This is a genomic window from Curtobacterium sp. MCLR17_043, from assembly GCF_003224215.1.
In the GTDB taxonomy this organism is placed as follows: domain Bacteria; phylum Actinomycetota; class Actinomycetes; order Actinomycetales; family Microbacteriaceae; genus Curtobacterium; species Curtobacterium flaccumfaciens.
On record NZ_QKLH01000002.1, the window covers coordinates 115,344 to 173,014 of the forward strand.

At 71.5% G+C, this 57,671-nt stretch carries 43 protein-coding genes, 2 tRNA genes and 1 other RNA gene (2 of these 46 cut by a window edge); 12 read left to right on the plus strand and 34 right to left on the minus strand.

Annotation, left to right across the window (positions count from 1 at the left end; translation table 11 throughout):
- The 8 genes from DEJ03_RS02385 to ffs all read right to left on the minus strand — a co-directional run.
- Positions 1 to 771 carry the 5' portion of an Rv2578c family radical SAM protein gene (locus tag DEJ03_RS02385; RefSeq protein ID WP_110863373.1) on the minus strand. The gene continues 384 nt to the left of window position 1, outside the view, so 771 of the gene's 1,155 nt are visible here — the first part of the coding sequence; it begins with the start codon at positions 769 to 771; its stop codon lies off the left edge, out of view.
- Positions 772 to 829: 58 nt separating this feature from the next.
- Positions 830 to 2,317 carry a malate:quinone oxidoreductase gene (locus DEJ03_RS02390; RefSeq protein ID WP_110863374.1) on the minus strand — a complete coding sequence of 496 codons (1,488 nt, stop codon included), beginning with the start codon at positions 2,315 to 2,317 and terminating at the stop codon, positions 830 to 832.
- Positions 2,318 to 2,415: 98 nt separating this feature from the next.
- On the minus strand, positions 2,416 to 3,468 hold the full coding sequence (locus DEJ03_RS02395; protein WP_110863375.1) for an aspartate-semialdehyde dehydrogenase: 1,053 nt from the start codon (positions 3,466 to 3,468) through the stop codon (positions 2,416 to 2,418).
- A gap of 36 nt (positions 3,469 to 3,504) precedes the next feature.
- On the minus strand, positions 3,505 to 4,770 hold the full coding sequence (locus tag DEJ03_RS02400) for an aspartate kinase (RefSeq protein ID WP_017888681.1): 1,266 nt from the start codon (positions 4,768 to 4,770) through the stop codon (positions 3,505 to 3,507).
- 116 nt (positions 4,771 to 4,886) lie between these two features.
- Positions 4,887 to 5,486, minus strand: coding sequence for a recombination mediator RecR (recR, locus tag DEJ03_RS02405; protein ID WP_017888680.1), 600 nt, complete (start codon positions 5,484 to 5,486; stop codon positions 4,887 to 4,889).
- The gene (locus DEJ03_RS02410; protein ID WP_110863376.1) at positions 5,486 to 8,299 is read right to left on the minus strand and encodes a DNA polymerase III subunit gamma and tau; all 2,814 of its coding nucleotides are present in this window, start codon (positions 8,297 to 8,299) and stop codon (positions 5,486 to 5,488) included. The genes recR and DEJ03_RS02410 overlap by 1 nt, the downstream gene beginning before the upstream one ends.
- 164 nt (positions 8,300 to 8,463) lie before the next feature.
- A complete protein-coding gene (locus tag DEJ03_RS02415) occupies positions 8,464 to 16,095 on the minus strand; it encodes a choice-of-anchor G family protein (RefSeq protein WP_110863377.1) in 7,632 nt (2,543 codons plus the stop codon).
- A 233-nt stretch (positions 16,096 to 16,328) separates the two neighbouring features.
- Positions 16,329 to 16,425, minus strand: an RNA gene (ffs, locus tag DEJ03_RS02420) — signal recognition particle sRNA small type.
- Positions 16,426 to 16,462: 37 nt separating this feature from the next.
- Here ffs and DEJ03_RS02425 point away from each other — a divergent pair.
- Positions 16,463 to 17,137 (plus strand): SDR family oxidoreductase, encoded by a 675-nt coding sequence (locus tag DEJ03_RS02425; RefSeq protein ID WP_110863378.1) that lies wholly within the window; start codon positions 16,463 to 16,465, stop codon positions 17,135 to 17,137.
- Between the two features lie 808 nt (positions 17,138 to 17,945).
- Here the strand turns inward: DEJ03_RS02425 and DEJ03_RS02430 are convergent.
- Both DEJ03_RS02430 and pta read right to left on the minus strand, forming a co-directional pair.
- Positions 17,946 to 19,142 carry an acetate/propionate family kinase gene (locus DEJ03_RS02430; RefSeq protein WP_027466390.1) on the minus strand — a complete coding sequence of 399 codons (1,197 nt, stop codon included), beginning with the start codon at positions 19,140 to 19,142 and terminating at the stop codon, positions 17,946 to 17,948.
- 49 nt (positions 19,143 to 19,191) lie between these two features.
- Positions 19,192 to 21,300: a phosphate acetyltransferase gene (gene pta / locus DEJ03_RS02435; RefSeq protein WP_071405020.1), complete on the minus strand. Its 2,109-nt coding sequence runs from the start codon at positions 21,298 to 21,300 to the stop codon at positions 19,192 to 19,194.
- 121 nt (positions 21,301 to 21,421) lie between these two features.
- Here pta and DEJ03_RS02440 point away from each other — a divergent pair.
- Positions 21,422 to 21,506, plus strand: a tRNA-Ser gene (locus tag DEJ03_RS02440).
- A 300-nt stretch (positions 21,507 to 21,806) separates the two neighbouring features.
- Positions 21,807 to 22,448 carry a hypothetical protein gene (locus DEJ03_RS02445; protein ID WP_110863379.1) on the plus strand — a complete coding sequence of 214 codons (642 nt, stop codon included), beginning with the start codon at positions 21,807 to 21,809 and terminating at the stop codon, positions 22,446 to 22,448.
- A 16-nt stretch (positions 22,449 to 22,464) separates the two neighbouring features.
- Here the strand turns inward: DEJ03_RS02445 and DEJ03_RS02450 are convergent, their stop codons facing one another.
- On the minus strand, positions 22,465 to 24,459 hold the full coding sequence (locus tag DEJ03_RS02450; RefSeq protein WP_110863380.1) for a helicase HerA-like domain-containing protein: 1,995 nt from the start codon (positions 24,457 to 24,459) through the stop codon (positions 22,465 to 22,467).
- A 41-nt stretch (positions 24,460 to 24,500) separates the two neighbouring features.
- Positions 24,501 to 25,757, minus strand: a complete 1,257-nt coding sequence (locus DEJ03_RS02455; protein ID WP_051596893.1) for a multidrug effflux MFS transporter — start codon at positions 25,755 to 25,757, stop codon at positions 24,501 to 24,503.
- A 227-nt stretch (positions 25,758 to 25,984) separates the two neighbouring features.
- Here DEJ03_RS02455 and DEJ03_RS02460 point away from each other — a divergent pair, with 227 nt between their 5' ends.
- A complete protein-coding gene (locus tag DEJ03_RS02460) occupies positions 25,985 to 26,566 on the plus strand; it encodes a TetR/AcrR family transcriptional regulator (protein WP_139179218.1) in 582 nt (193 codons plus the stop codon).
- Positions 26,567 to 26,577: 11 nt separating this feature from the next.
- Here DEJ03_RS02460 and DEJ03_RS02465 read toward each other — a convergent pair whose 3' ends face one another.
- The 5 genes from DEJ03_RS02465 to DEJ03_RS02485 form a co-directional block, all read right to left on the minus strand.
- On the minus strand, positions 26,578 to 27,180 hold the full coding sequence (locus tag DEJ03_RS02465) for a substrate-binding domain-containing protein (protein ID WP_110863381.1): 603 nt from the start codon (positions 27,178 to 27,180) through the stop codon (positions 26,578 to 26,580).
- 1 nt (position 27,181) lies between these two features.
- On the minus strand, positions 27,182 to 28,624 hold the full coding sequence (locus DEJ03_RS02470; protein WP_110863382.1) for an MFS transporter: 1,443 nt from the start codon (positions 28,622 to 28,624) through the stop codon (positions 27,182 to 27,184).
- A 121-nt stretch (positions 28,625 to 28,745) separates the two neighbouring features.
- The gene (locus DEJ03_RS02475; protein ID WP_056070707.1) at positions 28,746 to 29,891 is read right to left on the minus strand and encodes a cystathionine gamma-synthase; all 1,146 of its coding nucleotides are present in this window, start codon (positions 29,889 to 29,891) and stop codon (positions 28,746 to 28,748) included.
- Between the two features lie 13 nt (positions 29,892 to 29,904).
- The gene (locus DEJ03_RS02480) at positions 29,905 to 31,269 is read right to left on the minus strand and encodes a cystathionine beta-synthase (protein WP_110863383.1); all 1,365 of its coding nucleotides are present in this window, start codon (positions 31,267 to 31,269) and stop codon (positions 29,905 to 29,907) included.
- Positions 31,270 to 31,443: 174 nt separating this feature from the next.
- Positions 31,444 to 33,318: an ABC transporter ATP-binding protein gene (locus tag DEJ03_RS02485; RefSeq protein ID WP_110863384.1), complete on the minus strand. Its 1,875-nt coding sequence runs from the start codon at positions 33,316 to 33,318 to the stop codon at positions 31,444 to 31,446.
- 126 nt (positions 33,319 to 33,444) lie between these two features.
- Here DEJ03_RS02485 and DEJ03_RS02490 point away from each other — a divergent pair, with 126 nt between their 5' ends.
- A complete protein-coding gene (locus tag DEJ03_RS02490; RefSeq protein WP_110863385.1) occupies positions 33,445 to 34,869 on the plus strand; it encodes an amino acid permease in 1,425 nt (474 codons plus the stop codon).
- Positions 34,870 to 35,038: 169 nt separating this feature from the next.
- Here DEJ03_RS02490 and DEJ03_RS02495 read toward each other — a convergent pair whose 3' ends face one another.
- From DEJ03_RS02495 to DEJ03_RS02515, 5 genes are all read right to left on the minus strand, one after another.
- Entirely contained in the window at positions 35,039 to 35,956 is a 918-nt protein-coding gene (locus DEJ03_RS02495) for a hypothetical protein (protein WP_110863386.1), read from the minus strand.
- 273 nt (positions 35,957 to 36,229) lie between these two features.
- Complete coding sequence (rplL, locus tag DEJ03_RS02500; RefSeq protein ID WP_027466380.1) at positions 36,230 to 36,613, minus strand: 50S ribosomal protein L7/L12; 384 nt, start codon at positions 36,611 to 36,613, stop codon at positions 36,230 to 36,232.
- A 51-nt stretch (positions 36,614 to 36,664) separates the two neighbouring features.
- Complete coding sequence (gene rplJ / locus DEJ03_RS02505; protein WP_017888663.1) at positions 36,665 to 37,180, minus strand: 50S ribosomal protein L10; 516 nt, start codon at positions 37,178 to 37,180, stop codon at positions 36,665 to 36,667.
- A 279-nt stretch (positions 37,181 to 37,459) separates the two neighbouring features.
- Positions 37,460 to 38,992 (minus strand): cell wall metabolism sensor histidine kinase WalK, encoded by a 1,533-nt coding sequence (locus DEJ03_RS02510; RefSeq protein ID WP_110863387.1) that lies wholly within the window; start codon positions 38,990 to 38,992, stop codon positions 37,460 to 37,462.
- Positions 38,989 to 39,729: a response regulator transcription factor gene (locus DEJ03_RS02515; RefSeq protein ID WP_110863388.1), complete on the minus strand. Its 741-nt coding sequence runs from the start codon at positions 39,727 to 39,729 to the stop codon at positions 38,989 to 38,991. Before DEJ03_RS02515 ends, DEJ03_RS02510 begins: the two co-directional genes overlap by 4 nt.
- Before the next feature lie 103 nt (positions 39,730 to 39,832).
- Between DEJ03_RS02515 and DEJ03_RS02520 the strand changes: the two genes are divergently transcribed.
- The 5 genes from DEJ03_RS02520 to DEJ03_RS02540 all read left to right on the plus strand — a co-directional run bounded on the left by DEJ03_RS02520 (position 39,833) and on the right by DEJ03_RS02540 (position 45,385).
- Positions 39,833 to 40,867: an acyl-CoA/acyl-ACP dehydrogenase gene (locus tag DEJ03_RS02520; protein WP_110863389.1), complete on the plus strand. Its 1,035-nt coding sequence runs from the start codon at positions 39,833 to 39,835 to the stop codon at positions 40,865 to 40,867.
- Entirely contained in the window at positions 40,864 to 42,219 is a 1,356-nt protein-coding gene (locus DEJ03_RS02525; RefSeq protein WP_258370455.1) for a bifunctional PIG-L family deacetylase/class I SAM-dependent methyltransferase, read from the plus strand. Before DEJ03_RS02520 ends, DEJ03_RS02525 begins: the two co-directional genes overlap by 4 nt.
- A complete protein-coding gene (locus DEJ03_RS02530; protein WP_110863391.1) occupies positions 42,216 to 42,926 on the plus strand; it encodes a glycosyltransferase family 2 protein in 711 nt (236 codons plus the stop codon). Before DEJ03_RS02525 ends, DEJ03_RS02530 begins: the two co-directional genes overlap by 4 nt.
- A gap of 129 nt (positions 42,927 to 43,055) precedes the next feature.
- A complete protein-coding gene (locus DEJ03_RS02535) occupies positions 43,056 to 44,606 on the plus strand; it encodes an ABC transporter permease (protein ID WP_110863392.1) in 1,551 nt (516 codons plus the stop codon).
- 101 nt (positions 44,607 to 44,707) lie between these two features.
- Positions 44,708 to 45,385, plus strand: coding sequence for an ABC transporter ATP-binding protein (locus tag DEJ03_RS02540; protein ID WP_110863487.1), 678 nt, complete (start codon positions 44,708 to 44,710; stop codon positions 45,383 to 45,385).
- Positions 45,386 to 45,530: 145 nt separating this feature from the next.
- Here DEJ03_RS02540 and DEJ03_RS02545 read toward each other — a convergent pair whose 3' ends face one another.
- The 6 genes from DEJ03_RS02545 to DEJ03_RS02570 form a co-directional block, all read right to left on the minus strand.
- Positions 45,531 to 46,484, minus strand: coding sequence for a biopolymer transporter Tol (locus DEJ03_RS02545; RefSeq protein ID WP_110863393.1), 954 nt, complete (start codon positions 46,482 to 46,484; stop codon positions 45,531 to 45,533).
- A gap of 141 nt (positions 46,485 to 46,625) precedes the next feature.
- Complete coding sequence (locus DEJ03_RS02550; protein ID WP_071406325.1) at positions 46,626 to 47,465, minus strand: carbohydrate ABC transporter permease; 840 nt, start codon at positions 47,463 to 47,465, stop codon at positions 46,626 to 46,628.
- A complete protein-coding gene (locus DEJ03_RS02555; RefSeq protein ID WP_017888646.1) occupies positions 47,458 to 48,453 on the minus strand; it encodes a carbohydrate ABC transporter permease in 996 nt (331 codons plus the stop codon). The genes DEJ03_RS02550 and DEJ03_RS02555 overlap by 8 nt, the downstream gene beginning before the upstream one ends.
- Before the next feature lie 215 nt (positions 48,454 to 48,668).
- On the minus strand, positions 48,669 to 49,970 hold the full coding sequence (locus tag DEJ03_RS02560) for a sugar ABC transporter substrate-binding protein (RefSeq protein WP_071406324.1): 1,302 nt from the start codon (positions 49,968 to 49,970) through the stop codon (positions 48,669 to 48,671).
- A gap of 114 nt (positions 49,971 to 50,084) precedes the next feature.
- Positions 50,085 to 51,236 carry a Gfo/Idh/MocA family protein gene (locus tag DEJ03_RS02565; protein WP_071406323.1) on the minus strand — a complete coding sequence of 384 codons (1,152 nt, stop codon included), beginning with the start codon at positions 51,234 to 51,236 and terminating at the stop codon, positions 50,085 to 50,087.
- Positions 51,233 to 51,979 carry a sugar phosphate isomerase/epimerase gene (locus DEJ03_RS02570; RefSeq protein WP_110863394.1) on the minus strand — a complete coding sequence of 249 codons (747 nt, stop codon included), beginning with the start codon at positions 51,977 to 51,979 and terminating at the stop codon, positions 51,233 to 51,235. The genes DEJ03_RS02565 and DEJ03_RS02570 overlap by 4 nt, the downstream gene beginning before the upstream one ends.
- 144 nt (positions 51,980 to 52,123) lie before the next feature.
- On the opposite strand from DEJ03_RS02570, the gene DEJ03_RS02575 reads away from it, so the two are divergent.
- Together DEJ03_RS02575 and DEJ03_RS02580 are read left to right on the plus strand one after the other, a co-directional pair.
- Positions 52,124 to 53,335, plus strand: a complete 1,212-nt coding sequence (locus DEJ03_RS02575; RefSeq protein WP_110863395.1) for an ROK family transcriptional regulator — start codon at positions 52,124 to 52,126, stop codon at positions 53,333 to 53,335.
- 67 nt (positions 53,336 to 53,402) lie between these two features.
- Positions 53,403 to 54,086 carry a YqaJ viral recombinase family protein gene (locus DEJ03_RS02580; RefSeq protein WP_110863396.1) on the plus strand — a complete coding sequence of 228 codons (684 nt, stop codon included), beginning with the start codon at positions 53,403 to 53,405 and terminating at the stop codon, positions 54,084 to 54,086.
- On the opposite strand, the gene DEJ03_RS02585 is transcribed toward DEJ03_RS02580, so the two are convergent.
- From DEJ03_RS02585 to DEJ03_RS02610, 6 genes are all read right to left on the minus strand, one after another.
- Positions 54,083 to 54,691, minus strand: a complete 609-nt coding sequence (locus tag DEJ03_RS02585) for a Pr6Pr family membrane protein (protein ID WP_110863397.1) — start codon at positions 54,689 to 54,691, stop codon at positions 54,083 to 54,085. The two genes, DEJ03_RS02580 and DEJ03_RS02585, sit on opposite strands and share 4 nt — an antisense overlap.
- An 85-nt stretch (positions 54,692 to 54,776) precedes the next feature.
- Positions 54,777 to 55,466, minus strand: coding sequence for a 50S ribosomal protein L1 (gene rplA / locus DEJ03_RS02590; protein WP_017888639.1), 690 nt, complete (start codon positions 55,464 to 55,466; stop codon positions 54,777 to 54,779).
- 90 nt (positions 55,467 to 55,556) lie between these two features.
- Complete coding sequence (gene rplK, locus DEJ03_RS02595) at positions 55,557 to 55,988, minus strand: 50S ribosomal protein L11 (protein WP_017888638.1); 432 nt, start codon at positions 55,986 to 55,988, stop codon at positions 55,557 to 55,559.
- A gap of 158 nt (positions 55,989 to 56,146) precedes the next feature.
- Positions 56,147 to 57,196: a transcription termination/antitermination protein NusG gene (gene nusG, locus DEJ03_RS02600; RefSeq protein ID WP_071406319.1), complete on the minus strand. Its 1,050-nt coding sequence runs from the start codon at positions 57,194 to 57,196 to the stop codon at positions 56,147 to 56,149.
- Positions 57,197 to 57,331: 135 nt separating this feature from the next.
- Positions 57,332 to 57,595: a preprotein translocase subunit SecE gene (gene secE, locus DEJ03_RS02605; RefSeq protein WP_371830607.1), complete on the minus strand. Its 264-nt coding sequence runs from the start codon at positions 57,593 to 57,595 to the stop codon at positions 57,332 to 57,334.
- Positions 57,596 to 57,630: 35 nt separating this feature from the next.
- Positions 57,631 to 57,671: transfer RNA gene (locus DEJ03_RS02610), tRNA-Trp, on the minus strand; it runs 32 nt beyond the window's last position.

Below are 57,671 nucleotides of genomic sequence, written 5' to 3' on the forward strand. Positions count from 1 at the left end.
CGAGTACATGATGCTCGTCGCACCGGCCGCGGTCGCCCGACCGATGGCGTCGTCGAGGTGCGCCCGGGTGTCGGTGATGTACGGCAGCACCGGCATCAGGAACACGGCGCAGTCGAGCCCCGCGTCGCGGATGGCCCGCACGGTCGCCAGCCGGGCCGACGTCGTCGGGGTGCCGGACTCGACCGACTGCTGCAGCGAGTCGTCGTACACGGCGATCGACATGGCGAGGTCGACCGGCACCACCTTCGCCGCCTCGGCCAGCAGCGGCAGGTCGCGACGCAGCAGGGTGCCCTTCGTCAGGATGCTGAACGGGGTGCGTGACTCCGCCAGCGCCTCGATCACGCCGGGCATCAGCCGGTACCGCCCCTCGGCCCGCTGGTACGGGTCGGTGTTCGTGCCGAGCGCCACCGGGTGACGGTCCCACGAGGGCTTGCCGAGCTCACGACGCAGCACGTCGGCGACGTTCGTCTTCACCACGATCTGCTGGTCGAAGTCGGCGCCGCCGTCGAACTCCAGGTACGTGTGGGTCGGGCGGGCGAAGCAGTACACGCAGGCGTGGCTGCACCCGCGGTACGGGTTGATCGTCCAGCCGTACGTGCCCGACCCGTCCGCGCTCGGCACCCGGTTCAGGGCGCTCTTCGCGAGGACCTCGTGGAAGGTCACCCCGGCGAACTCGGGCGTCGTCACGCTCCGGACGAATCCGCTGTTCGATTCCATCCCGGGCAGCGCGTCGCTCTGCTCGGCGTCGATCGCCTGTCCACTCCACCGCATGCCGTCATTCGAACACACGTTCGAACAGACCGCAAACCGGCCCGGACCACGACAGGCCTCAGTGGTGCAGGCCGAGCACCTTCGCGGTGCGCTCGAGCGTGGCGTCGGCCAGAGCCGGGTCGTCCCCGAGGTCCTGCCCGTAGGTCGGCACCATCGCGCGGACGTCGTCCTGCCAGCCGTCCCACCGGTCCGGGAAGCACCGGCGCAGCATCGCGAGCATGATCGGCACGGCAGTCGAGGCGCCCGGCGACGCCCCGAGGAGGCCGGCGATCGAGCCGTCGGCGGCGGTGATGACCTCGGTGCCGAACTGCAGCACACCGCCCTTGTCCTTGTCGGGCTTGATCACCTGGACGCGCTGCCCCGCGGTGATGCGGTGCCAGTTCTCGGGCTCGGCGCTCGGCATGAAGTCGCGGAGCGCCTCGAACTTGGTGTGCTTCGACGCCAGGAGCTGACCGACCAGGTAGCGGACCAGGTCGAAGTTCGAGAACGCGACGCTCAGCATCGGGCGGAGGTTGTGCGGCCGGATCGAGCGGAACAGGTCCAGGACCGAACCCTGCTTCAGGAACTTCGGGCTGAACCCCGCGTACGGCCCGAACATCAGCGACGACCCACCGTCGACGATGCGGGTGTCGAGGTGCGGCACCGACATCGGCGGAGCACCGACACTGGCCTTGCCGTAGACCTTGGCGGAGTGCTTCTGCACCACCTCGGGGTCGTCGGTGCGCAGGAACTCGCCCGACACCGGGAAGCCACCGTAGCCGCGGATCTCCGGGATGCCGGACTTCTGCAGCAGGTGCAGGGCTCCGCCGCCGGCGCCGACGAAGACGAACTTCGCGGCGATGCGCTGCGTCGACCGGCCGATCTCGTTGCGCACGTTGAGCACCCAGCCCTCGGACACCTTCGAGCGGGTCAGGTTGGTGACCTGGTGCGAGGGCTCGAACTCGACACCGTCGATCTCGAGCTGGTCGAAGAGCTGGCGGGTGAGCGACCCGAAGTCGACGTCCGAGCCGGCTGCCGAGTAGGTCGCCGCGATCGGCTGGTCCTTCTTGCGGCCGGGGATGAGTGCCGGCGCCCACTTCCGGATCTGCGCCGGGTCGTCCGAGAACTCGATGCCCGCGAAGAGCGGGTGGTTCCGCATGGCCTCGTACCGGGCACGCATGTACGCGACGTTGGCCTCGCCCCAGACGAACGAGATGTGCGGCGTGGGGTTGATGAAGTTCGACGGCTCCGGCAGCACACCGGTCTCGACCAGGTGCGCCCAGAACTGCCGCGAGACCTGGAACTGCTCGTTGACCGTGACGGCCTTCGCGATGTCGACGCGGCCGTCCGGCAGTTCCGGCGTGTAGTTCAGCTCGCACAGTGCCGAGTGCCCGGTGCCCGCGTTGTTCCAGGGGTTCGAGGACTCCTGCGCCACCGTGCCGAGCCGCTCGTACACGCGGATCTTCCAGCTGGGCTCGAGCTTGTGGATGATGGCCCCGAGCGTGGCACTCATGATGCCTCCGCCGATCAGGACGACGTCGATGGGGTCCACCTGCTGCTCTGCCACCCGTCGATCCTACCGGCGGCATCCGACAGACGGACAGGAGGCCCGTGGCGGTGTCGCCACGGGCCTCCTGTCCGTCTGCTGGTCGCGCTCGGGGCGCGCTACGCGTCGACGGAGCGGCGCGCGACGATCGTCTCGGCGATCTGCACCGCGTTGAGCGCGGCGCCCTTCCGCAGGTTGTCGTTGCTGACGAACAGGACGAGGCCGCGGCCCTCGGGCGCGGACTGGTCGGCGCGGATGCGGCCGACGAACGCCGGGTCCTGGCCGGCGGCCTGCAGCGGGGTCGGGACGTCGGAGAGCTCGACTCCGGGTGCGCTCGACAGGATCTCGGTCGCACGCTCGGGCGACAGCGGACGCTCGAACTCGGCGTGCACCGAGATGGAGTGCCCGGTGAACACGGGGACGCGCACGCAGGTGCCGGCGACGAGCAGGTCGGGCAGCTCGAGGATCTTCCGGCTCTCGTTCCGGAGCTTCTTCTCCTCGTCGGTCTCGCCCAGGCCGTCCTCGACGATGCTGCCGGCGAGCGGCACGACGTCGAAGGCGATCGGGCGGACGTACTTGACGGGCTCGGGGAACGTCACGGCTGCTCCGTCGTGCGTCAGCGCAGCGGTGTCCTGCTCGAGCGCGGCCTTCGCCTGGCCCAGGAGTTCCTCGACCCCGGCGAGCCCGGAACCCGAGACCGCCTGGTAGGTCGTGGCGACGAGTCGGCGGAGCCCGGACTCGGTGTCGAGCACCTTGAGCACCGGCATGATCGCCATGGTCGTGCAGTTCGGGTTCGCGATGATCCCCTTCGGCGCCTGGTCGATGGCGTGCGGGTTCACCTCGCTCACGACGAGCGGGACGTCGGGGTCCATGCGCCAGGCGCTCGAGTTGTCGACGACGAGTGCCCCGGCGGCGGCGAACTTCGGCGCGAGGGCCCGCGAGGCGGTGGCCCCGGCGGAGAACAGCGCGATGTCGATGCCGGACGGGTCGGCGAGCTCGGAGTCCTCGACCACGATCTGCTCGCCCCGGAACGGCAGCGTCGTGCCGGCGGAACGGGCGCTCGCGAAGAAGCGGACCCGGTCGGCCGGGAACGCGCGCTCTTCGAGCAGGCGACGCATCACGGCGCCGACCTGGCCGGTGGCGCCGACGACGGCGACGGTGAGGGTGCTCATGCGGTGCTCCTGGTGGTTCAGCGGATCAGGCGGGCGTCAGCGGCCGGTGCCGGCGTAGACGACGGCCTCGGCGTCGGCGTCGAGGCCGAACGCGCTGTGCACGACGCGCATCGCCTCGTTCAGGGTGTCGGCGCGGGTGACGACCGAGATGCGGATCTCGGACGTGGAGATCATCTCGATGTTGATCGACGCGTCGTGCAGGGCGCGGAAGAGCTGGGCCGAGACACCGGCGTTCGTGCGCATCCCGGCGCCGACCAGGGCGAGCTTGCCGATCTGGTCGTCGTACTGGATGCTCTCGTAGCCGATGTCTGCCTTCGCGACCTCGAGCGCCGTCAGCACGGTCTGGCCCTGGTCCTTCGGCAGCGTGAACGAGATGTCCGTCCGCCCGGTCGACGCCGCCGACACGTTCTGGACGATCATGTCGATGTTCGCCCCGGCGCGCGCGACGTTCGTGAAGATCTCGGCGGCCTTGCCCGGCTGGTCCGGGACCCCCACGACGGTGATCTTGCCCTCGGAGAGGTCTCCGGCGATCCCGGTGATGATCGGTTCTTCCACGGTTTCCCCCTCGGCAGGGTTGTAGACGATGGTGCCCTCGTTGTTGTTGAACGAGGACCGGACGTGCAGGGTGACGCCGTGCCGCCGGGCGTACTCGACGGCGCGGATGTACAGGACCTTGGCACCCGAGGCTGCGAGCTCGAGCATCTCCTCGCTGGTGACGCGGTCGACCTTGCGGGCCTTCGGCACGACGCGGGGGTCGGCGGTGAAGATGCCGTCGACGTCGGTGTAGATCTCGCAGACGTCGGCGTCGAGTGCTGCGGCGAGGGCGACGGCCGTGGTGTCCGAGCCGCCGCGGCCGAGCGTGGTGATCTCGCCCGTGGTGCGGTTGAAGCCCTGGAACCCGGCGACGATCGCGACGTGGCCGGAGTCGAGCGCCTCGCGCACGCGCTTCGGGGTGACGTCGACGATGCGGGCTTTGCCGTGCTGGGCGTCGGTGAGCATGCCGGCCTGGCTGCCGGTGTAGGAGGACGCTTCGACCCCGAGGCTCTTGATCGCCATCGCGAGCAGCGCCATCGAGATGCGCTCCCCCGCGGTCAGGAGCATGTCGAGCTCACGGCCGGCGGGGATCGGCGTGACGGAGTGCGCCAGGTCGACGAGTTCGTCGGTGGTGTCGCCCATCGCCGACACCGCCACGACCACGTCGTTGCCGGCCTTCTTCGTCTCGACGATCCGCTTCGCCACGCGCTTGATGCTCTCGGCGTCCGCGACGGATGAACCACCGAACTTCTGCACGATCAAGGCCACTGGCTGGTACTCCCGGAGACGGCGACACCGCGAGGTCACGCGGTCTCACAATGGTAGTCGGTGTTTCGGGGATGTTGCGTGCGAGCGGGCCCCGACGCAAGGATCCTGCGTGGGGGTCAGCCGCCGACGACGCGGCGCCCTTCGAAGGCACGACCGAGCGTGACCTCGTCCGCGTACTCCAGGTCGCCGCCGACCGGCAGCCCCGACGCGAGCCGCGTGGTGCGGATGCCCATCGGGACGAGCAGCCGGCTGAGGTAGGTCGCCGTCGCCTCGCCCTCGAGGTTGGGGTCGGTCGCGATGATGACCTCGGCCACGGTGCCGTCGGCCAGGCGCGTCATGAGCTGCTGGATGCGGAGGTCGTCCGGTCCGATGCCGTCGATCGGGCTGATCGCCCCGCCGAGCACGTGGTACAGCCCACGGAACTCCCGGGTGCGCTCGATCGCGGCGACGTCCTTCGCTTCTTCCACGACGCAGATCGTGGCCGGCGAGCGGCGCGGGTCACGGCAGATGCTGCACTGGACGTTCTCGGTGACGTTGCCGCAGATCTCGCAGAAGCGGACCCGCTCCTTGACGTCGGCCAGCAGCTCGGACAGACGACTCGGGTCGAACGACTCGGTCTGCAGGATGTGGAAGGCGATGCGCTGCGCCGACTTCGGGCCGATGCCGGGCAGGCGACCGAACTCGTCGATGAGGTCCTGGACGATCCCGTCGTACATCAGGCACCGTCCTGGTGGAGAGCGGTCTCCTCGATGAACTGGGCGTTGAGGATCTCACGCACGACGGCCTCGCCGTACCGGCCGGCGACCGGGGCGCGGCGTGCGGGCGGTGCGGTGCGCGCGGGAGCGGCGGCGGGCTGGGCCGCACGCTGCGGGGCGGCCTGCTGCGTCGGGGCTGCCGGCGCGGCGGCTGCGGACGCTGCGGCTGCGGGCGTTGCGCCGCGTCCGATCCCAGGGTCAGGGAACGGGGCGCCGTCGTCGTACGGTTCGTCGTCGAGCGGGTAGTCGTCGACCGGGACGCCCGGCACGACGGGACCGCCGGGAGGCACGGCTCCCGCTCCGGACGCCGCCTGCGGACCCGGGGTGGTCGGGCCGTCGGGCTGCCCGGCCGTGGCAGCGCCCGGTCGCGCGGGTGCGGCCGACGGTGCCGACTCGGCCGGCTGGGGCGTGCTCGTCTCGGCGGGGGCGACCGGCGCGGACGCCGGCACGGTGCCGAAGGGTGCTGCCCAGCTGGGCTCGACGGACTCCGGGACGGCGTCGGCGGTGGGGTCGCTGGCGGGGATCGTCGCGACCGCCCAGTCCGTCACCGGCGCTCCCGAGGGAGCGGGGGTCGGTTCGGCCGGTGCCTGGTCGCGCTGCGGGGCGGACGCGGTCGGCACTGCCTTCGGCTCGGGCGCGGACTTCGGCGCCGGCGCGGACTTCGGCGCGGGCGCTGCCGTCGGCGCAGGAGGTGCCGTCGACCCGGGTGCTGCCGACGCGGCCTTCGGCTCGGCGGCAGGGGCAGCCGTCGGCGTGGGGTCCGCAGCGGACGCCGGTGCCGGGGACTCCGGTGCTGCGGACTCGGGCGCCGGGGCCGGGGTCGCGGCGGCGGCGGCGGGCGCCTGGGCAGCGGGCGCCGGACGCTGGGCCGGTGCGGCAGCCTGCGGTGCCGGAGCCGACTGCTGCTGCTGCTGGGGACGCTGCTGCTGTCCGGGCCCGCGGGCGACGAACTTCACCCGGAGCCCGAGGACGTCCACGATGGCGGCGCGGAGCAGTTCGCTGACGCTCGCCGAGGGGTCGGACATCTCCTTGAACGAGGCGACGTCCTGCTGGCTCGGGAACGTCAGCGTCAGCACGTCGTCGCGGAGCGCGGTGACCTGCGCCGTGACGACCACCGACCACGCCGAACGCTTGGCGTGCTGCACGTGCTCGACGATCTGCGGCCAGGAGTCGCGCATCTGCTGGAAGCCGACGGCACCGACGGTCCGGACGGCGGGCTCGTCACCGATCGTCGTGCCCTGACCGGTGGACGACGGGCTGACCGGCTCGGCCGCGGGCTTCGAGGGCTCGGACTTCGAGGGCTCGGACTTCGCGGGCTCGGTCGAGGTCTGTCCGGGCGCTCCAGGAGTGCTCGGAGCGACCGCTGCCCACGACGCTGCGGCGTCACGGGCCACGGCTCCGGAGTCGGCCTGCGGCGCGGCGGGCTGCTCGACGGGACGCTCGGGCGTCGCACGAGCCGCTGCCGGAGCGGGCGTCGGGGCGAGGGAGGGAGCAGCCGCTGCGGGAGCCGCGGCTGCCGGCTGCTCACGACGCGGTGCAGCGGCGACGGCGGGAGCGGACTGCTCGCCGGCGCCGGCCTGGTGTCCACCGGCGTCGTGTCCATCGACATCGCCCACCCCGACACGACGTTCCAGGCGCTCGACCCGGGCGAGGGCTCCGCGCTGGGTGTCGTCGGCCTCGGGCACGAGCATGCGGGCCGTCATGAGTTCGAGGTGCAACCGGGGCGAGGTCGCGCCGGTCATCTCGGTGAGGGCCCGGTTCGCGATGTCGGCGGAACGGGAGAGCCCGGTCGCGCCGAAGACCCCGGCCTGGCGGCTCATGGTGTCGAGCTCTTCCGGCGAGACCCCGCGCAGGACCGCGGCGGCGCTCTCGTTGGTCGCCGCGACGACGATCAGGTCGCGCAGGCGCTCGAGCAGGTCCTCGACGAAGCGGCGGGGGTCCTGTCCGGTCTGCACGACACGGTCGATCGCGGCGAACGCGGACGCCGGGTCGGCGACGGCCAGGGCGTCGACGACGTCGTCGAGCAGGGCGGCGTCGGTGTAGCCGAGCAGGGCCACGGCACGCTCGTAGGCGATCGCACCGTCTTCGCTGCCGGCCATCAGCTGGTCGAGCAGCGACAGGGTGTCACGGACGGATCCGCCGCCGGCACGCACCACCAGGGGCAGGACACCGGGGGCCACCGAGACGGACTCCTGCGTGCAGAGCTGCTCGATGTACTCGAGCATGACCGCGGGCGGGACGAGCCGGAACGGGTAGTGGTGGGTGCGCGACCGGATGGTGCCGATGACCTTCTCGGGCTCGGTCGTCGCGAAGATGAACTTGACGTGCTCCGGGGGTTCCTCGACCAGCTTCAGCAGCGCGTTGAAGCCCTGCGGCGTCACCATGTGCGCTTCGTCGAGGATGAAGATCTTGTAGCGGTCGCGCGCCGGGGCGAACACGGCCCGGTCGCGCAGGTCACGGGCGTCGTCGACACCGTTGTGGCTCGCAGCGTCGATCTCGATGACGTCGAGCGAGCCGCTGCCGTCGCGGGCGAGTTCCACGCAGCTCGGGCAGACACCGCAGGGGGTGTCGGTCGGGCCCTCGGCGCAGTTCAGGCAGCGCGCGAGGATGCGGGCCGACGTCGTCTTGCCGCAGCCACGCGGGCCGCTGAACAGGTAGGCGTGGTTGACGCGGTTCGTGCGGAGCGCCGTGCGGAGCGGGTCGGTGACCTGCGACTGCCCGATCAGCTCGGCGAAGTTCTCGGGCCGGTAACGGCGATACAGGGCGGTGACCACGCGACAAGGGTAGCCGTCACGACCGACAACCCGCGTGCCCGTCCACAGGTCGTCCTGCCGGGCCGGACCACCCGTCGGCGGTGGGCCGAGCGCCCGGACGGCACCGCGCCTCCCGTCCGTCTGGTCGACGGGCGGGAGGCGCGGTGTGTGACGCTGGTGCGGACTCAGCCGCGGGTGCGGCGACGGAGCCTGCCGGCGAGGCGGGAGAGCCCCAGCAGCAGGAACCCGAGGGCCACCAGGCCCGCCGCGGTGCCGGCGATCGGGACGACGTCCGCGCCGGTCCAGGCGAGGGCACCGGTGCCGTTGCCGGAGCCACCGATCCCGGCGCCGGAGCCGTTCCCGGAGCCACCGCCGATGCCGGTGCCGGTCCCGGTGCCGGAGCCGCCGCCGGTTCCCGGCGTCCCGGGTGCACCCGGCGTTCCGGGGGTCCCGGGCGTCCCAGGCGTTCCGGGGGCCCCGGGCGTCCCAGGCGTTCCGGGCGTCCCCGGGGTGCCGGGCGTGCCCGGCTCCTCCGGGTCGACGGCGTCGTCCATCACCATGACGCGGAGCATCTGCGCCTGCGAGGTGAACCCGCCGACCGACTGGGTGACGCGCAGCATGTGACCGCCGACCGGCAGCGCCACCATGACCCACCACTCGCCGTCCTCGTCGGCCGTCGTGGCGACGGCGTCGCGGCCCATCGGCTGCACGGTGACGGTCGCGCCGGGCTCGGCGGTGCCCGTGACCATCAGGTCGTGGTCACCGTCCTCGTCGGCCATGTACTGCGAACCCGGTGTCGGCGAGGTGACCGCGAGCGGCTCCAGGGTGTCGACCACGATCGGCACCTGCGGCGCTGCCGAGGTCGTGCCGTTCACCGACTGCGTGGCGCTGATCGTCCACTCCCCCTCGGGGACGCGCTCGAACACGACGCTCCATGCACCCTCGTCGTCGGCGGTGGTGGTGCGGACCTGCCCGGTGGACAGGGTCACCGTCACCGCGGCGCCGGGGGTGGCCTGACCGGTCACCGTGAACGAGCCGGTGTCTCCGAAGCCGTCCGCCTGGATCAGCTGCCCGGGGTCGGGGCTCGTGATGACGATGCCCGTCTCCTGCGCAGCGACGACCGTGACGTCGGCGGTCACCGGGTCGGAGGTCCGACCGCCGACCGTCTGCGTCACCGAAACGGTGTGGTCCCCGAGCGGCACGCCACCGATCGTGACCGTCCACGAACCGTCGTCGCCGGCGGTCGTCGTGGCGGTCCGGCCGTCGAGGTCGACCGTGACGGTCGCACCGGGCTCGGCGGTGCCGCTCACCGGGACCGACGTCGTCGACCCCGTGGTCGGGAACGCCTGGCCGTCGGTCGGGCTCGAGATGACGACCGGCGTCGCGGCCGTCACGGTGAAGCCGACCTGCGGAGCGTCGGTGGTGACACCGTCGACCGTCTGGCTGGCGGCGATCGTGTGGGATCCCTCGTCGACGTCCCGCACCGTCACGGACCACGTACCGTCGTCGTCCGCGGTCGTGGTGACCGCGGTGCCGTCGTCGATGCGGACCGAGACGGCGGCGTTCGGTGCCGAGGTGCCGGTCACCCGCACGTCGGTCGAACCGCCGAGCACCCGGTGGTCGGTGCCGTCGGCCGGGCTGGTCACGACGATCGCGTCCGCGGCGGCGGCCACGACGGTCACGTCGCGCTCGATCGCATCGGACGTCGTGCCGTTCACGACCTGGGTGACGACGAGCGTGTGGTCCCCCGCCGGCACGTCGGTCAGCGTGGTTTCCCACCGCCCGTCGGTGCCGACACGGACCACGACCGGGTCGGCGTCGTCGAGGACGACGCGGACCGTCGCGCCGGGCTGACCCTCGCCACCGACCGGGACGGTCGCGGTGGGGTCGGTGCTCGGCACGGTGAACGTGGTGTCGTCGGCCGGGGCGGTGACCGTCAGCGCGGCACCGGGTGCCACGGTGAAGGTGCTGCGCACCACCGCGGACGTCGAGCCGTCGACCGTCTGGGTCGCACGGATCGTGTGCTCGCCGACGGTGGTGTCCGGCAGTTCGACGCTCCAGGTGCCGGCGTCGGTCGCGGTCACGGTCCGGGCGTCGCCGCCGTCGATCGTGACACGGACCTCGGCACCGGGCTCGGCGGCCCCCGCGGCGGTGAGGGTCGCGACGGAGTCGCGCTGGGCGACCCGGATCGTGGTGCCGTCCGCCGGGGTGGCGATCGTGATCGGGTCGGCGACGAGGACGCGGACGTCCACCGTCACCGGCGCGGACTCGGTGCCGTCGATGCGCTGCGTGACGCTCACGGTCGTCGTGCCGGCCGGCACACCGGGGACCGAGACGCTCCACGCGCCGTCGTCGTCCGCGGTGGTCGACTCGGTGCGACCGTCGCCCAGGTCGACCACGATGGTCGCGCCCGGCTCGGCGGTGCCGGCGACGTCGACCGTCGTCGTGCCGTCCCCGTCGGCGACCGTGTACTCCTGGTCGGCCGTCGGCTCGGTGATGACGACGGGCGCACCCGCCTCGATCTCGAACGTCGTCTCGACCGGGGTGGTCGAAGTCGAGCCGTCGACGGTCTGCGTCACCTCGACGGTGTGCTCGCCGACACCGAGGTCCGGCACGTCGACGCTCCACGAGCCGTCGTCACCGGCGGTGACCTCGACGGGGTCGCGGTCGTCGACGGTGACCGTCACCGTGGCGCCGGGCTGGGCGTCCCCGGCGACCGTCACGGTCGTCGTCGCGTCGCCGTCGGCCACCGTGATGGGGTCGTCACCGGGCTCACGGATGGTGAGGTCCGCGGCGGCGACCACGGACACCGGTCGTTCGACCGCGGCACTCGTGGTGCCGTTCAGGGCCTGCGTGACCGAGGCCGTGAACGAGCCGGTCGGCACGTCCTCGACCGTTGTCGCCCAGCGGCCGTCCTCGTCCACGGTCGCCGTGGCACTCCCGCCGTCGCCGAGGTCGACCGTGACGGTGGCGCCCGGCTCACCGGTGCCAGCGAAGTCGACCCCGGTGGTGGCGTCGTCGTCCGCCGCCGTGACGGTGGTGGCACCCCGCGGAGTGGACACGACGAGCGGGGCTCCGGCACGGACCGACACCCCCGCTGTCACCGGCGTCGAGGTCTGCCCGCCGACGACCTGCGTCGCGGTGACGCGGTGGTCACCGACCGGGACGTCCTGGAAGGTGGTCTCCCACCGGCCGTCCTCGTCCGCGGTCACCGTCTCGGTCTCGCCGGTCGAGATCCGGACCGTCACCTCGGCGTCGGGCTGCGCCCGACCGGTCACCTCGACGTCGGCGGTGCCGGACGTGTCGGCGACCGTCAGGACGTCGCCGTCCTCCGGGGTCACGATGGCGAGCGCGGTCCCGGCCCGCACCGTGACGGTCTGGTCCGGACTGGAGGCGGTGGTCCCGCCGACCGTCTGGCTGGCGGTGAGCGTCGGGGTGCCGACACCGACCCCGCCGAACGTGACCGTCCAGTCGCCGTCCGCGTCCGCGGTGGTGGTCGCCTCGTCGTCGCCGAGTCGCACCGTCACCGGCGCGCCCGGCTCCGCCGAACCCGTGACGACGACGTCGCGCGTCGCGTCCGCGTCCGGCACGAGGAGGACCACTTCGGTCCCCGGTGCGGTGATCGTGACGGCGTCGGCAGCCTCGATCGTGACCGTGCGTTCGACGGGGTCGGAGGTGCGCGGGTCGGAGACGGTGCCGGCCAGGGTCTGGGTGACCGTGACCTGGTGCTCGTCGACACCGAGGTCGGGGAACGTGACCGACCACGTGCCGTCGGCACCGACCGTCGTCTCCTGGTCCTCGGAGCCGGCGAGGGTCGCCGTGACCGCGGCGCCGGGCTGGCCGGTGCCGGTGACCGTGACGTCGCGCACGACGTCCGGTCCGGCGACCGTGATCGGGTCCGTGGCCGGACCGGTGATCGTCAGCGCGTTGGCCGTGACGACCTCGAAGGTGATCGGGACGGCGCTCGTCACAACGTCCTCGACCTCCTGGCTTGCGGACGCCGTGTACACGCCGGTCGGGGCGAGACCGGTGGCGTCGACCGCCCACCGCCCGTCGTCGTCAGCCGTGGTGGTGAACCGGGTGCCGGGGCCGACCGAGACGGTCACCGCGGCGCCGGGCTCGGCCGTGCCGGTGATCCGGACGGTCGCGGTGGCGTCGGCGTCGACCACGACGAAGCGTGCGCCGCTCGCCGGGGTGTCGATGACGATGGCGTTGCCGGGGACCACGGTGAAGTCACGCGTGACCACCGGGCCCTCGGTGCCGTTCACGGTCTGCACGGCCTCGACGGTGTGCTCACCGATGCCGAGCTGCGTGGTCGGGAGCTCCCAGTTGCCGGCCGTGTCCGTGACGACCTCGACGGGGTCGCCCTCGTCGATCGTGACGGCGACGGTCGCGCCGGGCTCCGCGGTGCCGCGGACGACCACGTTGGCCTGCCCACCGGTGCCGGCGGGCACCTGCTGGGCGTCACCCGGTGCCACGATGACGAGCTCGTCGCCGGCCTCGACCGCGAAGTCACGGTCGACCGGTGCCGAGGTCGCGCCGTCGACGGTCTGGGTGACCGTCGCGGTGTGGTCGCCGGTGCCGACGTCGGTGAGGACCACCGACCAGGTGCCCTGCGGGTTCGCGGTGGTGGACACCGCGTCGCCGTCGTCCAGGACGACCTCGATGCGGGCACCGGGCTGCGCGGTGCCCCGCACGGTGACGTCGACGACGGAGTCGTCGGTCGCGACCGTGACGGTGGCGTCCTGCGCCGGAGCGGTGACGGCGAGCGGAGCGCCCGCCTGCACCGTGACGACCTGGCGGACGGCCGGCGAGGTGGTCCCGCCGACGGTTTGCGTCGCCGAGATCGTGTACCGACCGACCGGGACGTCGGTGACGGTCAGCGTCCAGGTGCCGTCGTCGTCGGCCGTCGTGGTGGCGGTCAGTCCGTCGCCGAGCGAGACCCGCACCTCGGCGCCGGCCTCGGCCGTGCCGGCCAGGTCGAGGTCGGTGGTGGTGTCGGCGTCGAGGACCGTGACCACGTCGCCGTCCTCCGGCGAGGTGATCGCGAGCGGCTCGCCCGCCTCGACGGTGAAGGTGGTCTCGACCGGGCCGGACGTGGTGCCGTCGACGCTCTGCCGCGCCGTCGCGGTGCGCTCACCGACCGGGACCCCCACGAACGTGGTCGTCCACGCGCCGTCCTCGTCGGCGGTGACCGCGGCGGTGAAGGAACCACCGATGCCGACGGTGACCCGGGCGTTCGGGGCGGCCGAGCCGGACACCGTCACCGGGGTGGTCGAGCTCTCGTCGGCGACGGTGATGGTGCTGCCGTCGGCCGGCTCGTCGATGGTGAGCCCGGGCGCAGCCGTCACGGTGAAGTCCCGGGTGACCGGGGCGCTCGTGGTGCCGCCGACGGTCTGGGTGACCTCGGCGGAGTACTCCCCGGCCGGGACGTCCGTGACGCTCGTCGACCAGGTGCCGTCGGCGTTCGCGCGGGTGGTGGTGGTCAGGCCGTCACCGAGGTCGACGTCCACGCGGGCCCCGGCCTGTGCGCTGCCGGAGAACGGGACGGACCGGGTGTCGCCGGCGAGCGGGAAGTCCTGGTCCGCCGTGGGGGTGTCGACGGTCAGGCCGGCCGCGGCCACGACCCGGAAGGACCGGGTCACGGGTGCCGAGGTCGTGTCGCCGACGGTCTGCGTGACGCTCGCCGTCTGCTCGCCCACCGGGACCTCGGGGACGGTGACGCTCCAGGCGCCGGCGTCGTCCGCCGTGCCCGTCGCGGTCACGCCGTCGCCCAGGTCGACGCTGATGCGCGCGTTCGCCGTCGCGGTGCCCGTCAGGGTGACCGGGGCGGTCTCCCCCGTGGTGGTGAAGGTCTGACCGGCCGTGGGCGTGGTGATCGTCAGGGCGCGCTGGGCGACGACGGAGAAGTCCTGCGTCGCGGTGCCCGCCGCGGTGCCGCCGACCGTCTGGGTCGCGGTCGCGGTGTACGCACCGGTGGGGACGTCGGCGATGGTCGTCGTCCAGGTCCCGTCGGCAGCGACGGTCGCGGTGCCGGTCCGGTCCCCGCCGAGGCTGACGGCCACGCTGGCGCCGGGCTCTCCGGCCCCGCTCACGACGACGCTGCGGGTCGAGGTCGCCGACGGCACCGTGAACTGCTGTCCGGCCGTGGGCGCCGTGATGGTCGGAGCCGCGAACGCCGTGGCGCGCACGGTCGAGGTGGCGAGGTCCACGGTGGCGACGTTCGCCCCGGGGAGCACGGAGAGCCGCAGGGCGTGCACGCTCCGCGATCCGGTGTCGTACCCGCGGGGGTCCCGGAAGCCCGTGGTGTCCTGCGCGTTCACGGTGAGGTCGACGACCTGACGGAGCAGCAGCACGACGGGGCTCAGCAGGGTGGAGACGGCCGAGGTCGTCGCCGTGAGCGTCGTGCCGAGGTTCGTCAGGGCCGTCCCCGTCACCAGGGGACGCACGATGGTCTGCAGTGCCGGGACGACGACGGTGTTGACCGCCGGGGCGAGCAGGGTGCCGAGCGCGTTCAGGCCGAGGGGGCCACCGGTCGCGGTCACCGTCGCAGTGGCAGGGGACGTGCCGGCGAGGGCGCCGAGCGTGGTGTCCGCGCGCAGCGCGAGTCCGGCGAGCGGGAGGCCGGCCGCGTTGACGTTCGCGGTGACGTTCACCCGCACGGCGGTCGAGTTGATCGTGTTGACGACCGCGGTCTGCAGGGCCGTCGGCAGCTGGGTGCCGAGGATCGTCGTGATGCTCCGGTTGATCGAGCTCACGGCCGCCTTGGTCAGTACCGACGTGTTCGCCGGCTGGCCGTTCAGCGTGGTGAGCTGGTCGAGGTCGACCGTGATCGCGCCCGTCGCCGGTGTGATCGTCACGGCGCCGTCGGTCAGGGGTTCCTGCAGGACCCGGGTCAGGGTGTCGTCGAGGTTCAGGTCCACGGTCGCGGTGACGTTCGTGCCGTTGACGTTCACCAGGCCGAGGGTCGTGCCACGGAGCAGCCGCTGGATGTCGGCGGTCAGGGCGGTCGTGGTGCCGGAGAGGGCACCGTTCGCGCCGACCGCGGAGTTCACCGTGCCCGAGAAGGTGCGCAGGTCGTTCCGGAGCGCGGTGCTGAGTCCGGCGATGGCCGGGCTCGTCAGGTTCAGGTCCGCGCCGGCGATCCGGTAGTCCGTCGTCGTCCCGACCGTGGTGCCGCGCGTCGCCTGGATCCGGGACGCCAGGGCCCCGACCCGCAGCTGCGCGTTCGACAGCACCGTGGTGTCGGCGCCGACGCGCGAGAACAGCGGGTTGAGGTCGAGCGTCGCGGCGCCGGTGCCGGACCCCGTGCCGACCCCGATGCCGCCGTCGTTCGTCAGGAGCCCCGACGACGCGGTCGCACCCGTGGCCGAGGTCGTGGCGTACTGACCGTCGACGCCGAGGGTCAGGATGCCGTTCGGGCCCAGCAGGTTGATGTCGTTGCCGAGGTCCACCCCGACCGCGTTGAGCGCCGTCAGGTTGAGCGGCTGGTTCGTGGTGCCGCCGCCCGAGGTCGCACCCCGCGCGGAGTACGCGCCGCCGAGCTGGGCGACCGCGTCGGCGTTCACGATGCCGGAGCCGCTGAGCAGCAGCCCCTCGGCCTCGGCGACGTCGGTCTGGGCGGCCGCAGCGGGTTGGATCGCCACGGTGGCGGCGATGAGCGCCGTCACCGTGGCGACGACGCCGCCGCGCAGGAGGAACCGCCGACCGTCCGTCGCTCGTCCTCGAGCTCGGCCGTCGGCGCGGGTGATCCGTCGTGTCCGTTCGTCCGCTGCGGAGGATACGGGGGTACCGGGCAGCGACGCGTGCCTGCGCATGCGTGTCTCTTTTCCTGGCGGGCGCGCCCGCCACCTGATCCTCGGAATCCACCGCTGGTGAGGCGGCGGAGGCTCCTCCGCTGGTGAGGCGGTGGAGGGTCGGAACCCTGGTTGGGGATTCCTGAGGCAGATCTTTACACATGATCAGGAAGCTGTCCGCAAGCATCGACGAAAAAGGACGCGAGACCTCCCGAACGGGGGGGGGACACCGGGGAGCCGACTCGACCCGGAACGAAGAAGACTCCTCACGCACCCGCCAGAGCCTGGTTACCCTTGCTGCGTTTCCGCCCTGGGGGAGTTGGCCTGGATGGCGTCACGTGAGGAGCCGCCGAGAAGTCTACCGGACGCGACGGGCAGACTCGAACACATGAAGATCGCCATCGCCGGAGGACACGGCCAGATCGCCCTGCTCCTCGCCCGCCAGATCACCGACGCCGGCCACGATGCCGTCGCGATCGTCCGCAACCCCGCGCACGTGGCCGACGTCGAGCAACAGGGGGCGCGTGCGATCGTCGCAGACCTGGAGCAGCTCGGCGACGACGACCTCGCGCTCCGCCTGCGCGCTGTCGATGCCGTGGTGTTCGCCGCCGGTGCCGGGCCGAACAGCGGCGCCGAACGGAAGCTCACCGTCGACCGCGACGGTGCGATCCTGCTCGCCGACGCCGCCGAGCGTGCTGGCATCGAGCGGTACGTGATGATCTCCGCGATGGCGGCCGACACCTACGACCCCGAGCTCGCCGTCGTGCCAGCGCAGGACGACGCCGCGGTGTTCCAGGTCTACCTGCGGGCGAAGGCCGAGGCGGACGCGAACCTGCGGGCCCGACGCCTCCGCTGGACGATCGTGCGTCCCGGCGGCCTGCTCGACACGCCGCCGCAGGGCACGGTCCACGTCGGCCGGACGGTGCCGCGCGGCTCGATCCCCCGCGCGGATGTCGCGACCGTCGTCCTGCACGCACTGCTCGACGACGCCGCGGTCGGCGTGCAGTTCGAGGTCACCAGCGGCGACACCCCGATCCCGGCGGCGCTGAACGCGCTCACCTGACCGGTCCGCGCGTCGCGCACCGTGCGCGCTTCGTCACACCGTGCGAGCTCCTCGCCGAAGGTGCCGGGCCGTGCACCGTGCGCCCCTGCTCACCCCGTGCGCACTTCCGCGCCCCGTGCCGCGCTGCAAGCGCGCACCCACCAGGCAACCCCGCGCCAGCCGACGAACGCCGCACCATGCGCCGGACGCGACCCACGGGCGGACGGGAGGCACGGCGCCAGCCCGCCCCGTGCCTCCCGTCCGCACCGTGCGCGCCTGCTCACCCCGTGCGGACTTCCACGCCCCGTGCCGCGCTGCAAGCGCGCACCCAACAGGCGCCCCCGCACCGTGCGCACCTACTCACCCCGTGCGGACTTCCACGCCCCGTGCCGCGCTGCAAGCGCGCACCCAACAGGCAACCCCGCACCCACCGACGAACGCCACACCGTGCGCCGCGACGCGACCCACCGGCGGACGGGAGGCACGGAGCCCGCCCGCCCCGCGCCTCCCGTCCGCACCGTGCGCACCTACTCACCCCGTGCGCACTTCCGCGCCCCGTGCCGCGCTGCAAGCGCGCACCCAGCAGGCAGCCCCGCACCATGCGCCGGACGCGACCCACGGGCGGACGGGAGGCACGGTGCCAGCCCGCCCCACGCCTCCCGTCCGCACCGTGCGCACCTGCTCACCCCGTGCGGACTTCCGCGCCCCGTGCCGCGCTGCAAGCGCGCACCCACCAGGCAACCCCGCACCAGCCCACGAACACCGCACCGTGCCGTCGCAACGCCCCGACGCCGCACCGCCGCGCCGCGCGGCGGCACGGCGCCACGCGTCAGAGCGCGACCGCAGCCGACTGCCGGGCGATCTCCAGCTCCTCGTTCGTCGGGATCACGAGCACCGCGACCCGTGAGCCGTCGGTGGAGATGCGGCGGGCGTCCCGCGATGCCAGCTCGTTCCGGTCCGGATCGATCTCGATGCCCAGGTGCTCGAGCCCCGCGAGCACGCGCCGCCGCAGCAGCGCGTTGTTCTCGCCGACCCCCGCGGTGAACACGACCGCGTCGAGCCCGCCGAGCTGCGCCGTGTAGGCACCCACGTACCGACGGATGCGGTGGCGGTACACGGCGAGCGCCGCCTCCGCCTGCTCGTCGCCCTTGGTGGCGGCGTCCTGCACGTCGCGCATGTCACCGTTGCCGGTCAGGCCGAGCAGGCCGGACCGCTTGTTGAGCATGGTGTCGAGCTCGTCGAAGGTCATCCCGGCCTCGCGGTGCAGGTGGATGAGCACCGCGGGGTCGAGGTCACCGGAGCGGGTGCCCATGACGAGCCCCTCGAGCGGGGTGAGGCCCATCGAGGTCTCGATGGACTTGCCGCCGTCGATCGCCGCGACCGAGGCGCCGTTGCCCAGGTGCAGCACGATCGTCTTGAGCTCGGCGAGCGGCCGGTCGAGGAACTCCGCGGCCTGCTCGGAGACGTACTTGTGGCTGGTGCCGTGCATGCCGTAGCGGCGGATCCCGTACTCGGCGGCCAGGTCGGCGGGGATCGCGTACGTGTACGCGTGCGGGGGCATGGTCTGGTGGAACGCGGTGTCGAACACGGCGACGTGCGGGACGTCCGAGAAGACCTGCTTCGCGGCGCGGATCCCCTCGAGGTTCGCGGGGTTGTGCAGCGGCGCGAGGCTGTTGAGGTCCTCGATCTGCTGCTCGACCTGGTCCGTGACGACCGTCGCACGGTCGAAGGTGGTGCCGCCGTGCACGACGCGGTGGCCGACGACGGCGGGCGGGTGCTCGTCGAACGACGGCCCGACCTTCGCGAACGCGTCGATCATCGCCTGGAACCCGGCCGCGTGGTCGGGCACCGACGCGGCGTCGTTGGACGACGACTCCCCCGTCAGCGCGTTGGTGTGCTTCCAGGCCCCGGCGGACTCGCCGATGCGCTCGACGAGCCCGGAGGCGAGCGTGCGCTCGTCCTCGAGTTCGATGAGCTGGTACTTGAACGAACTCGAGCCGGAGTTGACGACGAGGGCTGCGGTCACGGGGTGGTCACTTTCTGTCGGGCCTGGAGGCGCGGTGCGGGTCGGGCGGTCAGGCCGCGTCGGTCGCGGTGCCGGCCTGGATCGCGGTGATCGCGACGGTGTTCACGATGTCGCCCACCAGGGCGCCGCGCGACAGGTCGTTGATCGGCTTGCGCAGGCCCTGCAGGACCGGGCCGATCGCCACGGCGCCGGCCGAGCGCTGCACGGCCTTGTACGTGTTGTTGCCGGTGTTGAGGTCCGGGAAGATGAACACCGTTGCGCGGCCGGCGACCGGGGAGTCCGGCATCTTCGTCGACGCGACCGTGGGGTCGGCTGCGGCGTCGTACTGGATCGGGCCCTCGACGAGCAGGTCGGGTCGGCGTTCCCGCACGAACGCGGTGCCGGCGCGCACCTTGTCGACGTCGGCGCCGGAGCCGCTGTCGCCGGTGGAGTAGCTGAGCATCGCGACGCGGGGGTCGATGCCGAACTGGGTCGCGGTCTCGGCGGACGAGATCGCGATGTCGGCGAGCTGCTCGCTCGTCGGGTCCGGGATCACCGCGCAGTCGCCGTAGACGAGCACGCGGTCGGCGAGCGCCATCAGGAACACGCTCGACACGATCGAGGTGTCCGGACGGGTCTTGATGATCTCGAACGACGGGCGGATCGTGTGCGCCGTGGTGTGCTTCGCGCCGGAGACCATGCCGTCGGCGAGCCCGAGCTGCACCATCATCGTGCCGAAGTACGAGACGTCGGTGACGGTGTCACGGGCGAGCTCGATCGACATCCCCTTGTGGGCGCGGAGCCGGGTGTACTCCTCGGCGAAGCGCTCCCGGAGCTCTGGGTCGAACGGGGACACGAGCTGCGCGGCCTCGAGGTCGAGGCCGAGCTCGGTCGCCCGCGTGCGGATCGCCGCCGGGTCGCCGAGGATCGTCAGCTCGCAGACCTGGCGCTGCAGCAGGGTGGAGGCGGCGCGGAGGATGCGGTCGTCCTCGCCCTCGGGCAGGACGATGCGCTTGCCGTAGCTGCGGGCGCGGTCGAGCAGGCCGTGCTCGAACATCAGCGGGGTGACGACGCCGGACGGGGCGAGCTGCAGGCGGTCGCGCAGGGCCTCGGCGTCGACGTGCTGCTCGAACAGGGCGAGCGCGAGGTCGGCCTTCCGGGGCGAGTCCGCGGCCAGGCGGCCACGGGTCTGGGTGATCCGGAGGGCGGTGTCGTACGTGCCGAGGTCGTTCTGCGCGATCGGCAGCGAGCTCGACAGGCCCTCGAGCAGCCGCGACACCTGCGGGGCGATCTCGAACCCGCCGTTCAGGATGACGCCGGCCAGGCTCGGGAACGTCTCGGACTGGTTGGCGAGCAGCGTGGCGATGAGGACGTCGCTCCGGTCACCCGGGACGACGACGATGCCGCCCTCGATCAGCCGGGGCAGCACGTTCTCCATGCTCATTCCCGCGACGACGGTGCCGAGGGCCTCGCGGTCGAGCAGGGCGTCGTCACCGCGGACCAGGGTGGCGCCGGTGGCCTGCAGCAGGGCACGGACGGTCGGGGCGACGAGCACGCGGTCCTCGGGGATCGCCCACACCGGGACGTCCGGGTGGTCGTCGTGCACGGCCTGCTCGACGCTCGTCACGATGGCGGCGAGGGCGTCCGGGTCGGCACGGTTCACCACGACACCGAACAGCTGCGCGTGTGCCGCCCGCAGCTCGCTCGTCGTGACGTCCGCCACCTGCGCCATGCCCTCGGGGGTGCGGGCCGCACGTTCGGCGGCGTCGCGGCCACCCAGCACGAGGAGCACCGGAGCGCCGAGGTTCGCGGCGACCTTCGCGTTGAAGGACAGCTCGGTGGGGCTGCCCACGTCGGTGTAGTCGGACCCGAGCACCACGACGGCGTCGCACTGCCGCTCGACCTGGGCGAATCGGGTGACGATGGTGCCGAGCGCCGCCTCGGGGTCGGCGTGCACGTCGTCGTAGGTGACCCCGACCGCGTCGTCGTACGAGATGCCGACGGCCGTGTGCTGCAGCAGCAGCTCGAGCACGTAGTCGGGTTCGACGACCGATCTGGCGACGGGCCGGAACACGCCGACGCGGCCGACGGACCGGGCGAGGGTCTCGAGGACACCGAGGGCGACGGTGCTCTTGCCCGTGTGCCCTTCTGCTGACGTGATGTAGATGCGGGTCGACACGAGGCCCAGGGTAGTCGCCGCACATGTCACGACATCTGGGAGCACCGTCGCCGACGACACGCGGTCGTGAGCACCTCGGAGAACCTGTACCATTGGGTGTCGCCGTCGCGAGACGGTGTCAGGAGAATTCGCCTAGTGGCCTATGGCGCACGCTTGGAAAGCGTGTTGGGTGCAAGCCCTCGGGGGTTCGAATCCCCCATTCTCCGCAGCGAGCAACACCGAACCACCACGAAGGACCCGCACCGATCGGTGCGGGTCCTTCGTCGTTCCACAGTCGATCGGTCCCCCACCCTGCGGACGAGCGCGTGCCCTGTTCCCCCTCGGTTGGCCGGGAAACGCCGACCAGGGGTGGAACGGGCTGTCCCCGGTACCCGCCGGTCGCCTATGCTGGCCGAGCGAACGGCTCCGGGACGAGCCGACCGCGGTGCATCGAGCGGCAGGGGCGTCGCTCGGAGGGCGTGCTGATCAGCGTGCCCGGAACACCCGAGGGGACGAGGAGACGCGCCATGGGGGACACCACCGTGCCCGCAGTGCCCGTGCGGCCCGCCGTCTTCGACACGGTCCTCCGCCCGCGCCGGTCCCTCGTCCGTTCCACCGCGCTGAGCATCGCCTTCTCGGCAGTGCCGCTCGCCGTCGCCCTGGTCTGGGTCTCGTTCCCGTTCCGCACGTGGGCCGTGTTCGCCGGGATCGTCGTCGCGATGGCCGCGGCCGTCGGCATCGTGTTCGTCCGACTGCACACCGCGTTCATCGGGATCGACGACGACGGCCTGACGATCCGCGGGGTCCTCACGGCGCACCGGCGGATCCCCCGCGAGCGCGTGCACAGCCTGGTGCTCGCCACGACCTTCGGCTCGTCGGTGGACCGGACCGTCCGGGAACTCGTCGCGTTCGACCGGACCGGCACCCACCTCTTCCGGCTCCGCGCCGACGTGTGGGGCGACGACGGGCTCGACCGGGTCGTCGACGCGCTCGGCGTGCAGGTCGTCGAAGAGTCGCGGCCGGTCTCCGCCCGCACCTTCGCGAAGCGCTACCCGACGAGCCGCGCCTGGTACGAGCAGCGGTCGGCGTTCCTGCTCGTGGGTGGCCTCGTCGTGCTGGTCGTCGGCGGGCTGCTCGCCGTCGAGTTCGCCGGCCTCAACGCCCGCTGACCCACCGGCGGACCCGTCAGCGCCGACGCCGCAGCGTCGAGAAGATCCCGCGCACCACTTCCTTCGCGATGGTCCCGCCCAGCCCGGAGCCGAGCAGGTCCGACAGCGGGTCCCCCGCGGATCGTCGGGTCCCGGATCGCCGCGTCCCGCCCGACCGGCCGGAGCCGCCGGACCGATCGGAACGCCGCGCTTCCGACGCTCGCTCGGCCCGCTCGAATTCCCGCTGCTGCCGCTCGTACTCCTGCTGGGCATCCGCCGACGCGTCCGCCGCGGCGGCGGCGGCCTCGTCGGCTGCAGCGGCGGCGTCGGAAGCAGCGGCCGCCGCCTCCATCCGGCGCGCGAGCACCTCGCGGGCCGAGTCCGGATCGACGCGGGTGCCGTAGGTCGCCAGGAGCGGTGAGGCCTGCACCCGTGCGGCCATCTCGTCGGCCGGCATCGGGTCCATCGACCCCTGGGGTGCGCGCAGCCGGGTCCACGCGACGGGGGTCGGCGCGCCCCGCTCGTTCATCACCGTGACGATGGCCTCGCCGGTCGCGAGCGACGTGAGCACCTCGCCCAGGTCGTAGTCGCTCGTCGGGTAGGTCGACACCGTCGCCCGGAGCGCCTTCGCGTCGTCCGGGGTGTGGGCGCGGAGCTGGTGCTGGATGCGCGACCCGAGCTGCGCCAGCACGTCGTTCGGCACGTCCTTCGGGGTCTGCGTCACGAAGAAGACCCCGACGCCCTTCGACCGGATGAGCCGCACGGTCCGCACGATCTGCTCGGTGAAGTCCTTCGACGCCCCGGTGAACAGCAGGTGCGCCTCGTCCAGGAAGAACACCAGCTTCGGCTCGTCCTGGTCGCCGACCTCCGGCAGCTCGTTGAACAGGTCCGCCAGCAGCCACATCAGGAACGTCGAGAAGACCTCCGGCCGGTCCTGCACACCGGGCACCTCGAGCAGGCTGACGATCCCCCGCCCGTCCGCCGCCGTCCGCAGGAACACCTGCGTGTCGATCTCGGGCTCGCCGAAGAACTGGTCGGCACCTTGGTCAGCGAAGGTGACGAGCTCCCGCAGGATCACCCCGGCGGTCTGCTTCGACAGGCCCCCGAGCTCGGCGAGTTCCCCCTTGCCCTGCTCGCTCACCAGGAACGTCAGCACGCTCCGCAGGTCGTCGAGGTCCACCAGCGCGAGACCCTGCTGCGTGGCGTAGTGGAACACCAGACCGAGCGAGGACTCCTGCGTGTCGTTCAGCCCGAGCACCTTCGACAGCAGCAGCGGCCCGAAGCCCGAGACGGTGGCGCGGATCGGCACGCCGGTGCCCTGCCCGCCCAGCGAGAACAGCTCGGCCTGGCTCGCGACACCCTGCCACTGCTGGCCGATGCCCGCGGTGCGGTCGAGCAGCTTGTCGTTCGCATGCCCCGCGACGGCCAGACCCGACAGGTCGCCCTTCACGTCGGCGGCGAACACCGGCACCCCGTTCGCCGCGATCTGCTCGGCGAGCACCTGCAGCGTGCGGGTCTTGCCGGTGCCGGTCGCCCCGGCCACCAGCCCGTGCCGGGTCAGCATCGCGAGCGGGATCCGGACCTGCACCTCGGGCACCGCTGCGCCGTTGACCAGGGCACCGAGTTCGATCGCGCCTCCGTCGACGGCGTAGCCGTCACGGATGGCCGCGACCGCGTCCGGTCCGAGCGGGCCAGCTTCGGCACGGACGGGAGGCACGGTGCCGGTCGCCGCCGTCGCCACCGGATCCGGGGCGGTCGCGTCGACCGCCGCGGCAGGGGTGGTGGGAGCCGGTGCGGCCGCAGGGGCGGGCTCCGCGTCGGGCGCGAGCCGCGCCTCCAGGCCGGTGGGTGGCGGGGACCCGACGACCGCGGGTTCCGCGTCCGCGGTGAGGACAGCCTGCTCCTCCGCCGCCAGTGCGGCGGCGAGCTCCTCGGCTCGCCGCGCCGCTTCGTCGGCGAGCCGACGTGCCTCGTCGGCGGCCTGTCTCGCTGCCTCGGCAGCCGCTCGTGCCCGCTCCGTCGCGTCGCTCATGGGCACAGCCTAGGGACCGGAGCCCGCGGCGGTCCGGGTCGTCAGTGCGTCAGCGCGGGGACCGTCCGCGGTCGGACCACGAACCAGAGCATCAGGATCGCGACGGCGGCGGTCGACGCCATCACCATCGCCATCGGGGTGGCCGTCGTGATGCCGAGCCAGCCGACCACCGGCGAGATGAGCCCGGCGACGCCGAAGTTCAGGGCGCCGAGCACCGAGGCGGCTGTTCCCGCCTCTTTCCCGTGGGCGGCGAGACCGATGACCTGCACGAGCGGGAACGAGAACCCGCACGCGGCGATGAAGAACCACAGCGGGACGAGCACGCCGACCAGACCGGCCCCGAGCTGGTCGAGCACGATGATCGCGAGCGACGCCAGCAGCAGGGTCGCGGTCGAGCACGCCAGGATCCACTGCGGACCGACCCGCTGGGCGAGCCGCGACGAGATCTGCACGCCGAGGACGACCCCGACCGAGTTGACGGCGAAGAGCAGCCCGTACTGCTGCGCGTCGAGCCCGTAGACCTGCTGGAACAGGAACGGTGACGCGCTGAGGTACGAGAACAGTCCGCTGAACACCATGGCGCCGATGAGCGCGACGCCGACGAAGATCCGGTCGGAGAACAGCGCCTTGTAACGCTGGCCGATGGTGGAGTGTCCGGCCTCGTGCCGACGGGCCGGGGGCAGGGTCTCGACGATGAGCAGGATCGACGCGATGACCACCGCCAGGCCGTAGCAGGCGAGGAAGACGAAGATGCCGCGCCAGCTGGTGAACTGCAGCATCTGCGAACCGATGAGCGGCGCGAGGATCGGTGCGAGGCCGTTCACCATCGCCAGGCGGGACAACATGCGGACCAGCGGCTTGCCGCCGAAGAGGTCACGCACCGTCGCCATCGCGACGACACCGCCGGCTGCGGCGCCCATGCCCTGCAGCACGCGGAACACCGCGAGCAGCTCGATGTCCGGCGCGGTCGCGGCGCCTATCGACGCGGCGATGTGCACCGTCGTCGCGATGATCAGCGGCAGTCGACGGCCCACCTTGTCGCTCCACGGGCCGACCAGGAGCTGCCCGATGGCGAAGCCGAGCGTCGTCGCGGTGAGCGTCAGCTGGACCGCGCCGTCGGTGACGCTGAACTGGTCCTTGATCGCCGGGAACGCCGGCAGGTACAGGTCGATCGTGAACGGACCGAGCGCCGTGAGGGCGCCCAGGACGAAGACGTAGACGAGCCGCTGCCCGCGGGAGAGCGAGTCTCCCGGGTGCAGGACGACCCGGAGCGAACCGGTGGTGGCGGGCGCGGTCACGAGACAGGAGTCCTTCGACGATGAGGGGGCGGGGGGTGATCGCGGGTCGATCGAATCGATTCGTCCGCGGAACCATCCTACGGTCGCCGGTGCGTGCTCGGCGCCGCCGGTGCGGGCCGCCCGCGTGAAGCGGCTGGTGCTGCCCCTCGGCCCGGCGCGGACCATGCGGTAGCGTCGGGTTGCTCGGGGGCCTTCCGGGTGAAGCGGATCAGAAGGGGGTGGGCGTCATGGTGGATGCCCGGATCCTGCACACCACTGCAGCGCTGCGCGAGGCGATCCTGCGACTCGCCGCGGACCGACCGGTCTCGGAGATCACCGTCGCCGACGTCACGCGTGCCGCCGGCATCAACCGGGCCACGTTCTACTCGCACGCCGTCTCCCCCGGGTCGCTGCTCGCCGACGTCCTGACGCCGGAACTCGACCGCATCCGGCAGGACGACGCCGACGAGCGCCGGGCCGCCGCCGACCGGGGCGCCGGGGCCGATGAGCTCGCAGCCATCACCCGGCGCGGCATCAACGCCGTTGTCGAGCACGTGACCACGCACCGCGACATCTACGGCAAGGCGCTGCCGGACCCGAACGACGCGTCGCTGCACCGGCTGCTCGTCGAGCACTTCACGGTGTCGAGTGCCCTGCACATCCGCGAGCTCGATCCCGCACGCCGGCCCGAGCTGCTCGACGACGTCGCCGCGGGGTTCGTGGCGCAGGGCTTCGTCGGCGCGATCGAGGCCTGGCTCGCCGGGCCCCGCCGGTCGCGGAAGGCGCTGGTCGAGACGATCACGCTGTCGTTCCCGGCGTGGTGGAGCTGAGCGGACCGCTCCTACTCGGCGTCGGTCGTGTCGCCGTCCGTCGGGTCGGTCTCCGGCTTCTCGCCGCGCTGCAGGGACTGCACGACGTCGACCGCCGTCGCCGCCGTGTCGGCGTCGTCGCCCCCCGACGGCACGCGGTAGTCGGCGGACACCCCGTCGCCACCGGTGCCGGTCGCGGGCAGCGGATCACCGAGGGACACCACGACGACCCCGGCGTCGTGGGCGGTCTGGATCACGCCGGTCAGCGCGGACGGTCGGGCGGCGTGCACGAGCAGGGCCTTGGCCCCCTTCCGCACGAGCTGGGCGACCGCGGTCCGCTGGGACGCCGCTGCACCCGATGCCGGAGCGACCCGGACGTCCGGCCGGAACCCGGCATCGGTCAGGTCGGTGCGGAGCCGGTCGGCGAGGGCCGCGTCGTCGTGGACCAGGACGACACCGATCACGGCCTGCTGGTCGAAACCCCCGTCGGAACTCGTCAGGTCGGTGCTCTGCACGGGTGTGGGGGCAGCCGACGTCGTGCCCTGGCACCCGGCCAGGGTCAGGGCCGCCGCCAGGGCAACGGTCACGGCGACGATGCGCAGCACGGTGGTCTCCTCTTCGGTCCGGTCTGCCACGCTACCCGGCGGCCGGGCCGTGCGACGACGGAGTCCGCGACGGGACTGTTCCGCCCGGGCCTGCCGGGGCTGTCGTCACCGGCGCAGGCACGGGGCCGAGCCGTCGGACGGCCGCGATCGCCAGCGCGGCGAACCCGATCATCGCCGCGAACACCAGGGGGAACGACACGGTGCCGTCGGCGCCACCGGTCGCGGTGAAGAGCAGGCCGGTCACCGCGAGACCGATCACGCTGCCGGCGGCATCGGCGATCGTCAGGGCCGAGCTCGCGAACCCGTCGTCGCCCTCGCCGGAGAACCGCAGGGTCAGCATCGAGGCGCGCGGGTAGATCGCCCCCATGCCCGCGCCGCCGACGAACCAGCCGGCGACCAGCACCCACCACGACAGGTCGAACGTCGCGACCGCGAGCGCGGTCACCAGGCTGACGAGCACCAGCGTCAGCCCGACCCCGAAGGTGCGACGGGCGGTGAGCCGCCGCTCCCCCAGGCGGCCGTGCGCCCAGCTCGACGCGGCCCAGCTGAGTGCCGCCACCGTCAGGGCGAGCCCCGCAGCGGACGGCGACAACCCGTGTTCGGCCTGCAGCAGGAACGGCACGTACGCCTCGCTCCCGAAGAACGACGCGGCGACGAGCCCGCGCAGCAGCACGACCGACGGCAGCCCGGCCGCGGCGCGGAACGTCCCGGTCGGCAGCAGCGGCCGCAGGGCGAACCAGGTGCCGACCAGCCCGACGACGACCGCCGCGACCATGCCCCACGGGGTCAGGTCCGGGGCCACGTTGAGCAGCAGGATCGACACGGCCGCCGCCACCGACCACCCGATCCGGACCCGCTGCCACGGCGGGCGGAGCGACGCGGCCGGGGCGTGCAACCGGCCGAGGGTCGGCACGAGCAGGACGAACGCCGCCAGCGCGATCACCAGGGCCCCGGCGAAGACCCAGTGCCAGTTCCAGGTGTCGGTGACGATGCCGGCCAGCGCGGGACCGATCAGCGCGGGGACGACCCAGGCCGCGGCGAACCCGGCGAACACCGGTCCGTGCAGCTCGGCGGGGAAGATCCGGGCGACCAGCACGTACAGCACCACGTCGATCGCCCCGGCGCCGAACCCCTCGATGAGGCGCCCCGCCAGGAACACCTCCATGGTCGGCGCGAGCATCACCACGGCGGTCCCCACGGCGAAGAAGACCGCCGACACCCAGGCAACGATCCGTCCGCCCGCGCGGTCGGCCCAGTTGCCGGCGAGGACCATGCCGGGCACCCCGGCGGCGAGTGGCGCGGCGAAGGCGAGCGCGTACAGGGTCTCGCCGTCGAGGTCGCGGCTGATCACCGGCATGATCGTCGTCATCGCCAGGTTCTGGAACGCCGCGACGCCGACGATCGCGACCATGCCGATCGTCGCGAGGGCGTACGGCCCGCTCAGCAGGCTGGTCCGCGACGCCGTTGTGCTCACCCGATCATCGTAGGGGCGGGCGCCGACGACACGGTGGCGCGTCCCGCGTCCCGCGTCCCGCGTCCCATGTCCAGCGTCCCGCGTCAGCAGTGCCCGCGTCACCGCGGCAGCAGGGCCCGCTTCAGCGCGCCAGCGCCTGCTCCAGGTCCGCCACCAGGTCGCCGGCGTCCTCGATGCCCACCGACAGGCGGACCACGTTCTCCGGCACGGCCAGCTCGGTGCCCTTCACCGACGCGTGGGTCATCTCGCTCGGGTACCCGATGAGCGACTCCACGCCACCGAGCGACTCGGCCAGGGCGAACAGCTCCGTCGACTCCGCGAACCGCTTCGCCGCCTCGGCGCCGCCGGACAGCGCGACCGAGAGCATCCCGCCGAAGCCGCGCATCTGGCGGGCGGCGACGTCGTGCCCCGGGTGGTCGGGCAGGCCCGGGTAGTAGACGCGCTCGACGCCGGGCGCGACGACGAGCGCCTCGGCGACGGCCTGCGCGTTCCGCGAGTGCCGCTCCATGCGCACCGCGAGCGTCTTGATGCCACGGGTGGTCAGGTAGGCGTCGAACGGCGACGAGATCGCACCCGCGCCGAACTGCAGGAACTGCACCTTCGCCGCGAGCTCCTCGTCCGCCAGCACGACGGCTCCGCCGACGACGTCGGAGTGTCCGCCGAGGTACTTCGTGGTCGAGTACACGACGACGTCGGCACCGAGCGACAGCGGCTGCTGCAGGTACGGCGACGCGAACGTGTTGTCCACGACCACCAGGGCGCCCGACTCGTGCCCGAGGGTCGCGAGCGCGGCGATGTCCGCGATCTTCATGAGCGGGTTCGTCGGCGTCTCGACCCACAGCACGGTGGTGGCCGGTGCGCCCTGCAGCGCCGCGCGGACCTGGTCGAGGTCGCTCATGTCGACGACGACGAGCTCGACGCCCCACGGCACGTGCAGCCGGCTCACCAGGCGGTGGGTGCCGCCGTACACGTCGTTGCCCATCACGACGCGGCCACCGGGGACGAGCGCGGCGCGGAGCAGGGCGTCCTCGGCAGCGAGCCCGGACGCGAACGACGACGCCGCGACGCCGCCGTCGAGGTCGGCCAGGAGCACCTGCAGCGAGTCACGCGTCGGGTTGCCGGCGCGCGAGTACTCGTAGCCGTTGCGCATGCCGCCGACGCCGTCCTGCACGTACGTCGACGTCAGGTGGATCGGCGGGATGACGGCGCCGGTGGTCTCGTCGGGCTCCTGGCCGGCGTGGACGGCCCGGGTGCTGAACTCGGTCATGCTCGGTGGTTCCTTACTCGGAGAGGTAGGTGAGGAGGTCGTGCCGGGTCAGCACGGTGACGGGCTTGCCGTCCGCGACGACGAGGAGCGCGTCGGCCGACTCGAGCGCACGACGCGCCGCGGAGACCGACTCGCCGACGCCGATGAGGGGCAGCGGGTCGCCGACGAAGCCGGTGAGCGCGTCCGACATCTTCGCGGTGCCGGTGAAGACCTGCTCGAGCAGCGCCTTCTCCTCGACGGCGCCGACGACCTCGCCGATGACGACGGGCGGCTCCGCGCTGAGCACGGGCATCTGCGAGACGCCGTACTTGGTCATGATGTCGACGACGTCGCGCACGGTGTCCGCCGGGTGCGCGTGCACGAGGTCGGGCAGGCGGCCGTCCTTGCCGGCGATGAGCGAGCCGACGGTGCGCTCGTCGTCGGTCTCGGCGAAGCCGTAGGAGCGCATCCACCGGTCGTTGAAGATCTTGCCGAGGTAGCCGCGGCCGCCGTCCGGCAGCAGCACGACGACGACGTCGTCCTCGGTCAGGTCACGGGCCGCGCGGAGCGCCGCGACGACGGCCATGCCGCTTGAACCGCCGACGAGCAATCCCTCTTCGCGCGCCAGGCGCCGGGTCATCGCGAAGGAGTCGGCGTCCGACACGGCGATGATCTCGTCCGGCACGCCGGCGTCGTACGCGCTCGGCCAGAAGTCCTCGCCGACGCCCTCGACCAGGTACGGGCGACCGGTGCCGCCGGAGTACACGGAGCCCTCGGGGTCGGCCCCGACGATGCGGACGCCGCCGTCGGACGCCTCCTTCAGGTACCGTCCGGTGCCCGAGATAGTTCCGCCGGTGCCGACGCCCGCGACGAAGTGGGTGATCTGCCCCTCGGTGTCGCGCCAGATCTCCGGACCGGTGGTCTCGTAGTGGCTGCGGGGACCGTTCGGGTTCGCGTACTGGTTCGGCTTGTAGGCGCCGGGGATCTCCTGCACGAGCCGGTCCGACACCGAGTAGTAGGACTCTGGGTGCTCCGGCGCGACCGCGGTCGGGGTCACGACGATCTCGGCGCCGTACGCCGTCAGCACGTTGCGCTTGTCCTCGCCGACCTTGTCGGGCAGCACGAAGACGCACCGGTAGCCGCGCTGCTGTGCGACCAGGGCCAGACCGACGCCGGTGTTGCCGGAGGTCGGCTCGACGATGGTGCCGCCGGGGCGCAGGTCACCGGAGGCCTCGGCCGCGTCGATGATCCGGGTGGCGATGCGGTCCTTGGACGACCCACCGGGGTTCAGGTACTCGACCTTCACCAGGATGGTCGCCCGCACCCCCTCGGTCACCCGGTTGAGCTTGACGAGCGGGGTGTCGCCGACGAGGTCGACGACGGAGTTCGCGTAACGCACGGCGTCGAGTCTAGGACGCGGTCCCCGCGTCCCGCTGGGATGTGTCGTGCGCGGACAACGCACCGTGATCCCGCGGCGGGCGACGTGCCCTGGTCGCGCTGCGCGCCGGACGGGAGGCCCGTGCGGACGCCGCCACGGGCCTCCTGTCCGGCGCCCGGTCGCGACCACGACCGGTCAGGGCCGGACGACGTCCGCCGACGTGTTCTGCTGCCGGTGCAGCTGGGCGTACGTGCCGTCGAGGGCGAGGAGTTCGTCGTGCGTGCCCTGCTCGACGATCTGCCCGTGGTCCAGGACGAAGATGACGTCGGCGTCGCGGATCGTCGACAACCGGTGCGCGATCGAGATGGTGGTCCGACCGGCCGCCGCAGTGTCGAGCGCCGTCTGCACGACGTGTTCCGAGATGGAGTCGAGTGCACTGGTGGCCTCGTCGAGGACGAGCACCGGCGGGTCCTTCAGCATGACCCGCGCGATGGCGATGCGCTGCTTCTCGCCACCGGACAGGCGGTAGCCGCGCTCCCCCACGACGGTGTCGTAGCCGTCCGGGAACGACGCGATCGTGTCATGGATGTTCGCCGCACGGGCCGCACGCTCGAGCTCGTCGTCGGTGGCGTCCGGCTTGGCGTACCGCAGGTTCTCGCCGATCGTGGCGTGGAACAGGTACGTCTCCTGGCTGACGATGCCGACGTGCCGCATCAGGTCCTCGTGCACCAGGTCGCGGACGTCCTGCCCGGCGAACCGCACCGATCCCTCGGTCGCCTCGTACAGCCGGGGCACCAGGTAGGACACCGTCGTCTTGCCCGCGCCGGAGGGGCCGACGAAGGCCGCGAACTGCCCGGGGCGGAGCTCGAACGACACCCCGCGCAGAGTCGGCTTGTCAGCTTCGCCGTCGGGGTAGGTGAAGACGACGTCCTCGAAGGCGACGTGGCCGACCTTCGACTCGTCCACGGGCCGGGCGGTCGGCGAGTCCGTGATGGCCGGCTTGAGGTCGAAGTACTCGAAGATGCGGGCGAAGAGCGCACCGGAGGTCTGCAGGTCGAGGACCACGCGCAGCAGCCCGACCGTCGGGAACAGCAGCCGGGACTGCACCGTCGTGAACGCGACGATCGTGCCGGCCGTGATCGGGACGTCGCCGATGATCAGGTACGCGGCGACGACGTAGATGATCGCCGGGATGATCGACAGGAAGATCTGCACGATCGCGAAGAACCACTGCCCGGACATCTGCTGGCGCACCTGCAGGGTGATCTGGTTGCGGTTCTCGTCCCCGTAGCGGCGGGTCTCGCTGGCCTGCTGGTTGAAGCTCTTCGCCAGCAGGATGCCCGAGACGCTCAACGCCTCTTGGGTGATGGCCGTCATGTCGGACAGCGACTCCTGCGTCTGCGCGGCGATGCGGGCGCGGACCTGGCCGACGCGGCGCTGCGCGATCACGAGGAGCGGCAGCAGGACCACGGCGACCAGCGTCATCTGCCAGCTCAGCAGGAGCATCGCGACCACGGCGGCGATCACGGTCACGGTGTTGCCGAGCACCGACGAGATCGTGTTGTTCAGCACGCTCGCCACGCCACCGACGTCGTTCTGCAGGCGCGACTGGATGACGCCGGTCTTGGTGCGGGTGAAGAACGCGAGCTCCATCCGCTGCAGGTGCGCGAACAGGCGCATCCGCATCGCACCCATGACCTTGTTGCCGACCGTCGCGGTCAGGTACGTCTGCCAGACGCCGACCCCGGCGCTCGCGATCCAGAGCAGGACCATCGCGGACACGAGCTCGACCAGCACCGGGACGTCGGGGCGACCCGACGGCGGGAACAACCCACGGTCGAACGCCTGCTGGGTGAGCAGTGGCGGCACGACCGAGATGGCCGCACCGATCAGCACGAGGACGACTGTGAGCACGATCGCCCGACGGTGCGGCTCGAACAGTGCGGCGATGCGCCGGACCAGGTGCGGGATCCTCGGCGCCTCGGCGTTGGCGGCCTTCTGCGCGCGGAAGTCGCCGCTCGAGATGCGCCCACCCCCGCGCGGACCGCCGCCTCGCCCGCCGTGTCCCATGCTCATGGAGCCACCGTAGCCCCGCGCTCGGACATCGACCGCCCTGTCCACAGCCCCGCAGTATTTGACCCCGTTCAGGGGGCGTGCGAGCATGTGCCGTCCCCGTCCCCGCACCACCGAGGTCCCATGTCGTCCGCGCCGTCACGTCCCACGTCCCTGGGGGCGCAGCTCGCCCGCCGCAAGCCGATCGAGCAGCTGCAGGCCGAAGCCTCCCGCGGTGTGAACGGGGAACCGCTCCGTCGGTCGCTCGGGGTCTGGCAGCTGACGATGATCAGCGTCGGGGCCACGCTCGGCACCGGCATCCTGGTCGTCCTCGGCACCGCGGTCCCGCTCGCCGGTCCCGCCGTCTGGATCTCGTTCGTCGTCGCGGGGATCGCCGCGCTGCTGTCCGCGCTGTCGTACGCCGAGATGGCGGGCGCCGTCCCGACCTCGGGGTCCAGCTACTCGTACACCTACGCCACGATGGGCGAGGGCATCGCCTGGATCTGCGGATGGTGCCTCGTGCTCGAGTACGCCGTCTCGGTGGCCGCGGTCGCCGTCGGTGCCAGCGAGTACGTCGACGAGACCCTGCGCGTGTTCGGACTGCACCTGCCCACCGCACTCGCCGCTCCCCCGGTCGACGGCGGCGTGGTCAACCTGCCCGCGGCGGTCCTGGTCCTGCTCGCCACCGCCGTGCTGCTGCCCGGTGCCCGCGAGAGCGCCTGGGTGAACACGGTCATGGTGATCGTGAAGATCGCTCTGCTGGTCTTCTTCGTCGTCGTGGCGTTCACGGCGTTCCGGGCGCAGAACTTCGAACCGCTCGCCCCGATGGGTGCCGCCGGGGTCACCGCCGCCGCGTCACGGCTCTTCTTCTCGTACATCGGCTTCGACGCCGCTTCGACCGCCGGTGAAGAGGCGAAGAACCCCCGCCGCGACCTGCCCCGGGCGATCATCGGCTCGATCGCGCTCATCACCGCGCTGTACATCCTCGTCGCGATCGCTGCCGTCGGGGCCCGCTCGTGGACCGCGTTCTCGTCGTCCGAGGCGTCGCTCGTCCGCATCGTCGTCGACGTCACGGGGCAGCCGCTCGTCGCCCTCGTGTTCTCGATCGGCGCCGTCGTCGCCATCGCCAGCGTCGTGCTCACCGTCCTGTACGGCCAGACCCGCATCCTGCTCACGATGTCCCGCGACGGTCTGGTGCCGAAGGTCTTCGGCCGGGTCTCCCGACGCACCGGCACCCCGATCGCGAACACGCTCATCATCGGGATCGCCGTGACGATCGTCGCCGCGCTCGTGCCCCTCGGGGAACTCGCCGACGCCACGAGCATCGGCACCCTCGTCGCATTCGCCCTGGTGAACGTGTCCGTCATCGTGCTCCGCCGCTCGCAGCCCGACCTGGAGCGCTCGTACCGGGTGCCGCTGTTCCCCGTCGTGCCGGTCCTCGGCACCCTGAGCTGCGTGCTGCTCGCGGTGTTCCTCGGCGCCACCACCTGGATCGCCTTCGGCATCTGGATGGTCGCCGGTGCCCTGCTCTACCTGGCCTACGGCCGCCGCCACAGCACCCTGCGCTGACGCGCGCGCGCCACGCCGCCCCGCCCGCCCGCCGCGCCGACCTCACGCGCTCACTCCCGCAAAGCGACGGATGCCCGCGGAACATTCGCGGCACTCTGTCGCTCTGCCGGGAGGCATGACTCACCTCCCGCGAGAAGTGTCGCTCTGGCAGCACCAACAAGCCAGGACGTCATCGGCACGGCACACCGTGCTGACGGAACAGGGTTCGGAGGCGCTCCGGCACGACGAGGTGCTCCCAGTACACGCGGACGAACCCGTTGACCTCGCCGCGAGCACGGACCCGGTCCTCGCGCCGCTTCTCGCTCCAGACGGCGTCGGCGCCGCTCCTCCCCCGCAGCATCTCGCGGTCCTCGTACTTCTGCCGCCCGTCGAACTCGATCACGATCCCCTGCCTCGGCAACCAGAAGTCGACCCGGTCAACGGCGCCGTCCACGCCGGCGAACTCGTGCTGCGGTTCCATGTCCGGGCACCCGAGCTCGGCCGCACGCGCTGCGAAGTAGGACTCGCCCACCGACTCGTGGCGGACATCGCAGATCTCCAACGCGTGCTCAAGGCGGACCGCGCCCCACGGACCGGCAGTCAGCGCCAGGTGCTCGAGGTCTTCGTGCCGGACTCCGTTGCGGAGCGCGTGGTCCAACCCGACGACCGCTGCAGCCAGGGGTCCCCGACGGGCGAGCTCGATCGTCGTCTGCGCGAGAGCGGTGTACTCGACGCCGTGGAAACGGTGCCCCGACACGAGCGAGGACCCGGCGTGCATCGTCAGCCCGGTACGTCGGAGGTCGTGCTCCAGTGCGGGCAGGTTCGCATGGACGCGCTCCGGCCACGGGTCGAGACGAGGTGCCCCGAGGATCGCAGCCGCTGAGTCGAGCGACCACACAGCGCCTCCGCGGAGCAGCGGGAGAGCGGCCCGCATGCGGACGAGGTGTCGACTCCGGCCGTCGAGCGCGTCCCACGCCGAGCGGTCGACGTAGACGCCATGTCGCACGCGGACGAGTTCACCGGCCAGCTTGCGGCGCTGCAGCTGTCGAGCGTCCGCGCGGTCGAGTCTGTTCGTCCGGAACAGTGCGATGGCGTTGGCGGGGTGCATGGCAGCACTCTGTCGCCCAGCGCAACCGATGTCGGCGACGTTCGCCGATCTGTGGAGAATCCACGCGCCTCCAGGCGGTCGTGCGGCGATGCCAAAGCGACGATTCTCCGGAAGTGGGCACCGTCAGAGGCGCTGAAGCGACAAGAAGCTGTGCTCTTTCCGGGCCCATCTGTCGCTTTGGGGAAAGCGACAAGAAGAAGCGCACACACCCCAGCACACGACGAAGGCCGCCGCCCCGAGGGGCAGCGGCCTTCGTGACCGGAACGGTCGAGACTACGCGAGCTCGATCGTGGCGCCAGCGGCCTCGAGGGTCGCCTTCGCCTTGTCGGCGGTCTCCTTGTTCGCACCCTCGAGGATCTTGGCGTCGGCGGTCTCGACGAGCGCCTTGGCCTCACCGAGGCCGAGCGACGTCAGGCCACGGACCTCCTTGATGACCTGGATCTTCTTGTCACCAGCGGACTTGAGGATGACGTCGAACTCGGTCTTCTCCTCAGCGGCCTCGGCCGGAGCAGCTGCGCCGGCGGGGGCGGCAGCGGCGACCGGGGCGGCCGCGGTGACCTCGAAGACCTCTTCGAACTTCTTCACGAAGTCCGAGAGCTCGATGAGCGTGAGCTCCTTGAAGGCCTCGATGAGCTCGTCCTGCGAAAGCTTCGCCATGATTTTCTCCTACTACTAGCTAGTACGTGTGGTTGATGAACGCGAGCCTGATCAGGCCGCGGACTCCTGCTTCTCGCGAAGGGCGTCCACGGTGCGGACGGCCTGCGAGAGGGGTGCCTGGAACAGGTACGCAGCACCGAACAGCGAGGCCTTGAGTGCGCCGGCGAGCTTGCCGAGCAGCACTTCACGGGACTCGAGGTCGGCGAGCTTGTCCACCTCGGTCGCGGTGAGCGGGTTACCGTCGAAGTAACCACCCTTCACCACGAGCTCGGGGTTCGCCTTGGCGAATGCACGCAGCGACTTCGCGACGGCGACGGTGTCACCGTGGACGAAGGCGAGAGCGGACGGACCGGCGAGCTCGTCGTCGAACGACGAGATGCCGGCGTTGTTCGCCGCGATCTTGGTCAGCGTGTTCTTCACCACGGCGTACGTGGCGTGCTCACGGATCGAGTTGCGGAGCTCCTTGAGCTGCGCGACCGTGAGACCGCGGTACTCGGTGAGCAGAACGGCGTTCGAGCTACGGAAGGACTCCGTGAGCTCGGCGACCGCAGCTTCCTTGTTCGCCATGGTTCTCCTTGGGGGTCTTGCCGGCAGCCCCAGGTCCACGAACGAAAAAAGCTCCGGCGCAGAGGCTCGGAGCTGCTCTCACCAGATGGTGGGAGTGGTTCGGAACACCTGCGCGGGATGCCTCACGAGTGAGGACCTTCGGTCACGATGTTCACAAACACGTTGCGAGCAGCACGACATCCGGCGGTCTTTGGCTTCGAGAACAGTAGCAGATGCCGTGGACGAGACCAAACAGCGGTCGGGAGGCGCGGGGCGGGCCCGCCCCGCGCCTCCCGTCCGTCAGTGGGTACGGTCCACCGCAGCGGGTGTCGCCGACCAGTCCGCGGACCCGGCAGGGTCAGCCGACGACGACGCGACAGCCCCGGCCCCGGCCCCGGCCCCGGCGGCAGCCGCAGCCGCAGCCGGGTCGCGGGGCAGGTGCACCGTGAACACGGTGTCCCCCGGTTCGCTCGTGACCTCGACCCGGCCGCCGTGCGCCTGCACGACCGCGTCCACGATGGCGAGCCCCAGGCCGGTCGATCCGACCGTGCGGGACCGCGAACTGTCCGCCCGGGCGAAGCGCTCGAACAGCTTCGGCAGGAACTCCGGGTCGATGCCCTGGCCGGTGTCGCGCACGGTCAGGTCAACGCCGCCGTCGACCGGGGCGAGGCCCACCGTGATGCGGGTGCCCTCGGGCGTGTGGGTCCGGGCGTTCGTGACGAGGTTGACGATGACCTGGTGCAGGCGTGCGGCGTCCCCCGTGATGGTGACCGGCTCCGGCGGGACGTCGACCTCGATCGGGTGTTCGGGGGACGCGGCGTGGGCGTCGTTCACGGCGTCGAGCACCAGTCCGGTCAGGTCGACCTCGGCGAACTGGATCTCGCGGCCTTCGTCGAGCCGGGCGAGGAGCAGCAGGTCCTCCACCATCGAGGTCATCCGGATGGACTCGGACTCGATGCGGCTCATCGCGTAGACGACGTCCTTCGGCAGGTCGCCGCCCATGCGCCGGGTGAGTTCGGCGTACCCGCGCACCGAGGCGAGCGGTGTCCGGAGCTCGTGCGAGGCGTCGGCGACGAACTGCCGCACCTTCTGTTCCGAGCGCTCCCGCGCCTGCATCGCACTGCCGATGTGCCCGAGCATGCGGTTGAAGGCGCTGCCGACCCGGCCGACCTCGGTGCGGGGGTCGGTGTCGGGCACACGGACACCGTCGAGGGCGTCACTGCGATCGAGCGGCATGCGTGCGACGGTGGAGGCGGTCTCGGCGACGCGCTCGAGCGGCCGGAGCGACTGCCGGACCACGAACGCCGCGACGACCGAACCGGCGACCAGTGCGGCTGCCAGGACGGAGAGGACCCCGGCGAACAGCTTCCAGACGCTGTCGTAGACGGGGGCCATCGGGAGCCCCACGACCAGGACGGCCGGGCCGACGTTGACGGCGGCGAGGCGGTACCGCCCGACATCCGAGCCGAGGTCGATCGTCTCCGGGTCGGCGTCCACGCGGACGGACCCCAGTGCCTCGGCGCTGGCCTGCGGGATCCCGCTCGGACGGCCGTAGTCGTCGAGCACGTTCGCGATGACGACCTGCCCGTCGACGAAGTACGCCGTCAGGGTGCCGGCGGCCTGCCCGGACGGCCGGGACAGGTCGATGCTCGGCTGCCCCGACTGGTTCTGCTGCAGGTACCGCTGTGCCCGGTGGGTCGCGCTCGTGATCTGCTTGTCGATCGCGCTGGTCTGGATCGAGAAGAGCGCGATGAGGCTCGCCCCGCCGATCACCGCGCTGACGGCGACGACGAGGGCGACGATGCTCAGGACGAGCCGGCGCCGCAGGGTCACGAGGTCGGCTTGATGACGTACCCGACGCCGCGCACCGTGTGGATCATCGGGGTCTCACCGGCGTCGATCTTCTTGCGCAGGTAGGAGATGTAGATCTCGACGACCGACGACTTGCCGCCGAAGTCGTACGACCACACCCGGTCCAGGATCTGCGCCTTCGAGAGCACGCGGCGGGGGTTCCGCATCAGGAACCGGAGCAGCTCGAACTCGGTGGCGGTCAGTTCGACCGGGCGGCCGGCGCGGTGCACCTCGTACGACTCCTCGTCGAGCACCAGGTCGCCGACGACGATGCGGGAGTCCCCGGCCTCGGAGATCGAGATCTGCGAGCGGCGGATGAGCCCACGCAGCCGCGCCACGACCTCCTCGAGGGAGAACGGCTTGGTGACGTAGTCGTCGCCGCCCGCGGTGAGCCCGGTCACGCGGTCCTCGACCGAGTCCTTCGCGGTGAGGAACAGCACCGGGGTGTCGTCGTTGTTCTGCCGCAGCCGGCTCAGCACCTGCAGCCCGTCGAGGTCCGGCATCATCACGTCGAGCACCATCGCGTCGGGCTTGAACTCCCGCGCGGTCGTCAGGGCGTCCTGCCCGCCGTTCGCGCTCTTGACGTCCCAGCCCTCGTAGCGGAGCGCCATGGACAACAGGTCGGTGAGGCTGGCTTCGTCATCGACGACCAGGATGCGCAACGGGGTTCCGTCGGCACGCGTGAGGCGCGGGGCTGCTGCGGGCTGGGAGATGGTCACGTCTTCGAGTATCGAGAAGTTCCTATGAGTCGTCTGTGGCGCGGCCCAGTGCGTTCTGTGGATCGAGGACACGTCCACGTCTGCCGCTCCGTACGTTGGGAGCATGTTGCGATCTGCAGCCTGGCCCCCGTCGGCCCGGCACCTGGACACCGCGCGGATCGAACGGACGACCGGGAGGCCCGGCTCGCCACCGACGGACCGCCTCGCGGTCGCGCGGGCGGTCGCCGCCACCACCCCACCCCTGTCCGCCGGCACGGCCGGCGGGTTCTTCGGCACGCTCGCCGCGGTCGCCGCGGCGGACGTCGCCACCGCCCGCACCGTCGAGCCGCACCTGGACGCGCTCGGGATCCTCGCGCAGGCCGGGGTCGACGCCCCGGACGGCTCGACCTGGGGCGTCTTCGCGGCCGAGGGGCCGGGCCTCCGACTCGACGCCGCACCACAGCACGACGGCACGGTCCTGCTGCGCGGCACGAAGCCGTGGTGCTCGCTCGCCTCGACGCTCTCGCACGCCCTGGTCACCGCGCACCTGGGCGACGAGCGGGTCCTCGTCGCCGTGGACCTGCGACAGCCCGGGGTCACCGCGCACGACGAGGCCTGGGCCGCACGAGGCATGCCGGACGTGCCGAGCGGTCCGGTCGACTTCGACGGCGTCCGGGCACGACCCGTCGGGGCGCCCGGCTGGTACCTGCGACGCCCGGGCTTCGCCTGGGGCGGCATCGGCGTCGCGGCCTGCTGGTGGGGCGGTGCAGTCGGGCTCGCCCGGGTGCTCCGTGACACCGCGTCGGCGCACCCGGAGTCCGAGCTGCTGCAGGCCGCCCTCGGCGCCACCGTGGCCGACCTCGCCGACGCGGAGGACGCCCTCGCCGACGCCGCCGCCCGGATCGACGACTCCGACCCGGCCTCCGACGACTCCGACTGGCGGTTGCTCGCCCAGACCGTCCGGTCGCGGGTGCGCCGTTCGGTCGACGCCGTGCGCGAGCGGGTGGTCGCCACCATCGGCCCGGCTCCGCTGACCGCCGACCCCGCCGTCGCCGCGCGGGTCGCCGACCTCGAGCTCTACGTCCTGCAGGACCACGGAGCCCGCGACCTCGCCCGCATCGGCCGCATGGTGCTCGAGCGGGGCGGTGTCGCGTGGTGAGCTTCGACCACCGCGAGCCGGGCACCGACCCGGCGGCGTGGACGGGGTTCCTCGACGGCCTGGACGCACCGGCGATCGACCTGGCCGGTACCGGGACCGTGGTGGTCGTCGCGCCCCATCCCGACGACGAGACCCTCGGTGCCGGTGGGCTGATCGCGGCCGCTGCAGCGGCCGGCGTCCCCGTGCACGTGCTGCTGCTCACCCGCGGCGAGCGCTCCCACCCGGACTCCCCCACGACGACCCCGGAAGCGCTCGCCGCCGCCCGTGACGACGAGTTCGTGGCGGCCCTGCGCACCCTGCACGCCGACGTGACGTCGACCTCGGTGGGGATCCCGGACGGCGAGACCCGCGAGCACCGAGACCGAGTCGTCGACACCCTCGACACGGTGCTCGCCGGCGCCGCCCGCCCAGTGCTGCTCGTCGCACCGTGGCGCGGCGACGGGCACCGCGACCACCGCATCGCCGGCGAGGTCGCCGAGGCCGCCGCGGCGAGCGCCGCCGACGTCGGCCTGCTCGCGTACCCGGTCTGGGCCTGGCACTGGGACGACCCGGACCACTCCGTCGCCCCGTGGGACGACGTCCGGGCCCTGTCGCTGCCCGACGACCTCGTCGCCCGGAAGCGTGCCGCCCTCGACGCATACCCGTCGCAGACCCGGCCCCTGTCGCCCGCACCGGGGGACGAGGCGATCGTCGACGACCGGCACGCCGCCCACCACCTGCGGACGACGGAGTGGTTCTTCGCGCCGGGGCCCGCACCGTCGCGGTCGCGCGAGTCGTTCGACGCCCACTACGACCGGAAGCCCGAGGGGTGGGACTTCGACGGGTCCTGGTACGAGCAGCGCAAGCGGGCCGTGACGCTGGCGGCGCTCCCCCGCCCGCGCTACCGGTCGGCGCTCGAGCTCGGCTGTGCCACCGGGGTCCTGACGGCCGCCCTCGCCGAACGCGCGGACGACGTGCTCGGCACCGACATCTCGGCGGCGCCGCTGGAGCGTGCTGCCCACCGTGCCCCGACCGCGCGGTTCGTGCAGGCAGCCCTGCCGGCGGAGTGGCCGGACGGGCGCTGGGAGCTGGTGGTGATGTCCGAGGTCGGGTACTACCTGTCGCCCGCCGACCTCGACGCGACGATCGACCGTGTGCTCGGGTCGCTCGCCGACGACGGCGTGCTCGTGGCCTGCCACTGGCGGCATCCCGACGACGAGGCCGTGTCGAGCGGTGACGCGGTGGACGCGCGGCTGACCGAACGGTGGCCGCGTCCCGCTCTGCTCCGGCACGTGGAGGAGGACTTCGTCCTGAGCGTCCTTCCCGGCCCGGCGGTCACCTCGGTGGCCCGGGCCGAGGGGATCATCCGGTGACCGGACCGGAACCGCGTGCACGCATCGACGTCGTCGTGCCCGCGCACGACGAGGCGGACCGGATCGCCGCGTGCCTCGACGCGCTCCTGGTGGCCGTCGACCGGCTCGCCGCGGAGCGACCCGGGGTCGACGCCGCCGTCACGGTGGTGCTCGACGGCTGCACGGACGGCACCGCTCCGGTGGTCGCGCGGTACCCGGTCGACGTCCTGACCACGGACCGTGTCGGAGTCGGTCGGGCACGGACCATCGGGGCGACGCACGCCCTCCGTGCGCACGACGGCGACCCGGCGGCCCGGTGGCTCGCCCACACCGACGCCGATTCCCGGGTGCACGAACGGTGGCTCGTCCAGCAGTCCGACGCCCTGGCGTCCGGCGCGCAGGTGCTCGTCGGCGCCGTCGTCCCCGACCCGGACGACCTGGCGCCCGCGGTGCTCGACCGCTGGACGCGGGCGCACCCGCCCGGTGCTGCCCTCGGCCACGTGCACGGCGCGAACCTCGGCGTGCTCGCCGCGGCGTACGTCAGCCTCGGCGGGTTCGACCCCGTGCCCGAGCACGAGGACGCGCGGCTGGTGGCCCGGGCACGGGCGCTCGGTTTCCGGGTGGACGCCACCGTCGACCTGCCGGTGGTGACGAGCGGGCGCTTCGCCGGCCGGACCCCCGGCGGGTACGCGGAGCACCTGCGCCAGCGGTACGGCGACGTCGGCTGACCCGGCCTTAGTCGCCTCATAGGTGCGCGATGGGTCGGTCATCGACAGCGTGCCTAGCTTCTCCTCCGTCGGCCCCGCCGCGTGCTCTGCGCGGCCGGTGACCCCAGCCGGCCACCACCGAGGAGAACCATGTTCCTGACCTACCTCAGGCGCGAACTCACGAACCGCAAGAAGCAGACGGTCATCATCGCGATCGGGATGGCCCTGGCCATCGCCCTCGTGGTGATCGTGTCGTCGATCTCGGGTGGCGTGCAGGCAGCGCAGTCGAGCGTCCTGCAGTCCGTCTACGGCGTCGGCACCGACATCACCGTCACCAAGACCGCGACGGCGTCGACGAACGGCGGGCGTCCGAGCTTCGACTTCGGCAGCCAGGGCGACAGCGACGACGACAGCGGTTCGACCGACCTGTCGCAGTCGCGGCTCGCCGTCGCGCGCGGCACGAGCACCCTGAACGCCGCGAACCTGTCCACGATCACGAGCACCGACGGCGTCAAGGCCGCGACCGGTGTGCTGACCCTCGAGAACAGCACGTTCTCCGGCCAGGTCCAGCAGCAGTCGACCGACGACAGCAGCACGGACAGCAGCAGCAGCGACTCCAGCAGCGACAGCACCACCCAGCAGGGCCCGCCGAGCGGGGACACCGGCGGTGGCGGCGGGTTCGGCGGTGGGTCGTTCAGCGTCGACTCGTTCACGGTGACCGGCATCCCGGTGTCCGGCGCGACGGTCGGTCCGCTCACGAGCACCGAGCTCACGAAGGGGCGCACCTTCGCCGCGAAGGACGCGGGCAAGGACGTCGTCGTGCTCGATGCGTCGTACGCGAAGAGCGAGTCCAAGGCGGTCGGCGACACCGTCGACATCGGCGGCACCGACTTCACCGTCATCGGCATCGTCAGCTCCACCGGCTCGGCCTCGACCACGGGCTCGAACACCTACATCCCGCTCGACACCGCGCAGGCGCTGGCCGACCTCGACGGCAAGGTCACCTCGATCTACGTCTCCGCCGAGTCCTCGTCCGACGTCAGCACGATCAAGTCCGCACTGCAGGCGAAGCTGACGAGCGCCACCGTCTCCACCGAGGCCGACCTGGCCTCGAGCGTGTCCGGGTCGCTCAGCACCGCCTCGAGCCTGGTCTCGAACCTCGGCAAGTGGCTGTCGATCGTCGTGCTCGCCGCGGCGTTCCTCATCGCGATCCTCTTCACGATCTCCGGCGTGACCCGCCGCACCCGCGAGTTCGGGACCCTCAAGGCGATCGGCTGGTCGAACGGCCGCATCACCCGACAGGTGGCCGGCGAGTCCCTGGTGCAGGGCCTGATCGGCGGCGTGCTCGGCGCCGCGGCCGGCCTGATCGGCATCCTCGTCGTGAACGTCATCAGTCCGACGATCTCGGCGAGCGCCTCGAGCACGACCGGCGGGGGTGCCGGTGGCGGTGGTGGCATGCCCGGCGGCGCAGCGACCGCGGCCGCGGGCAGCGGCACGACGGGCGGTGCACCGGCAGGAGGCTTCGGCGGCGGCGCGAGCACCGCGTCGACGACCGACGTGGTCCTGCACGCCCCGGTGACCGTCGAGATCATCCTGCTGGCGATCGGCCTCGCGATCCTCGGCGGCCTCATCGCCGGCGCGCTCGGCGGCTGGCGTGCGAGCCGGCTCCGTCCGGCCGAGGCGCTCCGGAGCGTGGCCTGATGCCCGGCCGCACCGACACGACCGAACCGACGACAGGAGCAACCGTGACCAGCACCGACACCGCGACCGGCGAGGCGGAGGCGAGCCGTGCCTCCAGTCCGATGTACCGGCTGACGAACGTCAGCAAGACCTACCAGCAGAAGAACCGGACCGTCACCGCCCTGACGAACGTCCACCTGACGATCCCGCAGGGGCAGCTCGTGGCCGTGCAGGGGCCGACCGGCGGCGGCAAGTCGACGCTGCTGCAGATGCTCGGAGCGCTCGACCGGCCGAGTGCCGGGTCGATCCACCTCGGCGGCGACCGCGACGTGGCGAAGCTCGGCGACGGCGCGCTGACCGACCTGCGGGCGACCGAGATCGGCTTCGTGTTCCAGAGCTTCAACCTGATCCCGACGCTGACGGCGCTCGAGAACGTCGAGACGGCGTTCGCGGGGTCGCTCGCGAACCGGTCGCGGAGCGAGGTCCGCGAGCGTGCGGTCGCCGCGCTCCGCGAGGTCGGTCTGGGTGAGCGGATGGAGCACCTGCCGGCCGAGCTGTCCGGCGGTCAGCAGCAGCGCGTGGCGATCGCCCGGGCGCTGGCGAAGAACCCGAGCGTGCTGCTCGCCGACGAGCCGACGGGTGCGCTCGACGAGTCGACCCGCGACGAGATCATGGCGCTCATCGAGAAGCAGTGGCGGGAGCGCGGGCTGACCGTCGTCATCGTCACGCACGACTCGTGGGTCGCGAAGCGTGCCGAGCGGCGCCTGCACATCAAGCAGGGGCAGGTGCGCGAGGTCTAGCTGGGCTGGCGCACGCGCGGGCAGGCGCGGGGCGTCCGCCCGCGTTTCGCGGTGAGCGACAGTCCACGCGTCCGGCGGCGCGTGGACTGTCGCTCAGCGCGTGAGCTCGCCACCGATCCCGCCGCCGGCGCCGGCACCGCTCCCGCTACCCCGCCACCGGGTAGTCGCAGTACGCGAACCACGTCGAGTCCGGGGCCCACGGTGGCACGTTGACCGTCCCCTGCCCGCCGTCGAGGGCCACCAGGGTCTCGGGCTGGACCGCGATCCGGGCACCCCGGACGAGCGACCCCGGCAGCAGGCGCAGCTCGACGCGGTGGTCGGCCGGGTGGCCCTGCACGCCGGGCTCGTACGACAGGTAGAGCAGGTGTGCGGCATCCGGGGACAGGTGCGGGAACCAGTTCACCCGGTCGTCGTTCGTCAGGCGGACGGGGCTGTCGTGCCCGGGCCAGCGCACGGCCAGCTGCGCGGTGCCGGGGGTGAACCGCTCGGTGTTCCAGAGCAGGATCCCGCCGGCCGGACTGATGGTGCAGCCGTCGTCGGGGTGCTCGTCCCGCGTGACGAACGTCGGCTCGCCGGTCTCCGGGTCGACCATCGCGACGTCGGTGGTCCAGACGCCGTCCTCGGACAGCTCCCCCACGATCGCCGCGAGGGCGCTCCCGTCGGGGGCGATGCCGTGCAGGTAGAACTTGCGCTTGGTGGGCAGGGCCGCTTCGACGTCGGTGATCCGGGTCGCGGGGCCGCCCTCGGGCAGCGGGACGCGGTACAGCTCGCCGTCGCGGGCACTCACCGCGATGGAGCTGCCGGACGGGTCGAGCACGTGGTCGTTGTTGATCTCGTCGACGCCGTCCATCGGCACCGGCACGAGCGCCGTCTCGTCGAGCACGGTGCCGGTGCCACTGTCGGCCGACGGCAGTCGCAGCAGCCACAGGTCGCCGTCGCCGTTGAGCACCAGGGTCTCGGCGTCCAGGACGTTCGGCGCCTCGACGAGCACCGTCGCCGACTCGAACACGAGCCGCGAGGTGCGGGACTCGACGTCGTACACGTGCACGCGGCTGGTCTGTCCGGGCAGCAGCTGCCGCCCGCGGGTCTCGTCGCTCATGGTTCCATCCTGTCGGTCGTCGGCTGGTCGGGGTCGGTGGGTCGTCGGGTGGGGAACGGCAAAACACCGGTGTTCGCGCTGCACACCCCGTGATGCGGGGGCGTCGAGCGTGAACACCGGTGTCTTGCGGAAAGGCTCTGCCTACTTCACGGCACCCGCGGTCAGGCCGGCGACGAACTGGCGCTGGACCACGAGGAACGCGGCCACGACCGGGATCGACACGACGAGCGACGCCGCCATGACCTGGTTCCAGTACACGTTCGTCTGCGTCGAGTACTGCTGCAGACCGACCGCCAGGGTCGAACCGAGGCCGTTCGTCATGACCGAGGCGAAGAGGACCTCACCCCAGGCCGTCATGAACGAGTAGATCCCGACCGCCACCAGACCCGGACGGGCCGACGGCAGGATGACCCGGAACAGCGCACCCATCGGGCCCGAACCGTCGACCATCGCGGCCTCGTCGAGTTCGCGCGGGATGGTCTCGAAGTACCCGGCGAGCATCCAGATCGAGAACGGGAGCGTGAACGTCAGGTACGTGATGATCAGGCCGAGCCACGACCCGACGAGCTGGATGCCCAGGGAGTTGCCGAGGTTCGTGAAGATCAGGAACAGCGGCAGCAGGAACAGCACGCCGGGGAACATCTGCGTGGAGAGCACCGCGGTGGTGAAGGTGCTCTTGCCCTTGAAGTTCCAGCGCGAGACACCGTAGGCGGCGAACGTCGCGATGATCAGCGAGAACACCGTCGCCACCGTGCAGACCACGAGCGAGTTGATGAAGTACCGACCGAGCGGCACCGTCGACCACATGTCGATGAACGGCTGGAAGGTGATCCGCGACGGGATCCACGTGAAGTTGTCCTGCACGTCGCCGAGGGGCTTGATGGCCGTGGTGATCATCACGTAGAGCGGCACGACCGTGAACAGCGTCAGGACGACCAGGGTGATGATCTTGAAGGACTTGGCGCCAGTTGTCTCACGCACGGACGGACCTCCGGTTGGTCACGGCCAGGTAGATGCCGGTGACGACGAGCAGGAAGAGCAGGAGCAGGACGCTCATCGCGGCACCGGAGCCGAAGTTCCAGGTGATGAACGACGCGTTGTAGATGTGGAAGCTCAGCAGGTCCGCGGCGGGCGGCTGCGCGGTCGAGCCGAACAGCACGAACGGCGTGTTGAAGTCGTTGAACGTCCACAGGAACATCACGAGCACGAGCGTCACGTTGACGGGGCGGACCATCGGCAGCGTGATCGAGCGCCACTGGCGGAACGGCTTGGCACCGTCGACCGAGGCGGCCTCGTACACGTCGTTCGGCACCGACTGCAGGCCGGCCATGAGCATCAGGAACGCGAACGGCCAGGTCTTCCAGATCGCCACGACGACGACGGCCACGAACGCGTTGTTGCCGATGAGCCAGAACGGGGCGTTGCCGCCGAACAGCCCGAGTTGGTCGACGAGCAGGTGGTTCAGGGCCCCCGAGTCACGCTGGAACATGAACTTCCAGGTGATGACGCCGGCGTACATCGGCAGCGCGTAGGGCACGAGGAACAGGGTGCGGAAGAGTCCGCGTCCGGCGAACGGCTTCTGCAGCGCGACGGCTGCGGCCATGCCGAAGGTCCAGGACAGCCCGACCACGAGGACCGTGAAGGCGCACGTGATGAGGAACGAGTTGAGGACCCCGCGGCCGATCGCCTGGTCGAAGTCGACGACGACCTGGTAGTTCCGGAACCCGGCGAAGGGCGCGGCACCCCAGTTCGCGATGAAGTACTTGGTGAGCTGGATGAACGAGATCCAGATGCCGGTGAGCATCGGGACGATGTGGATGAGCAGCTCGAACAGGATGGCCGGCGCGACGAGCGCGTAGGGCAGCCAGTGGGTCTTGCGCTTGCGACCTGGCGGACGGCCCGACATCGTCGGGGCCTTCGTGTGCGTCAGGTCGATGCGCTCCGAGTCGGGCAGGACCGTCGTGGACATCTGGTGGGGCCTTTCGGCAGGAGGGGCGTGCAGGTGCGGTCCGCGCGGCCGTGGCAGCGGCCGGGAGGCGCGGGGTGCGTGGGGCGTCAGCCGCACGGCCGACGCGTGGTCGGCTCCGGGGCGTGTGCCTCACGGCCGACGGGTGGTCGGCCCTGGAGCGTCAGGGGTGGAGGCCCGGGCGCGTCCGTCGGACGCGCCCGGGCCTCCAGGGTGGATCAACCGGCGGCCTGGGACACCTGGTCCTGGGCGGTCTGCAGTGCCGACTTGATGTCGGCCTCGGAGACCTTGGAACCGGTCGCGATCTTGGCGAACATGTCGTTCATCGCCTTGCCGACCGTGGACTCGAACTGGTCCTCGGCGGGCACCAGCGGGAGCGGCTTCGCCTTGTTGTTGTAGATGTCGAGGAACGTCTTCGTCTGCTCGTCCGTGACGGAGTCAGCAGCCTCGGCGAGCACCGGCAGAGCCGAGTACGGCTTGTCCAGCGTCGTCTGCGTGTCCATGCTCGTCATGTACTTGACGAACTTGAGCGCGCCGTCCTTGTTCTTCGTGTTCTTGAAGACCGACAGGTTGATGCCAGCCGGGAACGAGGCGATCTGCTCGCCACCGCTCGGGGCGGGCAGCGCCACGACGCCGTACTCGGACGACTTCATGCCGAGGGACTCGATGGTCGCGTTCGCGTTGTTCTGGTTGAGGATGAACGCGGCCTTCTTCTTCGCGAAGTCCGTGGTCGACTGCGTCGCGTTGTCGTACTGCGCGTTCGACAGGTTGGCGACCTTCGAGTCCTGCATGAGGTCGAGGTAGCGCTTGATGCCGTCGACGTTGGCCTTCGAGGTGAAGGTCGGCTTGCCGTCCTTGTCGAACCACTCGCCACCGTTCTGCGCCGAGTTGATGAACGCGAAGTGCGAGTTCTCGGTGTACGAACCACCCGCGAGGCTGAAGCCGTAGGTGTCACCCTTGGTCAGCTTCTCGGCGTCGGAGACCATCTCCTCCCACGTGGTGGGCGGGGTGATGCCGGCGTCCGACAGCATCTTCTTGTTGTAGTACAGGCCGTAGGCGAGGCCGTAGAGCGGGACGCTCGTGACCGTCTTGTCGGGCGCGCCACCGGTGGACAGGGCGACCTTGCCGAACTTGTCCTCACCGCCGATCGCCTTCATCTCGGCGTCACCGAACTCCTGGAAGGCGCCGGTGGCCTGGAGCGAGGTCGCCCAGGTGTTGCCGATGTTGACGACGTCCGGGCCCTGGCCCGAGGTGACGGCGGTCTGGATCTTGTTCTGCAGGTCGTTCCAGCCGATGACCTGGAGGTCGACCTTGATCCCGGTCTCCTTGGTGAACTTCTTGAGGACGGGGGTCAGCACCTCCTTGTCGTTCTGCAGGGACGTGCCCTGGTTGGACGCCCAGTAGGTGAGCGTCTTGGAATCGCCGGAGTCGCCGGACGATCCGGAGGAGCAGGCTGCGAGGCCGGACACGGTGAGTGCGGCGGCCGCGGTGATGGCCAGTGCGCGGATGGCAGTGCGCATGACTCTCTACTTTCTCGTCGTTGAGATGGTGCAGGGGATGGTGCAGAGGTGGAGCTGGTGCTGCGGATGGTGCTGGTCGGGTGCTGCTGTGGGTTGCGGGCAGCGCCCTGGCGGTCAGGCCAGGGTGCGTTCCGCGGGGTCCCAGCCCTCGGGGAGGGTCGGGGAGGGCGACACGGTGCTCTCGACGAGCACCGCCTCGCCACGTTCTGCCGCCTCGGCGATGGAGACCATCACGTCGAGGACGTGGAAGGCGAGCGCACCGGGGACGCGGTTCTCGTCGCCGGCCCGCAGCGAGCGAGCCAGGTCGACCACGCCGGTGCCGCGCGAGTAGGTGGAGCCGACCGCGGGGATCGTCTCGGGCTCCTCGGAACCGAGGGCGTACAGCTCGGTGTCGCCGTCGAAGTTGTTCGGGTCGGGGAACACGACGGTGCCGGTCTCCCCCGCGATCTCCACGAAGCCGGTGCGGCCGCGGTCGGACTCGAACGAGAAGACGCTCTGCGCGCTCCCGCCGTTCTCGAACTCGATCAGCGCGGAGTGGTTCGTCGGGACGTCCACCGGGAACTCGGTGCCGGCCTTCGGCCCGGAGCCGATGGTGCGGGTGGCGCGGGACTTCGACGCGGTGGCCGTGACCTTCTTCACCGGTCCGAACGTCTGGACGAGGGTGGTGATGTAGTACGGGCCGATGTCGAACAGCGGACCGGCACCGTACGCGAAGAGGAACTCGGGGCTCGGGTGCCACGACTCGGGCCCGGGGCTCTGGAAGAGCGTCAGGCCGTTCAGCGGCGTGCCGATGCGGCCGTCGCGGATGGTGCGGAGCGCGGTCTGCAGGCCGGCACCGAGGAACGTGTCCGGGGCGACGCTGACGGTCTTGCCCGCGGCGGCCGCGGCGTCTCGGAGCTCCGCGGCGCTGGCACGGTCGAGGGCGTAGGGCTTCTCGCCCCAGACGTGCTTGCCGGCGGCCAGGGCCTGCAGCGCGACCTCGACGTGGGCGGCCGGGATCGTCAGGTTCACGACGATCTCGATGTCGTCGTCGGCCAGGAGCTCCTCGACGGTGCCCGATCCGGGGACGCCCCACTTCTCGGCCTGGGCGGCGGCGCGCGGCAGGTCGATGTCGGCGATGAAGCGGACGGTCACGTCGGGGAAGACGGTGAGGTTCGACAGGTACTGGTCCGAGATGACCCCGGCGCCGATGACACCGACGCCGACCGGGCCGGTGCGGGTGGTGCTGTCGGTCGCCGTCGCAGCGGCGGTCGTGGTGTCGGTCATGCGCGGGCCCCCTCGAGGAACGTGTAGGAGTCGGCGACGGCCTGGAAGACGTCACCCTCGTGGTCGTCGAGCTCGACGACGTGCAGTGCGTCGGGCGCCGCGACGATGATGTCGCGGATCGGCATGATGCCGTTGCCGACGGCAACCTGCTGCTTGTCGTCGTGCGAGCCGTCGCCGTCCTTGACGTGCAGGAACTGGACCTTGTCGCCGTACTTGCCGATGACCGCGACCGGGTCGTCCCCGCCGACCTGCACCCAGTAGGTGTCGAGCTCGAGCACGACGTCGTCGGACAGGGCGTCGGCGAAGACCTCGTAGGCGCTGACGCCGTCGATGCGGTTCGAGAACTCGAACGCGTGGTTGTGGTAGCCGAGCACCAGACCGTGGTCGGCGGCGCGCGGGGCGAGGGCGCTGAGTTCGCGGGCGATCGCCTCGACGTCCTCGCGGGTGGTCCAGCGGGACTCGTCGATGTGCGGGTCGATGAGGGTGCCGAAGCCGAGGGTGGTGGAGGCGTGGAAGATGCGCTCGAGGTCCTGCTCGCCGGCGTCCAGCAGACGGGCGTGGCCGCTCGGGGCGGCGAGGCCGGCGTCGCGGAGGGCGGCGGCGAGTTCGTCGGCGTTGTCGACGAAGCCGAAGGCCTCGACGTTCGTGTAGCCGATGTCGGCGATGCGCTGCAGGGTGCCGGGCAGATCGGCACTGAGGGCATCGCGGACCGTGTAGAGCTGGACCGAGAGCGGTTGGGTCACCAGGGGTTCTCCTCGTCGAGATGGTGCGGTCGTCACTGACCGATCGTCACACTACGAGCACTTTTGTCGGCGGTCAAGCAGAAGTCCGAGGAATGTCGACGGACTTCATTGCGTGGCGCGAACGATGTGTGCTTCACTCCCCACATGGTCGACTTGAACCGGACGGCAGCGTCGCCTCCGGTCGGGACGAGCGAGCTCTTCCAGATCCTCCGCGACGGCGTGCCGCGCACCAGGGCCGAGCTCGCCGCACTGACAGGACTCGCACGCTCCACCATCGGCGTGCGCCTCGACTCCCTGATCGACATCGGACTGGTCGGCGCGGTGGACACCGCCGTCTCCACCGGCGGCCGTCCGCCAGCACAGGTGGCGCTGAAGCCCCGCGCCCGGCTCGTGATCGCCGCCGACCTCGGCGCCTCGCACGGTCGCGTCGCCGTCACCGACCTGGTCGCGGCACCGCTCGCCACCCGCGAGGCCCGGATCGACATCGCCGCCGGTCCGGTACCGACGCTGTCCTGGCTCGTCGAGACGATCGACGACCTGCTCGCCGAGGTCGGGCGCAGCAGGCAGGACGTCATCGCGATCGGCATCGGCGTCCCCGGGCCGGTCGAGTTCTCCACCGGCCGCCCGGCCAACCCGCCGATCATGCCCGGTTGGGACGGCTTCGACGTGCCCTCGTGGCTCCGCCAGCACATCGCCGCCCACGTGCTGCTCGACAACGACGTGAACATCGCGGCCCTCGGTGAGCGGGAGCACGGCTGGCCGGACGTCGACCACCTGCTGTTCGTGAAGGTCGCCACCGGCATCGGGTCCGGCATCGTCTCCGAGGGCCGGCTGCAGCGCGGCGCCCAGGGCACCGCGGGTGACATCGGCCACGTGCGGGTCTCCCGCGCCGGCGACGTCCCCTGCCACTGCGGCAACACCGGCTGCCTGGAGGCCGTGGCCTCCGGTCCGGCCATCGCCCGCGCCCTCCGTGCGAAGGGGCACGACGTGCACACGGGTGCGGACGTGATCGACCTGGTGAACCGGTCCGACCTCGACGCGATCTACGCCGTGCGACAGGCCGGTCGGGACATCGGCGAGGTCCTGGCGACCTGCATCTCGCTCATCAACCCGTCCGTCATCGCACTCGGCGGATCGATCACGCAGGCCGGCGAGCACCTGCTCGCCGGAGTCCGCGAGGTCGTCTACTCCCGTTCGATGCCCCTGGCCAGTGAGCACCTCGTCATCGTGCAGTCCCGCGCCGGGTCCCTCGCCGCGCTGCAGGGGGCCGCCGCTCTCGCCATCGGCTACGCCCTCTCCCCCGCCGGGGTCGACGAGCTGGTCGCCTTCGCCGAGGGCCGCGAGCTCGTCTCCTGACGCACACCCGCGGTCGCGTGAGCGCGTCGGTTTCGGTCTTGCCGGTGGTCGGGGGGACAATCGTCGGGTGACGATCGTGCAGCCCACCCTGTGGGGCGACCTGGACCCCGGTCTGGAGGCGGATCCCGCCCCCGGTACGCCGGCTCCGGCTGCGCGTGACGCGTTCACCGCCCTGCGTGGCCACACCGAGCGCATCGTCGCGCACTCCTCGGACCGCGTCGCCTGGCTCCGCGCCCGCGCCATGGGCATCACCGCCACCGACGTCGCCCGGCTCGCCTCACTGCGCGCCGTCGAGGCCGTCGTGACCGAGAAGCGCTACGGCTCCCGGTTCTCCGGCAACGCGTTCACCGAGCACGGCAAGGACCGCGAACCGGTCATCGCCGCCTGGGTGGCCGCCACCCACGGCATCCAGCCCTCGGCGCACCTGTTCCACGCCGCCGCGAACCGCGCCCACCTCGCCACCCCGGACGGCGTCGGGGTCGACGAGTCGTCCCGCGTGGTGCTGGCCGAGATCAAGACCACCGGCAAGGCCTGGCGGAGCATCCCGCGGCACTACCTGCGGCAGATCTGGTGGCAGCAGTACGTGCTCGGCGCCGACCGCACCCTGTTCGTCTGGGAACGCCACGACGGGTTCGTGCCGGTCGCCGACGAACCCGAGTGCCGCTGGGTCGACCGTGACGACGACCAGATCCGCGGGCTCGTGCAGCTCGCCGACCTGGTGCTCGACAAGCTCCGCGGTTTCCGCTCCTAGACCTTCACCAGCCGCAGCCGGCTCATCCCGACGACGAGGATGCCGAGCAGGGTGATCGAGACCGCGATCCCGACCACGTAGATCGCGACGACGCCGTAGCCCTGCGCCGGATCGAGGAACGGGTACGGCACCCACCCGTCGGTCGCGCCGCGGACGAGCACCACGGTGGTCCAGACCGCCGGGTAGAGCAGGAACCACCACACGTGGCGGAGCAGCAGGCGTGCGCGGTCCGAGAACAGCAGCCAGTCGAGCACCGCGTACACCGGGATGATCTTGTGCACGATGTCGTTCGACCACGGCACCGAGGCCGACACGTTCGCGCCCGTGAGCAGCGTGTTGTAGACGATGCCGGTCGTTGCGATGTACACCGTCGCGGCGCCACGGAGCACCGAGACGGCGAGGTCCGCCCGCTTGCGACGGGCCGCGGCGACGAGCGTCACCGCGAGGGCCACGGCGACGAGCAGGTTCGACTGGATCGTGAAGTACCCGAAGAAGTTCCAGAACGAGTAGGTCGGGGTCTGCGAGCTCTCGAGCCACTGCGCCACGACCGCGACGACGATGGCGATGACGGCGATCAGTCGGAGCGAGTTCACGAGGGTGCGCACGGTTCCACGCTAGCGGGACACGACCCCGACATGCAGGAAGGGCCCGCACCGTTGCCGGTGCGGGCCCTTCCACGAGTCATCGGACTCAGATGCTGTTGACGTCCAGCGGGATGCCGGGGCCGAAGGTCGTCGAGACGGCGCCCTTCATGACGTAACGGCCCTTCGAGGACGACGGCTTGAGGCGGTTGATCTCCTCGAGCGCGGTCGAGATGTTCTCGTCGAGCTGCTCCGGCGTGAACGAGGCCTTGCCGACGACGAAGTGCACGTTGGCGTGCTTGTCGACGCGGAACTCGATCTTGCCGCCCTTGATGTCGTTGACGGCCTGCGCCACGTTCGGGGTCACGGTGCCGGTCTTCGGGTTCGGCATGAGGCCACGCGGGCCGAGCACCTTACCGAGACGACCGACCTTGCCCATGAGCTCCGGGGTCGAGACGGCGGAGTCGAACGAGGTGTACCCCTCGGCGACCTTCGCGATGAGCTCGTCGCCACCGACCTCGTCGGCACCGGCGGCGATGGCGGCCTCAGCAGCCGCACCCGTCGCGAAGACGATGACGCGGGCGGTCTTGCCCGTGCCGTGCGGCAGGATGACCGTGCCGCGGACCATCTGGTCGGCCTTGCGGGGGTCCACGCCGAGCTTCAGCGCGACCTCGACCGTGGAGTCGGTCTTCGAGGAACCGGTCTCCTTGGCCAGGGCGACGGCCTCGGTCGGGGTGTAGAACTTGTCGGCCTCGATCTTCGCGGCCGCGGCCTGGTAGGCCTTGGACTTCTTCGCCATGGTGGTCTCCTTGCGAGATACGTGGTTGGCGAGCCGGCGAGGCTCTCCCACGGAAAGGTGTCTGGTGGTGGGCCGGAGCCCGATCGGTGCTTAGGCCTCGACCGTGATGCCCATCGAGCGTGCGGTGCCGGCGATGATCTTCGCGGCCTGCTCGATGTCGTTGGCGTTCAGGTCGGCCTGCTTGGTCTCGGCGATCTGACGGACCTGGTCCATCGAGATCTTCGCGACCTTGACCGTGTGCGGGGTCGAGGACCCCTTCTGCACACCAGCAGCCTTCTTGATGAGCTCAGCGGCCGGCGGGGTCTTCAGGACGAACGTGAACGAACGGTCCTCGTAGACGGTGATCTCGACCGGCACGACGTTGCCACGCTGCGACTCGGTCGCCGCGTTGTACGCCTTGCAGAACTCCATGATGTTGACGCCGTGCTGACCGAGCGCCGGACCGATCGGGGGGGCCGGGTTGGCGGCTCCCGCGTTGATCTGCAGCTTGATCAGGCCCGTGACCTTCTTCTTCGGTGCCATGACTTGTCTTCCTCCTGGAATCGAACACACGGGGATCCGTGCACTCTCCCGCTGGTCCGGCCGTTCCGGACAGCGGTGAAGGCCCGCTCGCACGAGGCGCGCGGGCCCAAACCCGTTCAGTGTAGTCGATCTCGGTGATCGCTACAGCTGGGTGGTCGCTAGAGCTTGGTGACCTGGTCGAAGCTGAGCTCGACCGGGGTCTCGCGCTCGAACAGCGAGACGAGGACGGTGAGCTTGCCGCTCTCCGGCTTGATCTCCGAGATCGAACCCGGCAGGCCCGCGAACGAGCCTTCCTTGATGGTGATCGTCTCGCCGATCTCGAAGTCGACCTCGGCTGCGGGCTGTGCCTGCAGGCCGCTGCCCTTCGCGCCACCCTTGGTCGGGGCGGCCTCGGCGACCTGCACGAGGGACTTGAGCATGCCGAACGCCTCGTCGAAACGAAGCGGCGTCGGGTTGTGCGCGTTGCCGACGAAGCCGGTGACGCCCGGGGTGTGCCGGACGACGGACCACGAGTCCTCGTTGAGGTCCATGCGGACGAGCACGTACGAGGGGATCCGGACGCGGGTGACCAGCTTGCGCTGCCCGTTCTTGATCTCGACGACATCCTCCATCGGGACCTCGACCTGGTAGATGTAGTCCTCCATCGACATCGAGACCATGCGGTTCTCGATGTTCGACTTCACGCGGCGCTCGAAGCCCGCGTAGGAGTGGATGACGTACCACTTGCCCGGCTTCATCCGCAGCTCGGCCTTGAAGGCCTCGTACGGGTCGACCTCGGCGGGCTCGTCGTCCTCGTCCTCGGCGTCGAGTGCCTCGTCCGCTGCGAGCGTCTCGTTCGCCTCGGCGGCGGTCTCGGACTCGAGCTCGACTTCTTCCTCGTCCTCGACGGCCTCGACGGCGGCCTCGGCCTCGTCGGTGGAGTCGATCTCGAGGGCGTCGTCCACGACGGCGTCGGCCTCGGGGTCACGGGCTTCCTGCAGGGCCGTCAGTGCTTCGTCGAGGCCGGCGTCGACGGTGCCGTCGTCGGGCTCGGAGCTGAGGCCGAGGGACTCGTCGTCGTCGCCCTCGATCGAGATCGCACGCTCTTCAGCGGACTCAACGGAGCGTCCTTCGCCGGTCTCGACGTCGCCTTCCTGGTTCTCCTCGACCTCGGAGGACTGCTCGGCAGCCGTCGCGAGGTCGATGTCATCGCGGGAGTTGTCAGACACAGTCGATTCTTTCCGTTCGGTGGTTCGGGTCGGGGTGGCGTTCGTTCATGGTCACGAGCGACGCCGTCACGATCGACGCCGTCTCGGGCGACCGTACTCCTCGAAAACGACCGCACACGGCAGTCGACGTCGGGGTCAGGCCGTGGGCCCGTTGCCGAAGACGTACCCGACGCCGAGACCGAACACGAAGTCGAGGATCGACACCAGGATCATCATGACGACGACGAACACGAGCACGACGCCCGTGTAGCTGAAGAGTTCCTTGCGGGTCGGCGTCACGACCTTGCGCAGTTCGCCGATCACCTGGCGGATGAAGAGCACGATGGCAGCGATGGGCCCGCGGCGCTCGGCCCGGTCCTGCTTCGCCTTGGCGACGACGTCGTCCGCCGTCGTCTCCATGTCTTTGCTCGCCAACTTCTACCCTTCCAGAGTTGCAGGGCGGACAGGACTCGAACCTGCAACCTGCGGTTTTGGA

Bases quoted from the DNA above. Each gene is read 5' to 3' on its own strand.
- DEJ03_RS02395 (WP_110863375.1), bottom strand. From the start codon at position 3,468: ATGAGCACCCTCACCGTCGCCGTCGTCGGCGCCACCGGCCAGGTCGGC.
- recR (WP_017888680.1), bottom strand. From the start codon at position 5,486: ATGTACGACGGGATCGTCCAGGACCTCATCGACGAGTTCGGTCGCCTG.
- DEJ03_RS02415 (WP_110863377.1), bottom strand. From the start codon at position 16,095: ATGCGCAGGCACGCGTCGCTGCCCGGTACCCCCGTATCCTCCGCAGCG.
- DEJ03_RS02425 (WP_110863378.1), top strand. From the start codon at position 16,463: ATGAAGATCGCCATCGCCGGAGGACACGGCCAGATCGCCCTGCTCCTC.
- DEJ03_RS02445 (WP_110863379.1), top strand. From the start codon at position 21,807: ATGGGGGACACCACCGTGCCCGCAGTGCCCGTGCGGCCCGCCGTCTTC.
- DEJ03_RS02450 (WP_110863380.1), bottom strand. From the start codon at position 24,459: ATGAGCGACGCGACGGAGCGGGCACGAGCGGCTGCCGAGGCAGCGAGA.
- DEJ03_RS02460 (WP_139179218.1), top strand. From the start codon at position 25,985: ATGGTGGATGCCCGGATCCTGCACACCACTGCAGCGCTGCGCGAGGCG.
- DEJ03_RS02475 (WP_056070707.1), bottom strand. From the start codon at position 29,891: ATGACCGAGTTCAGCACCCGGGCCGTCCACGCCGGCCAGGAGCCCGAC.
- DEJ03_RS02485 (WP_110863384.1), bottom strand. From the start codon at position 33,318: ATGGGACACGGCGGGCGAGGCGGCGGTCCGCGCGGGGGTGGGCGCATC.
- DEJ03_RS02490 (WP_110863385.1), top strand. From the start codon at position 33,445: ATGTCGTCCGCGCCGTCACGTCCCACGTCCCTGGGGGCGCAGCTCGCC.
- DEJ03_RS02495 (WP_110863386.1), bottom strand. From the start codon at position 35,956: ATGCACCCCGCCAACGCCATCGCACTGTTCCGGACGAACAGACTCGAC.
- rplL (WP_027466380.1), bottom strand. From the start codon at position 36,613: ATGGCGAAGCTTTCGCAGGACGAGCTCATCGAGGCCTTCAAGGAGCTC.
- rplJ (WP_017888663.1), bottom strand. From the start codon at position 37,180: ATGGCGAACAAGGAAGCTGCGGTCGCCGAGCTCACGGAGTCCTTCCGT.
- DEJ03_RS02520 (WP_110863389.1), top strand. From the start codon at position 39,833: ATGTTGCGATCTGCAGCCTGGCCCCCGTCGGCCCGGCACCTGGACACC.
- DEJ03_RS02535 (WP_110863392.1), top strand. From the start codon at position 43,056: ATGTTCCTGACCTACCTCAGGCGCGAACTCACGAACCGCAAGAAGCAG.
- DEJ03_RS02540 (WP_110863487.1), top strand. From the start codon at position 44,708: ATGTACCGGCTGACGAACGTCAGCAAGACCTACCAGCAGAAGAACCGG.
- DEJ03_RS02545 (WP_110863393.1), bottom strand. From the start codon at position 46,484: ATGAGCGACGAGACCCGCGGGCGGCAGCTGCTGCCCGGACAGACCAGC.
- DEJ03_RS02555 (WP_017888646.1), bottom strand. From the start codon at position 48,453: ATGTCCACGACGGTCCTGCCCGACTCGGAGCGCATCGACCTGACGCAC.
- DEJ03_RS02560 (WP_071406324.1), bottom strand. From the start codon at position 49,970: ATGCGCACTGCCATCCGCGCACTGGCCATCACCGCGGCCGCCGCACTC.
- DEJ03_RS02565 (WP_071406323.1), bottom strand. From the start codon at position 51,236: ATGACCGACACCACGACCGCCGCTGCGACGGCGACCGACAGCACCACC.
- DEJ03_RS02575 (WP_110863395.1), top strand. From the start codon at position 52,124: ATGGTCGACTTGAACCGGACGGCAGCGTCGCCTCCGGTCGGGACGAGC.
- rplA (WP_017888639.1), bottom strand. From the start codon at position 55,466: ATGGCGAAGAAGTCCAAGGCCTACCAGGCCGCGGCCGCGAAGATCGAG.
- rplK (WP_017888638.1), bottom strand. From the start codon at position 55,988: ATGGCACCGAAGAAGAAGGTCACGGGCCTGATCAAGCTGCAGATCAAC.
- secE (WP_371830607.1), bottom strand. From the start codon at position 57,595: ATGGAGACGACGGCGGACGACGTCGTCGCCAAGGCGAAGCAGGACCGG.